This window comes from Paenibacillus sp. CB74 (genome assembly GCF_055687625.1).
Map to the genome: position 1 here is coordinate 634,388 of NZ_CM146009.1, position 56,414 is coordinate 690,801.

General features: G+C 45.5%; 64 protein-coding genes and 1 tRNA gene (1 of these 65 cut by a window edge). 51 read left to right on the forward strand and 14 right to left on the reverse strand.

The genetic code is table 11. The features are described 5' to 3' along the window. Positions 1-27 precede the first annotated feature (27 nt). The 8 genes from ACX9NY_RS02850 (at position 28) to ACX9NY_RS02885 (ending at position 3,598) form a co-directional block, all read left to right on the forward strand. Entirely contained in the window at positions 28-201 is a 174-nt protein-coding gene (locus tag ACX9NY_RS02850; RefSeq protein WP_472476992.1) for a hypothetical protein, read from the forward strand. A gap of 41 nt (positions 202-242) precedes the next feature. Next, on the forward strand, positions 243-431 hold the full coding sequence (locus ACX9NY_RS02855) for a hypothetical protein (RefSeq protein ID WP_342570657.1): 189 nt from the start codon (positions 243-245) through the stop codon (positions 429-431). 534 nt (positions 432-965) lie between these two features. Then, positions 966-1,157, forward strand: coding sequence for an N-acetylmuramoyl-L-alanine amidase (locus tag ACX9NY_RS02860; RefSeq protein ID WP_472476994.1), 192 nt, complete (start codon positions 966-968; stop codon positions 1,155-1,157). Further along, positions 1,099-1,434: an N-acetylmuramoyl-L-alanine amidase gene (locus ACX9NY_RS02865; RefSeq protein WP_472479197.1), complete on the forward strand. Its 336-nt coding sequence runs from the start codon at positions 1,099-1,101 to the stop codon at positions 1,432-1,434. The genes ACX9NY_RS02860 and ACX9NY_RS02865 overlap by 59 nt, the downstream gene beginning before the upstream one ends. Continuing rightward, positions 1,431-1,643, forward strand: a complete 213-nt coding sequence (locus ACX9NY_RS02870; protein ID WP_342570653.1) for a hypothetical protein — start codon at positions 1,431-1,433, stop codon at positions 1,641-1,643. Before ACX9NY_RS02865 ends, ACX9NY_RS02870 begins: the two co-directional genes overlap by 4 nt. A gap of 337 nt (positions 1,644-1,980) precedes the next feature. Then, positions 1,981-2,712 carry a hypothetical protein gene (locus tag ACX9NY_RS02875; protein ID WP_342570652.1) on the forward strand — a complete coding sequence of 244 codons (732 nt, stop codon included), beginning with the start codon at positions 1,981-1,983 and terminating at the stop codon, positions 2,710-2,712. Continuing rightward, complete coding sequence (locus ACX9NY_RS02880; protein WP_342570651.1) at positions 2,709-3,029, forward strand: hypothetical protein; 321 nt, start codon at positions 2,709-2,711, stop codon at positions 3,027-3,029. Before ACX9NY_RS02875 ends, ACX9NY_RS02880 begins: the two co-directional genes overlap by 4 nt. Next, complete coding sequence (locus tag ACX9NY_RS02885; RefSeq protein ID WP_472476997.1) at positions 3,023-3,598, forward strand: hypothetical protein; 576 nt, start codon at positions 3,023-3,025, stop codon at positions 3,596-3,598. The genes ACX9NY_RS02880 and ACX9NY_RS02885 overlap by 7 nt, the downstream gene beginning before the upstream one ends. 82 nt (positions 3,599-3,680) lie before the next feature. On the opposite strand, the gene ACX9NY_RS02890 is transcribed toward ACX9NY_RS02885, so the two are convergent. Next, on the reverse strand, positions 3,681-3,854 hold the full coding sequence (locus ACX9NY_RS02890; RefSeq protein ID WP_472479199.1) for a toxin-antitoxin system HicB family antitoxin: 174 nt from the start codon (positions 3,852-3,854) through the stop codon (positions 3,681-3,683). 733 nt (positions 3,855-4,587) lie between these two features. Between ACX9NY_RS02890 and ACX9NY_RS02895 the strand changes: the two genes are divergently transcribed. After that, positions 4,588-7,509, forward strand: a complete 2,922-nt coding sequence (locus ACX9NY_RS02895) for an insulinase family protein (protein WP_472476999.1) — start codon at positions 4,588-4,590, stop codon at positions 7,507-7,509. Between the two features lie 155 nt (positions 7,510-7,664). On the opposite strand, the gene ACX9NY_RS02900 is transcribed toward ACX9NY_RS02895, so the two are convergent. After that, entirely contained in the window at positions 7,665-8,372 is a 708-nt protein-coding gene (locus tag ACX9NY_RS02900) for a helix-turn-helix domain-containing protein (protein ID WP_017687366.1), read from the reverse strand. Positions 8,373-8,621: 249 nt separating this feature from the next. Between ACX9NY_RS02900 and ACX9NY_RS02905 the strand changes: the two genes are divergently transcribed. The 5 genes from ACX9NY_RS02905 to ACX9NY_RS02925 all read left to right on the forward strand — a co-directional run bounded on the left by ACX9NY_RS02905 (position 8,622) and on the right by ACX9NY_RS02925 (position 12,269). Further along, on the forward strand, positions 8,622-9,842 hold the full coding sequence (locus ACX9NY_RS02905; protein WP_472477001.1) for a MalY/PatB family protein: 1,221 nt from the start codon (positions 8,622-8,624) through the stop codon (positions 9,840-9,842). A gap of 254 nt (positions 9,843-10,096) precedes the next feature. Continuing rightward, positions 10,097-10,765 carry a uracil-DNA glycosylase gene (gene ung, locus ACX9NY_RS02910; protein WP_339235817.1) on the forward strand — a complete coding sequence of 223 codons (669 nt, stop codon included), beginning with the start codon at positions 10,097-10,099 and terminating at the stop codon, positions 10,763-10,765. A 19-nt stretch (positions 10,766-10,784) separates the two neighbouring features. Next, positions 10,785-11,204 carry a hypothetical protein gene (locus tag ACX9NY_RS02915; RefSeq protein ID WP_315937091.1) on the forward strand — a complete coding sequence of 140 codons (420 nt, stop codon included), beginning with the start codon at positions 10,785-10,787 and terminating at the stop codon, positions 11,202-11,204. Between the two features lie 232 nt (positions 11,205-11,436). Continuing rightward, positions 11,437-12,021, forward strand: a complete 585-nt coding sequence (locus ACX9NY_RS02920) for an LOG family protein (RefSeq protein WP_339235811.1) — start codon at positions 11,437-11,439, stop codon at positions 12,019-12,021. 119 nt (positions 12,022-12,140) lie between these two features. Further along, the gene (locus ACX9NY_RS02925) at positions 12,141-12,269 is read left to right on the forward strand and encodes a hypothetical protein (RefSeq protein WP_255319930.1); all 129 of its coding nucleotides are present in this window, start codon (positions 12,141-12,143) and stop codon (positions 12,267-12,269) included. Between the two features lie 217 nt (positions 12,270-12,486). Here the strand turns inward: ACX9NY_RS02925 and ACX9NY_RS02930 are convergent, their stop codons facing one another. After that, positions 12,487-12,753, reverse strand: coding sequence for a hypothetical protein (locus tag ACX9NY_RS02930; RefSeq protein WP_091014158.1), 267 nt, complete (start codon positions 12,751-12,753; stop codon positions 12,487-12,489). A 231-nt stretch (positions 12,754-12,984) separates the two neighbouring features. On the opposite strand from ACX9NY_RS02930, the gene ACX9NY_RS02935 reads away from it, so the two are divergent. The 8 genes from ACX9NY_RS02935 (at position 12,985) to ACX9NY_RS02970 (ending at position 20,021) form a co-directional block, all read left to right on the forward strand. Further along, on the forward strand, positions 12,985-13,722 hold the full coding sequence (locus tag ACX9NY_RS02935) for a glycerophosphodiester phosphodiesterase (RefSeq protein ID WP_339235809.1): 738 nt from the start codon (positions 12,985-12,987) through the stop codon (positions 13,720-13,722). Positions 13,723-13,994: 272 nt separating this feature from the next. Beyond that, on the forward strand, positions 13,995-15,050 hold the full coding sequence (locus tag ACX9NY_RS02940; RefSeq protein WP_339235807.1) for a FecCD family ABC transporter permease: 1,056 nt from the start codon (positions 13,995-13,997) through the stop codon (positions 15,048-15,050). 2 nt (positions 15,051-15,052) lie between these two features. After that, positions 15,053-16,084, forward strand: a complete 1,032-nt coding sequence (locus ACX9NY_RS02945; RefSeq protein ID WP_339235805.1) for a FecCD family ABC transporter permease — start codon at positions 15,053-15,055, stop codon at positions 16,082-16,084. A 44-nt stretch (positions 16,085-16,128) separates the two neighbouring features. Then, complete coding sequence (locus tag ACX9NY_RS02950; protein ID WP_339235803.1) at positions 16,129-17,844, forward strand: ABC transporter ATP-binding protein; 1,716 nt, start codon at positions 16,129-16,131, stop codon at positions 17,842-17,844. 243 nt (positions 17,845-18,087) lie between these two features. Next, positions 18,088-18,417, forward strand: coding sequence for a hypothetical protein (locus tag ACX9NY_RS02955; RefSeq protein ID WP_472477005.1), 330 nt, complete (start codon positions 18,088-18,090; stop codon positions 18,415-18,417). Positions 18,418-18,483: 66 nt separating this feature from the next. Then, positions 18,484-19,053 (forward strand): DUF3221 domain-containing protein, encoded by a 570-nt coding sequence (locus tag ACX9NY_RS02960; protein ID WP_472477007.1) that lies wholly within the window; start codon positions 18,484-18,486, stop codon positions 19,051-19,053. A 48-nt stretch (positions 19,054-19,101) separates the two neighbouring features. Next, positions 19,102-19,530, forward strand: a complete 429-nt coding sequence (locus tag ACX9NY_RS02965; protein WP_339235796.1) for a DUF5071 domain-containing protein — start codon at positions 19,102-19,104, stop codon at positions 19,528-19,530. A gap of 53 nt (positions 19,531-19,583) precedes the next feature. Further along, a complete protein-coding gene (locus ACX9NY_RS02970) occupies positions 19,584-20,021 on the forward strand; it encodes an Imm8 family immunity protein (RefSeq protein WP_339235794.1) in 438 nt (145 codons plus the stop codon). A 139-nt stretch (positions 20,022-20,160) separates the two neighbouring features. On the opposite strand, the gene ACX9NY_RS02975 is transcribed toward ACX9NY_RS02970, so the two are convergent. Then, positions 20,161-21,063 (reverse strand): manganese catalase family protein, encoded by a 903-nt coding sequence (locus ACX9NY_RS02975; protein WP_091014199.1) that lies wholly within the window; start codon positions 21,061-21,063, stop codon positions 20,161-20,163. A gap of 257 nt (positions 21,064-21,320) precedes the next feature. Here ACX9NY_RS02975 and ACX9NY_RS02980 point away from each other — a divergent pair, with 257 nt between their 5' ends. From ACX9NY_RS02980 to ACX9NY_RS02995, 4 genes are all read left to right on the forward strand, one after another. Further along, positions 21,321-21,629: a hypothetical protein gene (locus ACX9NY_RS02980; RefSeq protein ID WP_339235790.1), complete on the forward strand. Its 309-nt coding sequence runs from the start codon at positions 21,321-21,323 to the stop codon at positions 21,627-21,629. A 56-nt stretch (positions 21,630-21,685) separates the two neighbouring features. Further along, positions 21,686-22,006, forward strand: coding sequence for a DUF3889 domain-containing protein (locus ACX9NY_RS02985; protein WP_339235787.1), 321 nt, complete (start codon positions 21,686-21,688; stop codon positions 22,004-22,006). Positions 22,007-22,200: 194 nt separating this feature from the next. Next, positions 22,201-22,422, forward strand: a complete 222-nt coding sequence (locus ACX9NY_RS02990; RefSeq protein ID WP_145322936.1) for a hypothetical protein — start codon at positions 22,201-22,203, stop codon at positions 22,420-22,422. Continuing rightward, positions 22,406-22,687: a hypothetical protein gene (locus ACX9NY_RS02995; RefSeq protein WP_339235785.1), complete on the forward strand. Its 282-nt coding sequence runs from the start codon at positions 22,406-22,408 to the stop codon at positions 22,685-22,687. The genes ACX9NY_RS02990 and ACX9NY_RS02995 overlap by 17 nt, the downstream gene beginning before the upstream one ends. A gap of 75 nt (positions 22,688-22,762) precedes the next feature. Here ACX9NY_RS02995 and ACX9NY_RS03000 read toward each other — a convergent pair whose 3' ends face one another. The 3 genes from ACX9NY_RS03000 to ACX9NY_RS03010 all read right to left on the reverse strand — a co-directional run bounded on the left by ACX9NY_RS03000 (position 22,763) and on the right by ACX9NY_RS03010 (position 24,049). Further along, positions 22,763-22,999: a DUF3892 domain-containing protein gene (locus ACX9NY_RS03000; RefSeq protein ID WP_339235783.1), complete on the reverse strand. Its 237-nt coding sequence runs from the start codon at positions 22,997-22,999 to the stop codon at positions 22,763-22,765. A gap of 111 nt (positions 23,000-23,110) precedes the next feature. Beyond that, positions 23,111-23,554: a GNAT family N-acetyltransferase gene (locus tag ACX9NY_RS03005; RefSeq protein WP_339261478.1), complete on the reverse strand. Its 444-nt coding sequence runs from the start codon at positions 23,552-23,554 to the stop codon at positions 23,111-23,113. A 237-nt stretch (positions 23,555-23,791) separates the two neighbouring features. Continuing rightward, entirely contained in the window at positions 23,792-24,049 is a 258-nt protein-coding gene (locus ACX9NY_RS03010; protein WP_339235781.1) for a hypothetical protein, read from the reverse strand. 203 nt (positions 24,050-24,252) lie between these two features. Here ACX9NY_RS03010 and ACX9NY_RS03015 point away from each other — a divergent pair. The 6 genes from ACX9NY_RS03015 (at position 24,253) to ACX9NY_RS03040 (ending at position 30,755) form a co-directional block, all read left to right on the forward strand. Beyond that, positions 24,253-24,324: transfer RNA gene (locus ACX9NY_RS03015), tRNA-Val, on the forward strand. Between the two features lie 210 nt (positions 24,325-24,534). Further along, a complete protein-coding gene (locus tag ACX9NY_RS03020; protein ID WP_342570641.1) occupies positions 24,535-26,169 on the forward strand; it encodes a recombinase family protein in 1,635 nt (544 codons plus the stop codon). A gap of 225 nt (positions 26,170-26,394) precedes the next feature. Next, positions 26,395-28,605, forward strand: a complete 2,211-nt coding sequence (locus ACX9NY_RS03025) for a M1 family metallopeptidase (protein ID WP_472477012.1) — start codon at positions 26,395-26,397, stop codon at positions 28,603-28,605. 203 nt (positions 28,606-28,808) lie between these two features. Continuing rightward, positions 28,809-29,081: a hypothetical protein gene (locus tag ACX9NY_RS03030; RefSeq protein WP_339235771.1), complete on the forward strand. Its 273-nt coding sequence runs from the start codon at positions 28,809-28,811 to the stop codon at positions 29,079-29,081. Next, positions 29,068-30,066, forward strand: a complete 999-nt coding sequence (locus tag ACX9NY_RS03035; protein WP_472477014.1) for a hypothetical protein — start codon at positions 29,068-29,070, stop codon at positions 30,064-30,066. The genes ACX9NY_RS03030 and ACX9NY_RS03035 overlap by 14 nt, the downstream gene beginning before the upstream one ends. 2 nt (positions 30,067-30,068) lie before the next feature. Beyond that, entirely contained in the window at positions 30,069-30,755 is a 687-nt protein-coding gene (locus ACX9NY_RS03040) for a hypothetical protein (protein ID WP_339235766.1), read from the forward strand. A gap of 216 nt (positions 30,756-30,971) precedes the next feature. Here the strand turns inward: ACX9NY_RS03040 and ACX9NY_RS03045 are convergent, their stop codons facing one another. Continuing rightward, entirely contained in the window at positions 30,972-32,183 is a 1,212-nt protein-coding gene (locus tag ACX9NY_RS03045) for a chromate transporter (protein ID WP_472477016.1), read from the reverse strand. A gap of 217 nt (positions 32,184-32,400) precedes the next feature. Here ACX9NY_RS03045 and ACX9NY_RS03050 point away from each other — a divergent pair, with 217 nt between their 5' ends. The 6 genes from ACX9NY_RS03050 (at position 32,401) to ACX9NY_RS03075 (ending at position 35,300) form a co-directional block, all read left to right on the forward strand. After that, positions 32,401-32,820, forward strand: coding sequence for an organic hydroperoxide resistance protein (locus ACX9NY_RS03050; RefSeq protein WP_017687397.1), 420 nt, complete (start codon positions 32,401-32,403; stop codon positions 32,818-32,820). Positions 32,821-33,000: 180 nt separating this feature from the next. Further along, positions 33,001-33,567 carry a YdhK family protein gene (locus tag ACX9NY_RS03055; RefSeq protein WP_472477018.1) on the forward strand — a complete coding sequence of 189 codons (567 nt, stop codon included), beginning with the start codon at positions 33,001-33,003 and terminating at the stop codon, positions 33,565-33,567. 109 nt (positions 33,568-33,676) lie between these two features. Beyond that, the gene (locus tag ACX9NY_RS03060) at positions 33,677-33,856 is read left to right on the forward strand and encodes a hypothetical protein (RefSeq protein ID WP_017687398.1); all 180 of its coding nucleotides are present in this window, start codon (positions 33,677-33,679) and stop codon (positions 33,854-33,856) included. A gap of 74 nt (positions 33,857-33,930) precedes the next feature. Further along, positions 33,931-34,131, forward strand: a complete 201-nt coding sequence (locus ACX9NY_RS03065; protein ID WP_133385501.1) for a hypothetical protein — start codon at positions 33,931-33,933, stop codon at positions 34,129-34,131. 199 nt (positions 34,132-34,330) lie between these two features. Further along, positions 34,331-34,885 (forward strand): copper amine oxidase N-terminal domain-containing protein, encoded by a 555-nt coding sequence (locus ACX9NY_RS03070; protein WP_253439155.1) that lies wholly within the window; start codon positions 34,331-34,333, stop codon positions 34,883-34,885. A gap of 97 nt (positions 34,886-34,982) precedes the next feature. After that, complete coding sequence (locus ACX9NY_RS03075; RefSeq protein ID WP_036614722.1) at positions 34,983-35,300, forward strand: DUF1292 domain-containing protein; 318 nt, start codon at positions 34,983-34,985, stop codon at positions 35,298-35,300. Positions 35,301-35,506: 206 nt separating this feature from the next. On the opposite strand, the gene ACX9NY_RS03080 is transcribed toward ACX9NY_RS03075, so the two are convergent. Beyond that, complete coding sequence (locus ACX9NY_RS03080; protein WP_278299186.1) at positions 35,507-36,982, reverse strand: aminotransferase class I/II-fold pyridoxal phosphate-dependent enzyme; 1,476 nt, start codon at positions 36,980-36,982, stop codon at positions 35,507-35,509. Positions 36,983-37,159: 177 nt separating this feature from the next. On the opposite strand from ACX9NY_RS03080, the gene ACX9NY_RS03085 reads away from it, so the two are divergent. Both ACX9NY_RS03085 and ACX9NY_RS03090 read left to right on the forward strand, forming a co-directional pair. Continuing rightward, on the forward strand, positions 37,160-38,455 hold the full coding sequence (locus ACX9NY_RS03085) for an MFS transporter (protein ID WP_339235758.1): 1,296 nt from the start codon (positions 37,160-37,162) through the stop codon (positions 38,453-38,455). A 253-nt stretch (positions 38,456-38,708) separates the two neighbouring features. Continuing rightward, positions 38,709-39,308: a hypothetical protein gene (locus ACX9NY_RS03090; RefSeq protein ID WP_472477022.1), complete on the forward strand. Its 600-nt coding sequence runs from the start codon at positions 38,709-38,711 to the stop codon at positions 39,306-39,308. A 105-nt stretch (positions 39,309-39,413) separates the two neighbouring features. On the opposite strand, the gene ACX9NY_RS03095 is transcribed toward ACX9NY_RS03090, so the two are convergent. Next, positions 39,414-40,019, reverse strand: a complete 606-nt coding sequence (locus tag ACX9NY_RS03095) for a suppressor of fused domain protein (RefSeq protein ID WP_472477024.1) — start codon at positions 40,017-40,019, stop codon at positions 39,414-39,416. 262 nt (positions 40,020-40,281) lie between these two features. Between ACX9NY_RS03095 and gndA the strand changes: the two genes are divergently transcribed. Both gndA and ACX9NY_RS03105 read left to right on the forward strand, forming a co-directional pair. Next, positions 40,282-41,691: an NADP-dependent phosphogluconate dehydrogenase gene (gene gndA / locus ACX9NY_RS03100; protein WP_339256345.1), complete on the forward strand. Its 1,410-nt coding sequence runs from the start codon at positions 40,282-40,284 to the stop codon at positions 41,689-41,691. A gap of 201 nt (positions 41,692-41,892) precedes the next feature. After that, positions 41,893-42,402 carry a shikimate kinase gene (locus ACX9NY_RS03105; RefSeq protein WP_472477026.1) on the forward strand — a complete coding sequence of 170 codons (510 nt, stop codon included), beginning with the start codon at positions 41,893-41,895 and terminating at the stop codon, positions 42,400-42,402. A 138-nt stretch (positions 42,403-42,540) separates the two neighbouring features. Here the strand turns inward: ACX9NY_RS03105 and ACX9NY_RS03110 are convergent, their stop codons facing one another. Next, on the reverse strand, positions 42,541-42,846 hold the full coding sequence (locus tag ACX9NY_RS03110; RefSeq protein WP_017687407.1) for a rhodanese-like domain-containing protein: 306 nt from the start codon (positions 42,844-42,846) through the stop codon (positions 42,541-42,543). Between the two features lie 106 nt (positions 42,847-42,952). Between ACX9NY_RS03110 and aroA the strand changes: the two genes are divergently transcribed. The 4 genes from aroA to ptsP all read left to right on the forward strand — a co-directional run bounded on the left by aroA (position 42,953) and on the right by ptsP (position 48,578). Beyond that, positions 42,953-44,248 carry a 3-phosphoshikimate 1-carboxyvinyltransferase gene (aroA, locus tag ACX9NY_RS03115; RefSeq protein ID WP_342570632.1) on the forward strand — a complete coding sequence of 432 codons (1,296 nt, stop codon included), beginning with the start codon at positions 42,953-42,955 and terminating at the stop codon, positions 44,246-44,248. Between the two features lie 59 nt (positions 44,249-44,307). After that, positions 44,308-44,742: a CoA-binding protein gene (locus ACX9NY_RS03120; protein ID WP_091014241.1), complete on the forward strand. Its 435-nt coding sequence runs from the start codon at positions 44,308-44,310 to the stop codon at positions 44,740-44,742. Between the two features lie 198 nt (positions 44,743-44,940). Continuing rightward, a complete protein-coding gene (locus ACX9NY_RS03125; protein ID WP_342570631.1) occupies positions 44,941-46,821 on the forward strand; it encodes a glucose PTS transporter subunit IIA in 1,881 nt (626 codons plus the stop codon). After that, complete coding sequence (ptsP, locus tag ACX9NY_RS03130; protein WP_339235739.1) at positions 46,818-48,578, forward strand: phosphoenolpyruvate--protein phosphotransferase; 1,761 nt, start codon at positions 46,818-46,820, stop codon at positions 48,576-48,578. Before ACX9NY_RS03125 ends, ptsP begins: the two co-directional genes overlap by 4 nt. 120 nt (positions 48,579-48,698) lie before the next feature. Here the strand turns inward: ptsP and ACX9NY_RS03135 are convergent, their stop codons facing one another. Next, complete coding sequence (locus ACX9NY_RS03135) at positions 48,699-49,223, reverse strand: type 1 glutamine amidotransferase domain-containing protein (RefSeq protein WP_339235737.1); 525 nt, start codon at positions 49,221-49,223, stop codon at positions 48,699-48,701. Positions 49,224-49,497: 274 nt separating this feature from the next. Between ACX9NY_RS03135 and ACX9NY_RS03140 the strand changes: the two genes are divergently transcribed. The 4 genes from ACX9NY_RS03140 to ACX9NY_RS03155 all read left to right on the forward strand — a co-directional run bounded on the left by ACX9NY_RS03140 (position 49,498) and on the right by ACX9NY_RS03155 (position 52,303). Then, positions 49,498-49,911 carry a hypothetical protein gene (locus ACX9NY_RS03140; RefSeq protein WP_339235734.1) on the forward strand — a complete coding sequence of 138 codons (414 nt, stop codon included), beginning with the start codon at positions 49,498-49,500 and terminating at the stop codon, positions 49,909-49,911. 122 nt (positions 49,912-50,033) lie between these two features. Further along, positions 50,034-50,381, forward strand: coding sequence for a bacillithiol system redox-active protein YtxJ (ytxJ, locus tag ACX9NY_RS03145; RefSeq protein WP_339235732.1), 348 nt, complete (start codon positions 50,034-50,036; stop codon positions 50,379-50,381). A gap of 92 nt (positions 50,382-50,473) precedes the next feature. Next, entirely contained in the window at positions 50,474-51,487 is a 1,014-nt protein-coding gene (gene ccpA, locus ACX9NY_RS03150) for a catabolite control protein A (RefSeq protein WP_036614690.1), read from the forward strand. Between the two features lie 120 nt (positions 51,488-51,607). Continuing rightward, entirely contained in the window at positions 51,608-52,303 is a 696-nt protein-coding gene (locus tag ACX9NY_RS03155; protein WP_339235730.1) for a 5'-methylthioadenosine/adenosylhomocysteine nucleosidase, read from the forward strand. Positions 52,304-52,411: 108 nt separating this feature from the next. Here ACX9NY_RS03155 and ACX9NY_RS03160 read toward each other — a convergent pair whose 3' ends face one another. Continuing rightward, complete coding sequence (locus ACX9NY_RS03160) at positions 52,412-53,044, reverse strand: GNAT family N-acetyltransferase (protein ID WP_339256341.1); 633 nt, start codon at positions 53,042-53,044, stop codon at positions 52,412-52,414. 296 nt (positions 53,045-53,340) lie between these two features. Here ACX9NY_RS03160 and acsA point away from each other — a divergent pair, with 296 nt between their 5' ends. Next, positions 53,341-55,065: an acetate--CoA ligase gene (gene acsA, locus ACX9NY_RS03165; RefSeq protein ID WP_339235726.1), complete on the forward strand. Its 1,725-nt coding sequence runs from the start codon at positions 53,341-53,343 to the stop codon at positions 55,063-55,065. Positions 55,066-55,250: 185 nt separating this feature from the next. Here acsA and ACX9NY_RS03170 read toward each other — a convergent pair whose 3' ends face one another. Beyond that, on the reverse strand, positions 55,251-56,414 hold the 3' end of the coding sequence (locus tag ACX9NY_RS03170) for a transglycosylase domain-containing protein (RefSeq protein ID WP_339235724.1). 1,932 nt of this gene lie beyond the right edge of the window; the window shows 1,164 of its 3,096 coding nt (coding positions 1,933-3,096); the start codon falls outside the window, past its right edge; the stop codon is at positions 55,251-55,253.

A 56,414-nucleotide genomic window follows, 5' to 3' on the forward strand; every position in this document is an offset into this window, starting at 1 on the left:
GTCAAATAGATAAAGGAGCTGACTTAGATGGCAGGAGGATGGAAAAGTAAATATCAGACCCCCGTAGAACCCAAACTCCTGCTGATCGAAGCCTGGGCTCGTGATGGAATGATTCAGGAGGATATTGCCAAGAAGTTAGGTGTGGTGATGTCCTCTTTTTCTGAATACAAAAATAATTTTCCGGAGTTATCGGAGCCCTAAAAGAGGCCAAGAGATTGTAGACGTTGAGGTGGAAAATACCTATGCCCTCTGGAGTGGTCAGAGGGCTTTTCTATATTCAGATAGAGACGGTGGATTGGCATATGGAAGCCATACCAGGAGGTGTGAAGGACATGCGGGCGCAGGATGTGAATACGATTGTCGATTTGAAGGTTCAACTGGCGCGGATCGAGGAAGCGTTGAAGCCGCTTGCGGCTTGGCTCCAGGCTTAGCGGAGGTCAGAGAGATTTCCAAAGAAGCGTTGCAGACAGTGCAGCAAACGGGTCTGAGACTCGTTAAACTTGAAGCAAATTGAAGAAGACAACCGATGTAGCTCATGAAGCCAAGCGCAATGTGGCCGATGTGTTGACACGTTTAAATAAGCGTGACGAGGATCAAAAATGGCTACAACGTACCGTTTATGCTGCGGTATTAACTTGCATAACAGCACTGATTGTAGCGGCTGTATGGACCGGAATTAAGTTAGGGGGGATGTAGTGTTGAATGGGACATTATTCAAGGATTGATTCATGGTAGTAGTCTACTTATCGTATTGGCAGCCTGCTGGGTGATCGTGTACATTCTCAAGAAAACGCCCAAGGTACAGGATTGGACCATCATTTATACGTTTCAGTTGTAGCTATTGTATTTTTTATCCTGATGCTTAGTCTAAGAGTGGAGAGAGTGTTACAGGGCATCCAGGTAGGCGTTGTGGCTGTGTACGGTAATTCATTTGGTGTAGCAGACAAAAAAGGGAGCTGGTACAGATGTTTAAAGTATGGATCAATGCAGGACATGGTGGCAAAGACCCAAGGACATTATCAAACGATATTCAAGAAAAGGATATTGCGTTGAAGGTTTATTTCAGCATTAAGGAACGTTTGGAAACCTATTATGAGAATGTACAGGTGCTGCTGTCCAGGCCAAAGACGTATTCTTGGAACAGAAGGAGCGGATAAGCAAAGTAATGCTGCGGGAGCTGATATCCTTGTATCCATCCATTGCAACGCTGGTGGGGGCAAGGAAGTCCTGCCGATATACTTTGGCATCCCAAAACAGCATCAAGCTTCAAAACGTCTATACAAGGCCATAACAGACGAGGTCGGGGGTATTGATCGTGGCATCAAGGAGCAGAACTTGCACATGGTCAGTGAATCCAAGATACCTGCCCTATTAACGGAAAACTTATTTGTCGATGTGGCCGCGGAGGCGATCGTCTCAAGCAGGTCAGTGTGATTGATGCAATCATTGATGGTCATGTCCAAGGGATTGCTACATATCTGGGGCTGGCCAAAACGAAGGAGGACAAGCCAGTGACTCAGGAGCGAAACATTAACGTACCAAGCAAATGGGAAGTAGCGGCGTGGGCTGAGGTAACGGATAAAGGATTCTTGAAGGCACGCGTCCAGGTGCAACTGTTACGCGGGAGAGGCTTGGGGCTGTGATTAGTAGGATGTTACGCTATATTGCTCAAAAAGGGTAACTGAGGTGGTATATATTAAAATCTGAAAGAATCGGTAAATGGGGCTCGACTGGCATACGCTGGCGGGGCCCCTTTTCTTTTTTAAGTCTCTGTTCGTCCCAAATTCAGCCACAAATAAGCCGAAATACAAGCCTTAAGTAAACGAAGTTAATCAAAGAAGGGGAGTACAATAATTAAAGAAACAGGAGGGAGGTGTTTTAAAAAGATGAAAAGTGGATAAAAAAGGAATAGTTTTAATTGTAATCCCTAGTTCGATTGTTTATACTTGTGTCAAAGACAATAGGACTGGAGAACTTGAAATGTTAATTCAAACTGGCAGATTTAATACCATTTTCCCTAGGATTGATAATTTAAGGAAAAGAGCCTTCGATATTGAAGAGAATTTACAAGCTTACTACTCTGCAATGAACGTTATAGCTCTTCCTGACAATGCTCCTGAAATGTTGACGAGGCTTAGTGCAAGTTCTATAAATGGGCATTCCCAAATAGAAATATCACTAAGCAATGCTCAAGTTAATGTGCAATTCGATGAAGCGTTTAACACAGATCCTGAAAAGTGTTTGAACTATCTGAAGAAGAGAGCAGATCTTTTGAACGATACAATGAGCCCATATTTAGTAGATGGGGCACTGTTCTCTGGCTTGACTATTGAAGGTATTGTTCCTATTGATAGTGAGCTTGCGGTTGATGTGATTAAGGACAAATTTCTTAATTACCGATCCAATACTGAGCCTTTTGATATTGAATACAAATTGGCCTATGTATTAGAAGATCGGTATTACGTCAATCTTGTTTTCAGAAATATCAGATTCTTTGAGGGAATTGGAATGAATCCGCAAGAAATGGTGTCTATAGTTGAAAAGTCTAACTTACTGGGAGTATCTATTGATATTAACGACAGATATCTTTTCAACAGAGATAACGCTTATCGAACTGAGGCAGACACACTTGATGCGATTTACAATATAATGGAACGTATTGTAAAGGATAAGCTGCCAAAAATGATTACGGAAGGTGTGATTGAATTATGATGAGTGTAATGAATAGTAGTTCATCTTTCGCCCTTAAATCTGCTGCTGTAATACTGACTACTTTGACTTCAATGTCCGGTATTGCTTCAACAAGCTCATCATTCAGCCCTATGGAGAATAACATTGGTAAATTCAGCTTTGAAGAAAAAACAGGGACGCCTGATGTGATTTCATTCAAGAACAAAAGTTGGGTAACGGAGGCCCAAGAGCTGTTTCCTGAAATGAGGGACTTTACAAAAGAAGAAGCGGAGAACTACGAGAAAGCACTAGATGAGTTATTTGTGCCAACTGGTAGAAACTTCTTTGATTTATGCTAACAGATTTTGTGAAATTTGTAGAAGAACTGTTTCCCTCAATCTCTCCGTACACTAGGGAAGAAGTAAAGCGTTCAATTCGTCAGTTTGAGACTTTAGGGCGTCACACAAAGTTTTGCTTGGCTCAGCCATTTGAATTCCTCTCTCAAGGGGATATTATTGGAAATATCCCCTTTGTGAGATTTAATGAAAAAGGTGAGCAATCAACTTTGTCTACGAAGGGGATGCTGATTTCAAACACATGTGATGCTGAGAATGATGACTCTATTCTATTTGCTCCACTGGTACCCTTATCTAAAATTACAGGTGATATACATGCAATGAAAAATAATCTAAATTATCGTTTGCTGTATATTCCAGATGCTGATTTAGATGACTACATAGTAGATTTAAGTCTAGTTAATTCATATTCAAGAAAGCTTATTGAAGGTGGAATGACGGCAGGGAAAATTCAGAAATTCTCTTCACTGAACAAACTGGGCTATTATTTATTCCTAAGTAAACTAACTGTCCATATGATGCGTCCTGAAGATTCTGGTGTACAGTCAATGCGCACAGATATAGCCGGCTAAACAATCAAACAAGCCCTGTTAACCTTTATAGGTCAGCAGGGCTCTTTTGTTTATCTGCTCAATTTATACAGGCAATACTGATTTAAGGAAACACTTTCCGCAGCACACGTTCCACCAACTGCCGATGCAGGCTCTTAGGAACACGCAGGTTAAATTTCCTGCTGTACTCGTCCTCTCCGATCGGTTCAGGGATGACGTCGCCGTACTCCAGCTTCCTGCCAAATAACCCTCCATAGCTTCTCGAACACTCTCGTATGCTTCAGCAAAAGTATCTTCGTTGCTTTGGCATCCAACTAATTCCGCAACAGTTGCAAAGAAATAGTCACCGCTCTCGTCCTTTTATGCGAGGGCCATGTAGTACGCTAAATTCTTTTTTGCCATCAGTTTTAGACTAGAATGTGATGTGAATTAAGGGAAGGGGAGGAGTTACTCCCCGATTCGGTCCGTCTTTGACGTAAGTCGCATTTAGTGGTTGTTCCTTTTTGGTTTTGGAAATGGAATTGAAGTGCAAGCGATTGTTTCTGACTAATCCATAAATGTGATGCCGGAGTCTTCTTAACCAAGCTGCATGCGATCTTTTTTTGTGTTCTTTAATATGAATGTGTGCGACAACAGACCACTATACCATGCAGTTCATAAACATAAACACTGCATAATACATATCAGAAGGTACATTTATCTGACTTTTATGAAGAGACGGAACAATGGTGTATACTATCCATAGGCATATATTACCTTTACCTTGCTGAACGATATAAGTTCAACTACACATTTACACGATAACGGAGAGGACAGAAATAACCTGAAGAAGCGAAGCGGGCGCCTTTATCCCCGGATTTTCCCGTTTAATAGGGAATCAAAAAAATCTGGGGATAACAGCGATCGGAAGGTTGTTCTGTCATCGGAGTGCCTGTGTAAATAACCATATTTGAACTTATGTAGAGTCACAAAACCAATAAAACAATCTTATGGACGGAGGACTCAAGTTTATGTTGAAACAGCTTAAGCCATACAAGGTGTTACAGGAGCGCAGAATTGAAGAACTGAAATCGGATGCGTATCTGTTGGAGCACCAGAAATCCGGAGCCAAAATCGTACTTTTGTCCAATCAGGACGACAACAAAGTATTCAGTATCGGTTTCCGCACACCCCCGGAAGATGATACAGGGGTAGCCCATATCCTCGAACACTCCGTGCTCTGTGGGTCCAAGAAATTTCCGGCCAAGGATTCTTTTGTTGAGTTGCTGAAAGGTTCTTTGAATACATTCCTTAACGCCATGACGTATCCCGATAAGACGATCTACCCGATCGCGAGTCGTAATGATCATGACTTCCATAATCTGATGGATATTTATCTGGACGCGGTATTGAATACGAATATTTATGAGAATGAAAAGATATTTTTGCAGGAAGGTTGGAATTACAATCTGACCTCGGCTGATGATGAGTTAACTTACAACGGAGTTGTATATAACGAGATGAAGGGTGCCTTTTCTTCACCGGAACGTATGGTGCGCAGAGAAGTGCTGAACTCCCTTTTCCCGGATACCACATATTCCTCCGAGTCTGGCGGATTCCCGGAAGCTATTCTGGATCTTACCTATCAGGGGCTGCTGGATTTCCACACGAGATACTATCATCCTTCCAACAGTTACATCTATCTCTACGGGGATATGGATATGGAAGAGAAGTTGCAATGGCTTGATGAGAACTATCTGAGTGCATATGATCGAATCGAGATTGATTCGGCTATCCAACTTCAACCTGCCTTTGCAGAACGGGTAGACACAGTTAAGACTTACTCTGCGGGAAGTACGGAATCCGAAGTGGATAACAGCTTTTTGACCTATAATGCGGTGATTGGCACAAGTCTGGACAAGGAACTGAACATTTCGTTCCAGATTTTGTTATACGCCTTGCTGAACGCCCCGGGAGCGGTATTGAAACAGGCTTTGCTGGATAAGGGCATTGCGAAGGATGTCTACGGTTCGTATGATGACAGCCTGTATCAGCCTGTGTTCACCGTCGGATTGAAGAAGAGCAATCTGGAGAGCAAAGAGGATTTCCTGGGAACGGTCCAAGAAGTGCTTGAGCGTGTGGTGAAAGAAGGCTTCGATCCTAAGGCGCTCCTTGCAGGCATTAACTCGTATGAGTTCAATCACAGAGAAGCAGACTATGGCAGAATGCCGAAGGGTCTGATCTACGGATTCTCCTCCCTGCAAAGCTGGCTGTACGATGAGGAGGCACCATTCACTCATCTGGAGGCTAATGACGTATTTGCTGAGCTGCGGACAAAAATGAACGAAGGTTACTTCGAGCAACTTATTGAGAAATATATTTTGCAGAACACACATACTTCCTTCGTAGCGCTTACCCCGGATAAGGGGCTGAACTCACGCAAGGAGGAAGCGTTGAAAGAACGGCTGAAAACCATCCAGGCCGGACTTAGCGAGGAAGAAGTTCAGACACTGATTCAGAAAACGGAAGCACTCGCCGAATATCAGAATACACCTTCAACCAAAGAGCAGCAGCAGGTCATTCCGACGTTATCGATTGAAGATATTGATCCCAAAGCTTCTACGTTGCATCAAACGGTGAACCAGGTCGACGGCACAACCATTCTGCACCATAACCTCTACACGAACGGGATTGGTTATCTGAGACTGCTGTTCGATATCAAAGAAGTGCCACGTCATCTGCTGCCGTATGCAGGATTGCTGAAAAATGTACTGGGTTACGTGGATACTCAAAACTACTCCTTCAATGAATTGTCCAATGAGATTCATATCCATTCGGGCGGTATTCATAGCGGGATTGGATCGTATGCCAACGCGCATAAGCACAATGAATTCAAAGCCACCTATGAGTTCAACGCGAAAGTGTTGTATGACAAGCTTGGATTTGCCTTTGACATGATCCAGGAAATTGTGTTCACATCCCGATTCGATAATTCGAAGCGGTTATATGAGATCATCTCTCAGATGAAAGGTAATCTGCAACGTAATCTGATCAATAGTGGACACTCTGCGGGAATTGGACGGTCTTCGTCCAAACATTCAGCGGTTGCGGATTTCAGGGAAGCGGTAAGTGGCATTGCCTTTTACCAGTGGTTGGAGGATCTTCAGGCGAACTTTGAGGCTAGAAAAGAAGAGTTATCTTCCAGCCTTCAAGAGTTGACGGGGTATATTTTCAGACCGGAGAACTTGCTTGTCAGTTACACTGCCGATGAGCAGGGATATGAAGGACTGGAGCAACAGGTATCCGATCTGAAAGCGAAGCTATTCACACATGAGGTTGCCAAGGAAGAGTTTACGTTCCTACCTGCTACTCATAAGGAAGGATTCCGTTCCCCGTCAGAGGTGCAGTACGTGGTGCAAACGGGCAATTACATCGACAAAGGATATCAATACACCGGTTCACTACGGGTCTTGCAGGGCATCCTGTCCTTGGATTACTTATGGACCAATATTCGGGCCAAAGGCGGAGCTTATGGCTGTATGTCAGGCTTCAGACGGAACGGAGACAGCTACGTTGCATCGTACCGTGATCCGAACCTCGCTAAAACGTACAAAGTATATGAAGAGATACCGCAATATTTAACCGATTTCCGGGCAGACGAGCGGGAAATGACACGTTATATTATTGGTGCGATCCAGGATCTGGATACGCCGAGAACCCCTTATGGCGAAGGGGCATTCTCTCTGGAGTGTTATCTGTCGAATGTGACTGAAGCGGATCTGCAACAGGAGCGGGACGAAGTGTTAAGCACGAAGGAAAGTGACATTATCGGTTTTGCTGCGCTCTTATCAGACATACTTGAACAGCAACAGCGCTGTGTGATCGGTAATGAGAACAAGATCGAGGAACAGAAGCAAATGTTTGACGAGACGCTGGATTTAATCAAAAACTAAACGTTAGTCTCGCTGATTTTCGATTCAATAGGCGTCAAATGCAAAAGGCACTTTTATGAGCTGGTTTAACAGCTTATAGAAGTGCCTTTTTTAACGGGTAGCAATGAGGTGCGCCTATCCCCTCCCATATGAGAATGGTTGACACGCTGCATTGTTCAAGTGACAGCAAGCATGTTGTATATTTTTAAAGTCCGCAGATCTTCCTTTGAGATTTTCAATTCATTATACAACTCCTGATTCTCGGGCAGCGGGGTTCTGGAGAATAACATTTTGAGCGCGATTGGCATGAAAGGTCTGAAGGAGACACCAGCCATCAGTCCCCACTTTTTCTCCGATTCCTGAAAAGATGCCAGAATATTAATATATAGATTCTCCAGCGGCGTGGCCTGATTTTTCAAAATTAGCGTGGTGAGTGTATCATAATGCTCGGTGTGGCCCCAGTACATATTCTCGCATTCTTGATAGTTCTCAAAATCCTTCACATTCATATACATCACGGTGCGATAACGGTTGGCATCCGATTGAGCCATCATGTCAATGACACAACGAATGAGACTGTTGTTACGCCCGTCATAGAAGTAGGAATAGAAACGGGTGGAGTTCTTGAAAAAGCTGGACGGAACCGCATTCATCAAGGGAGAAGCGTGTCTGGGCTCTTGGTACAAGAGTTGCTCCACCTGAATGTTGAGCGCGTTCGCAATATGATGTAACGTCACCAGATCAAGTGTAATATCTCCGCTCTCATATTTGGACAGGGTGCCCTTGCTCTTAAAGATCTGATCCGCCAGCTGTTGGATGGTCAGTCCCCGCCACTTCCGAAAGTTTCGTATTTTCTTGCCAACTTCCTGATTGATATTGTTCATAACCGGTTCTCCTTATGCAATGTTTCTTGAGAGTACGTGAAAATGATGAAAGTCATTCATAAAAATGATGTTATATGAGAAATATATCACTTTCTCGACAAAAAACCTATTCTGAGGAAACAATAAACTTTATTTGTTTCGTTAGGATAGATTGTATTGCATTTGATGCAATTTCTACGTCATGGAATAATAGATCTCATACGACATGAACCGACAATGAAAAGTTGAGCAGACAGAGGAGCAGAAGCTATGAAATATGACTTTGATGAGATTATAGATCGCACAGGAACAAATGCCATGAATACGGATGGATTCCGTCAATATATTTTTAACGCTTCAGAAGATATGACATTTCCATTTAAGGACGAAGAATTCATTCGCATGTGGATTGCAGATATGGAGTTCGCCACACCTCCCGAGATTCTGGATGCAGTGAAGGAACGTTTGGACCGCAGAATTATGGGTTACTCCCAGGTGTTTGATCCGGCATACTATGAAGCTGTCTCGAATTGGATGAAACGGTACTATGACTGGTCCTTCCCGAAGGAGTATTTGGAGACCTCAAACGGGATCATCCCCACTTTGTATGAACTGGTGGAGTATATCTGTCAATCGGATGAGAAAGTACTGATTGTTACCCCGTCTTATGGTTTCTTCAAGTCAGCTGCGGAGCATAATGATCTTGAACTGGTATGTTCAGATATGCACAATGAGCAGGGGCGTTACTCGATTGATTTTGAGGATTTTGAAGCCAAGGCCAAGGATGAGAAGGTAAGGGTATGTATTTTCTGCAACCCCCATAATCCGTCTGGACGCGTCTGGACAACGGAAGAGTTACAACGTGTGGGTGAGATCTGTCTGAGGAACAATGTATGGATTATTTCGGATGAAATTCACTGTGATCTGCTGCGGACTGGCAAAAGACATACGCCACTTGCGAAGCTGTTCCCGGATACGGATCGAATCATTACATGCATGTCTCCGAGCAAAACATTTAACATGGCTGGTCTGATGTTCTCCAACGTCATCATTCCGAATAAGGCACTTCGAGACATCTGGCAGGCACGCCATTATGGTTTCAAAAACCCACTGAGCATTGCTGCTACGCAAGCGGCATATGAAATGGGTGATGAATGGCTGAAACAGTTAAAAAGTTATCTCGACGCCAATTTCACCTGCGTGGAAGAGTATGTGAAGCAGCATCTGCCACAGGCTGTTTTTCACATCCCGGAAGCCACATATCTGGCCTGGATTGATATCTCGGCATATGCTCCCCAAAATGTAAGTTTACCGTTATTCTTCGCAGAGCAAGCGGGTGTATTGCTCGAAGCTGGTCACATGTTTGTAGCGAATGGTGAGGGCTGTATTCGGTTGAATCTGGCTTGTCCGCGTTCTGTCCTTCAGGAAGGATTACGGAGAATCAGTAGTGTGCTTGTAAAAGAAGTTGAAGAGGTGCCCGTTCAAGTATAACGTCATCAAGTCATCCGAAAAAGTCATCTTGCAACAACGAGGTGACTTTTTCGGATGATTATACTGAACGCAGCAAGAACAAGGTTTAATTTGAGGTGAACGTATACCCTGATGCACGATTCTGGTCTGCTGTCCCCGGTTATGTTAAAATGGTGGATAGTCTATGAGTTGCATGACATGCGGCTCTCAGAAGGAAGAGCCCGGTAGTTGGGCTGGACGTAATTGCATTCATCAGGGGAAAGGAGCCTATACATATGTTTGGAAACGATTGGGACAAGGTGCTACAGGAAGAGACGGAAGCCGAATATTTTAACAAAATTCGTTATACCCTCGCCGCCGAGTACAAGACGCAGACGGTCTTTCCGCCGAAAGAAGACTTGTTCTCCGCACTGAAGCTGACGCCATATCATCAGGTTAAGGCCGTTATTATTGGTCAGGACCCTTATCACGGTGCGGGTCAGGCTCATGGATTAAGCTTTTCGGTTAGACCGGGGGTACGCGTACCTCCTTCTCTGAAAAATATATACAAGGAACTTCAGGCCGATCTGGGCCTGCCAATTCCGAATCACGGATCTCTGGTCCACTGGGCTCAGCAGGGGGTTCTGTTATTAAATGCTGTTCTCACGGTCCGTGAAGGTCAGCCGAACTCGCATCAGGCATTGGGCTGGCAGACGTTTACGGATGCTGTCATTCGCGCGCTGAATGAACGTTCAGAGCCAATGGTCTTTATGCTGTGGGGCAGTCATGCCCAGAAGAAAGGTGCATTTATTAACAGGGACAAACATCTGGTACTGGAGTCTACACATCCCAGTCCACTGGCTGCGCATCGCGGATTCCTCGGCAGTCGTCCCTTTTCCAAAGCCAATGAATTCTTGACCTCCAAAGGTATTGAACCGATCGATTGGAAGATACCTGAAAACTAGACAGATGGAGGTGAGAACATTGCGACATTGGATAGGACGAAAAGTAGCGGTATATCGTGCAACAGGCATACGGGAGCCATTGAAGGGAACGCTGGTCGAGTGGGATGAAGAAGCGGAATGTGTGCGGATCGGACCGAAACGGATTAAGGTGTCGTTTGACAATATCGCAATGATCAGACCTCTTCCCGAAGAGAGTCTTCCCTTAAAGAAAGCACGTTCTGAAGTGCACAAGGTTGGATATGTGATGAAAAAGGCGATTCAGTTCGAAAATGCAATCTATTTCAAGTCACAGGTTATGATCTGGCGCCGGGCCAAAATTGTAGCGTTATGCACAACGATTCTGCGTCATGACGAGGATCAGGTTGAACTTGCAGATGGTCGGGTTCTTCGTAAAGACAAGCATATGTTTGTCGTACGTTCACGCCGTGGCATACGTTAGATATACGAAGATTTAATACTCATTTCATGCAAAAATCATACGGATTTAATGTTTGTTCTGTATATTAGGTAGTAACAACCCCTTCTAAATTGATGTGTACTGAAATGGGAGCCCGGCCGGCTGCAAACGGTCGGGTATTTTTTTGTCCATGGGTTCTGTTAACCTGTTGTACATACCCATAACATTCATGTTGTATACTATTAAGATAGATCATGAGAAGGAGTGAAATCCATTGAAACGTATAGCTGTTTTTGCAGGCTCCAATCCGGGAAATCACCCCGATTATACAGAGAAGGCTGTTCAACTTGGCAAACAGATTGCCGATCGTGGGTATGCGCTGGTTTATGGTGGTTCTTGCATGGGTCTGATGGGTGCAGTAGCCGATGCTGCTCTTGAGCAAGGGGGAGAAGTAATCGGGGTTATGCCTACGGGATTATTCCGGGGTGAGGTTGTTCATGGAGGGCTCACACAACTGATTGAAGTGGGAACCATGCATGAACGCAAGGCTACGATGGCTGAATTATCCGATGGCTTCATTGCGCTTCCCGGAGGTATGGGTACATTTGAAGAACTATTCGAGGTACTGTGCTGGGCACAGATCGGCATTCATCGTAAGCCTGTTGGCTTATTGAATGTCAACGGATATTATGGACCGCTGATGAAGATGGTAGAACATAGTGTACAGGAGGGATTCTCTAACACCTCGCATCTGAGTCTGTGGAGTCTGGAATCGGATCCGGCTGAACTGATCAAGCAAATGTCATCCTATATTCCTGCAGAGTTGACTCAGAAGTGGTCACAACTTAACGGGAAATGAGTGCATAAGAAGAATGCCTGTACCCAATCACTCCTCGGGAGAATTTTCGAACTGCCCAAGCAAGTTGCGCTATCGGACATAGTCTATAGTGTACTTTGATGAAGAGGGGAGTGTCACTGATGAGCGAACTCAAAGGTACAGGTTACGGGTATTGCGGAGGCTTCGGTGGTGGAGCATGGACATCGACAGGTGCAATTCTTGTATTGTTCATTCTGTTGGTTATTATCTCACGCACATTCATTCTGTAATTCGGTCAGTATCCCGGGACGGGAATGACGTTGCAGAGGCAGCGCCCGAATAAAAATGACCTTTCCATAGAGACGCCGGTATATGCCGGCGTTTCAGGGGAACGGTTTTTTGACATTTCCAGAATACGTTGAGTAATTGAAAAAGCAAAAACCTGCCCCTGAATAAGTTCAGAAGCAGGAGAAAGCCTCCTGAGCCAATAGCTGCGCAACAAGTAGTCTACACTACCACAGCAGTTTGATCCGGAACACTTAACGATTTCCAGGCGATATATAGCCCGATGGCAGCTGCAATTAAGGATAGTATTGCTGCAACAATAGCCAGCTGATCCAGTGTGCTTGATGAAGTGGAGTTAAAAGAACGCTGATTAGCCGTCTTGCCGGATTTGTTTTTGATATGGACAGATGATCTGGAAAGCCTGGAAGCCGACTGTAACTGGGATGTGTGAGCACGCGTAGGTATCGATTTTTTCTTTGAGGGATTCAATAGTCAACCTCCTTATAGCGGAGTTCGGTGCTTCCATCGTTCATACTATGTTATGTCGATTTTCAGATTGAGTTCGCAAAAATGAGTGAATCCCCAGCCCGTTAGATAATCAACTTGGCCGCTAGTGTTAGCGAAGCAGGCAACCCATTATACGCTCCGTTAATACAGGTCTAACAAACTGTGTTTATAGTGATGATCATAGAGTGAAGCTTGAACACAGGAGGCGCTGGAATGAGGAACGTGGAGATAATTGCCCATCGCGGTGCATCTGCCGTATGCCCGGAGAACACGATGAGTGCTTTTGAACGGAGTCTGGAGCTTGGAGCAACAGGGATTGAAACCGATGTGCAGATGACGAGTGATGGCAGACTGGTACTGATTCATGATGAGACGTTAAGCCGAACTGGTGGCGCAGAAGGCTGGGTTAAGGATACAAGTTACGATCAATTGCGCACCCGGGATGCCGGATCCTGGTTCCATGCCGATTTTGCCGGGGAGCGTATTCCTTCGCTGGAGGAGTTATTCAAGCTCGTACAGGGGAAAGGAACGCTGCTTAATCTGGAATTGAAAAATGGTATTGTGAGTTATAAGGGGATGGAAGAGAAGGTTATACAGGCGATCCGGGACTGGAATCTGGAGCAACAGGTCGTGCTGTCCAGTTTCAATCATGCTTCGCTCGTGAGATGTAAACGTCTTGCCCCGGAGATCCGTACAGCACTTCTATATATGGAAAAGTTGTACCGTCCCTATGATTATGCAGCCAAACTCGAAGCTTCCGGCCTTCATCCCTACAAGCTGGCAGTCACACAACAAGATGTTTCTGCTACACTGGCCCATGGCATTGTTACCTATCCATTTACAGTGAACGATCCTGCCGAGATGCAGGCCATGATTGACATGGGTGTGCAAGGAATCATTACCGATGCTCCAGATGTCCTGGCCTCCTTAATTAAGGTACCAGCCCGTTAAACGAGTCTGTTTTTTATATGTTCTACATATGTAATGACAAGGCTGTGTTCGAGCTTTTTGGCTCCTACATGGCCTTTTTGCGTGTGAAATTATGTGCAAATCTTCATATATGCATTAAACATGTCCTATTTGTCCATTGCCAGAGCCTATAGATTCACTTACAATGGTCTATGGGAATGAGAATCAATATCATTAAAGTTTGGTATTTATAGAGAGGTGATTGTTATGTACATAGGTTTGAAGAGCTCCACTCATAACGAGGGTGGGCGCGTATGAGTTCACAAGCTTCACCAGAAAAACATAATCCGGATTCACCCACAGCGAAGATTCACACTCGTCCGTGGGCAGCCACACTTATTCTTACAGGGGGAATTTTGCTACTCGCTCTGGGTATGGCGTTGTCCATTTCTTTTGGCGCTGCTGATATTAAGCTTAGTGTAGTCTGGAAAGCCATCTTTGATTTCAATCCGGAGTTGACCCCTCACCAGATCATATGGGAGATTCGGTTACCACGTATTCTTGGAGGAGCCATGGTGGGTGCATGTTTCGCTGTGGCTGGTGCAATCATGCAGGGCATGACTCGTAACCCGCTGGCCGATTCAGGTCTGCTTGGGCTGAATGCGGGAGCTGGATTTGCGCTTGCAGTTTGTTTTGCTTTCTTCCCAGGATTGCCATTTATGTATATCATCATGTATTCCTTCCTTGGGGCAGGGCTTGGTGTCCTGTTGGTGTATGGTTTTGGTGCAGCTTCCAAATCGGGTCTAACACCACTACGCCTTGTGCTTGCAGGTGCAGCAGTATCAGCGATGTTGTCGGCACTCAGTGAAGGGATTGCATTGTATTTCAGAATTGGACAAGATCTGGCATTCTGGACAGCCGGTGGTGTAGCGGGAACGAAATGGTCTCAACTTGAAATCATGTTCCCATGGGTACTCGCGGCACTAATCGCAGGTCTTCTTATCTCCCGTTCCATTACTCTGCTTAGTCTCGGAGAAGATATTGCGGTGGGCTTGGGGCAACGTACGGGGCTGATCAAGCTCATAGGTCTGATTGTTGTACTGATTCTTGCGGGTACGGCTGTGTCGGTGGTTGGTGCGGTTGGTTTTGTAGGACTCATTATTCCCCATCTTACGCGGAAGCTGGTTGGAGTCGATTATCGCTGGATTATCCCATGTTCCGCTGTGATGGGTAGTTTGCTGCTTGTATTTGCGGATCTGGCTGCACGTATGATTAACCCGCCGTACGAGACACCAATTGGCGCATTGGTTGCCCTTATCGGGGTACCATTCTTCCTATATCTGGCACGTAAAGAAAGGAGGACTCTGTAAAGATGGAATCCTCAACAATAGTTGGAGCAGAGCGCAAGAAGAGAACCAAAAGTACGATTGTTCTCATTGTACTTGCCCTATTAATTATTACGGCTTTTGTAGTGAGCATGAATACGGGTTTTACCAAGCTGTCGCCGCTTGAAGTGATGCGTACCCTGTTTGGTGGAGGCACGGCGAAACAGGAATTGATCCTGTTTGAATTCCGTTTGCCACGTATTGTGATTTCGGTGCTGGTCGGAGCAGGACTTGCGTTATCAGGTAGTATTTTGCAGGGGGTATCTCGGAATGCACTGGCAGATCCGGGGATCCTCGGGATTAATGCAGGTGCAGGTCTGGTCGTTATGTTATTTGTTTCCTTTTTCCCGACAACGACAGCAGCGCCGGTATTTCTTTTGCCTATTCTGGCCCTGATCGGTTCCGGTTTTGCTGCATTTCTGATCTACGTTCTCTCTTACAAAAAAGGAGAGGGCATCCTGCCTACGCGTATGTTGCTTACAGGGATCGGGGTAGCTGCGGGAATCAGTTCTGCCATGATCGTGCTTACCTTACGGCTTAGTCCGGAAAAGTATCAATTTGTAGCAACCTGGATGGCAGGCAGCATCTGGGGTTCAAACTGGAAGTTTGTAACGGCTCTACTACCGTTTCTTATCATTCTTGTACCGCTTGTTCTGTATAAGGCACGAGTATTGAATGTGCTGAATCTGGGTGACCAGACTGCCAGCGGACTCGGGACCCCGGTTGAGCGTGAGCGACTTATTTTGCTTGCCGCTGCTGTAGGTCTTGCCGGCTCATGTGTATCTGTGAGTGGGGGAATCGGTTTTGTGGGGCTGATCGGGCCGCATTTGGCGCGTCGTCTGGTGGGTCCAAAACATCAATTCCTGTTACCTGCATCGGCCCTGATCGGTTCATTGCTCGTACTGGTTGCAGATACCTTGGGTCGTGTCATCCTGCAGCCTTCTGAGATTCCTGCGGGTATCCTGGTTGCCATTATTGGTGCGCCATACTTCCTGTATCTCTTAAGCAAGACGAAATAGAACGTAATCATTGTTGTGTGATTGCATAAGGAGGACTTGAGTCCATGCTTCGCCGTTTCTTTGCCTATTACAGGCCTTACAAAAAGCTCTTTATTCTTGACTTTAGCTGTGCGATTCTGGTCGCGCTGCTTGAACTGGCTTTTCCACTGGCGGTCAACCGGGTAGTTGATGATCTGCTGCCAGGAGGACGCTGGGACTGGATTCTATGGGCGTGTCTGGCATTGCTCGGCATCTACTTCCTGAATTCCTTTCTGAACTTCGTAGTTACCTATTGGGGACACAAGCTGGGGATTAACATCGAGACGGATATGCGTAAAAGTCTGTTTAATCATGTGCAGAAGTTATCGTTCCGTTTCTTCGATAATACGAAAACAGGACACCTCGTGTCCCGCATGACTAACGATCTGATGGATATCGGTGAGATTGCCCATCATGGTCCAGAGGATGTATTTATCGCGGTGATGACACTGATCGGTGCATTCAGCATCATGATGAGCATTAACGGAAATTTGGCGGTGTTAACCTTTATCATCGTGCCACTGATTATTTATCTCTCGCTCTACTTTGGCAGCAAGATGTCCAAGGCATTCAGCCGAATGTTCGGAGATATTGCCGACTTCAACGCTCGTGTAGAGAATAATATTACAGGTATCCGTGTTGTTCAGGCTTTTGCCAATGAAGAGCATGAAAAAGCACAATTTGCAGTAAACAACGGTCGTTTCCGTCAAACCAAACTGATTGCATACAAAATCATGGCCTGGAACTCCTCTGTCAGTTACATGCTGATGAAGCTGGTATCCCTCTTTGTTCTGGTATGCGGAACATGGTTTGTCATTAACGGCAGCATGACTTACGGTCAGTTCATAGCATTTATCATGTTGTCCAATGTGTTCCTGACACCCATTCAGAAGATCAACTCGGTTATTGAGACGTATCCGAAGGGGATTGCAGGCTTCAAACGATATACAGAGCTGCTTGATATGGAACCGGATGTGGAAGATCGTCCAGGGGCTGTATCGGTATCCCATTTACGTGGAGATATTCGTTATGAGCAAGTGACCTTTGGTTATTCGGATCAGGAGCCTGTGCTCAAAGGTATCGATCTGAGCGTGCAAGCTGGCGAAACGGTCGCTCTTGTCGGTCCATCCGGGGCGGGTAAAACAACGTTGTGCAGTCTGCTGCCGCGATTCTATGATGTGCTGGAAGGTCGCATCACGATTGATGGGCAGGAGATTCAGAATATGACGCTGGATTCCTTGCGTAGTCATATCGGAATTGTACAACAGGACGTATTCCTCTTCGATGGAACCATCCGGGAGAACATTGCCTACGGCAAGCTGGATGCATCCGAAGAAGAAATCTGGATGGCTGCCAGACGAGCACAGATGGAGTCTTTGATTCAATCGATGCCGGAAGGGTTGGATACGTTGATTGGTGAACGCGGCGTGAAGTTGTCCGGTGGACAGAAACAGCGTTTGTCCATTGCTCGCATGTTCCTGAAAAACCCACCGATTCTAATTCTGGACGAAGCCACATCCGCGCTGGATACAGAAACGGAAGCAGCCATTCAGCAATCGCTGGCTGAGCTGTCCGAAGGCCGGACTACACTGGTCATCGCTCACAGGCTGGCAACGATCAAAAATGCGGACCGCATTATTGTAGTAGCCGAACAAGGCATTACGGAGCAAGGACGTCATGAAGAATTACTCGCAGCAGGTGGGGTCTACAGCCGCCTTCACTATGCGCAGTTTGGCGCGTAACCTGTTCGATGTAGATTTAACAATGCTAATATGAGATGTAATGCCATCGTTCATGACTTGGAAGGAGTCAAGACGATGGCATTTTTTTCTGTAATGTGAATAGGATGTAGGTCTGGGGTGCTGAATTGTGTCTGCCTGTGATCATCTGTGATCAGAAACATGGAAACGGGTAATAATCATCAAGTCTCAAACTTTGCTTGGCTAATATACTCATCATTATTTATAGCGTAGGAGGCGAACGAGATGCAGATGAACGATATGTTGAAAATTCTTATAACCTGTCTATTATTTATTCTGATCTGGTGGCTTCTGATTCAAGGGATTCGCAAACTTTCCAGTACTCGTGCGGGGTCCGGTTTACGACGCTGGGGTGGATGGTCCATTGGACTTTTCATTGTTGGCGCTGTGCCACTCGGTTTTTCGCTATACACAGAGATCTTTGATGAACGCCTGGATGCCAACATCGGGTTAGGGCTTGCCATGTTATTTGTCTGGGCCTACTGTGCTGTCTTGTTATGCGCAACATTGGTGGTCTGGGGCAGGTATGTGTACAAAAGGGATATAAGGAAGTGAATGCAACAATAACCTGATACGGAACGTTAAATTTAGGAAGAGGTGTTGTTAAAAGGGGGATTACATATGACCAATCTTCGTCGAGTCCATATATTGTTCTCCATCCTGATCGTATGCCTTACGGGATGTTCAGGACAGATCGAGTGCAACTCCGTGCAGACTCAAGCCGATGCACCAAGTGAAGATGGATTCACTGGTTATGTGGTTGATCGTAAAGACGATTCCATTCTTGTGGTTGATCCCGCCTACCGAGATAACAGTTCCAATGGAGGAGCCGATCGATATTATCCGGCAAAATGGTTCTCCAATTCACCTGATCCACAGATCGGCTCCTATGTTGAAGTCTGGACGGATGGAGGCCCGGAAAATCAGCCCTATCCCGGACAGGCCAGAGCAGAAAAGATAGCGGTATCTTGTCCAAATACGCCAGACGGTGCCCATCTAAGTGAGGCAGACGCCATTCGGGGTGGACTATACTCACCAGATGGAGAAAAATTACGTGTTCCTGTGATTGAGGATGTACAATTTGATCAGGATGCAGGAACGTGGACGATTCGCATGATAGATGCGATGTCAACGACGAAGAATCAAGATCGGATTGATATCAGAATAGAGGATGTAGAGCCAGAGGAGTAACAAGAGGGAGTATATCATTATGTAATATAGATGAGAAAGGAAAATTCAATGGATATGAGGGCGCGTCTTCCCCGCGACAAGTTTGATTTTGAAGCGGTGCGTAAGTTAAATGAATTTGGCAATGAAGAGTTGAAAGGCATTATTCCAGAACTTATGGAGTGGTTACAAGACGGGAATTGGCCGATCTCTGAGCCGGTAGAGGATCTACTATTGAGATTGGGGGAGGACTTAGTTCCTTATATTAAGGATGTGTTGCAAACCCAAGATCCACAGTGGGAATATTTCATTTTGGTTGGATTGATTGATCGATTGCCTGTATCTCATCTCAGTATGCTACGGTCGGATTTGGTAAGGATACTAGAGTCCCCTACACATGACGAGATACTAGAGGAGTTGGATGAGGTTATCGTGGAGCTTTTGGAAAAGATGAAGGGAGACCAACGAGAGGTAAGTGGAGATGGGAGTTTGCATACATAAAAACTGGTGCAACAAGAAAATTGAAGAAACTAGATACCTAAGAGGGGCGAAACGTGATTAAACTGATTTTGAAAGACCTTATTATTACTGGAGATCCGAATATCCATGGCAAGTTACAATTCACGAGATCTGAAGATATTGGAGACGATTTTTACTTGTCAGGTACAGCCTGTATTGGGACGGAAGATTCTGAAGGTGAGGATAATTTTGATTTTACAATCATAACTCCGAAAGCTTTAGAAAAAGAACTTAGAGATGGAACAGATATCGTATTAGGTGCAAGGCACTTTATTGTTAATAAACTGGATTTCGAATTAATATCCGAAAAAATAAATCAAATTCTTATGAAACAGCAAGGAGAAACCTGGGAAGATGTAGTTAAAAATCTTGCCCCTTATTTCAGTTGGGAATATACAGATTCTATACGATTAAATAGTGAGGAAGAGCTATGGCAGATGATCAACAAACATTCCATTGAAGACGCTGATTAAGTTAAAAATGAGAATTTAATTTACCTTCAAAATCACCTTACGCGGATTGTTGATGGATTAGAAGACAGTAAAGCCCTCAATACTGTGTTGACAGTATCGAGGGCTTATTAGTTTTAAACAGTGCATGTACAACTCTAGCTTAATCCGCAATATTTCCTGCCATCTTGAGACGGCGAGCAATTTCCTTAAAGTCTTCTTGCGAAATGCCTGGGGCGAATTCTTCTTCCACCGCAGGGGCTTCTGGAATCGGGAATCCTTCAGGTATCCCTTGGATGACTTCAAGAGGTTGTCCATCTTCGGGGTGAGTTCCTTTCCAGATCTGACCGATCGCATTGAAGTCTTTATCACTATAGGTGTACAGCTTGGTGTGTACCCCTTTTTCTTCATATTTACGAGCCTCATTGAAAGCTTTGTTGTTCAGTGAAGGAATAGGAACGAGTTTGGTTACATTGACGCCAGTTGCAATCTCAAGGGCTTTTGCATATGCAACAACATGCACGCCGCCACGTACCAGCAGGAAACCAACCACTTCCCGGGCTGCCGGGTGATCTGTCATTTCATATACCTTCATTTTATGCGTACGCGCTCCACATTCGAGGAAAAAGTTGTGCAACAGATCTTCGACCAGATTTCCGCTGTTGAAGACGTTTGCTCCCGTCCATGGATTACCCATAGAGTCAAAAGGCATTGCGCCTTGTGCACCTGCCAGATAGTGATAAGACAGACGAGCATCTTTCACGGAACCTAACGGTGTATCATCGGGTTCTTTGTACTCGGTTGATCCTCTAAGACATTTGTTAATCCCGTGAGACACCAGCTCAACATGTCCCAATTCTTCGGCCGTAATACTCATGACCAGGTCGTAGAAGGGCTTCAGTTTTTCTTTGGAGCGAAAATTAAATGATTGATAGAGGTAATTGTTCAACGTTGACATTTCTCCGAATTTGCCGCCGAGCAACTCTTGTATGGCTGCTGCTGCATTCGGATCGGGCTTCTCGACATTGGGAATCTCAATCAGGATTTCATCCAAGCGTTTGAACATTGGGGTGTAACCTCCTCAAAGTGGTATTGCAGATCCTGTAGAAATGTTAGATCATGAAGTCAGGCTGTCATGGCCTATTACACGGTTATTCCCTTTTTTAAACATAAAATCAACCAAATGGGACTTAAGTATTGCATATCAAATGCTGCATATCTTCTCCCTGTTGTTATTTCCAATACGGTGAATTTTATGTATAATCTAACCTTTAAATGGGTCTGCCAGATACAAGAGAATTAAGGTACATAAAGGAGTTAAAGATGAACAAACGTTGGGTAAAAATAGTGTGGATTCCGATCCTTCTGATGATGCTGATGTACATAAGCAGCGAGCCTGTCACAGCATATGACGTTACGAACGAGGTTCAGGTGGATGAACAAACGAGGCAAAGGCTTGAAAAGAAATACGGGTTGGATCGTCCTGAGGAGCCGAAGACACAACAACACGTTTTCTCGGGTGACTGGGGAATGAGTTTCCGGACGGAGCCTCCTGATTCGTTGGACCGGCTTGTTCATGTGGTTCCTTTTTCCCTACGGCCACTGGCCTGGATCTTTCGTTTATTCGTGTAAAATGAAACCCGGACGGGCAATATAACAGAAACATATTGTCCCAAGGAGTGAGTGAAATGAGAATGCTCATTGTTACCGTCATGTCTGTAGTCCTGAGTTTAGCTGGAATAACATCTGGTACAGGTGCCTCTATCCCTGATTATGCGAAGTGGGGAATTATAGCGGTCAAAGAAACACAGACAAAGTACAATGTGGATATTTTGGACTATAAGCACATCGGCCGTACCTCTCTAACAGCGGATCAATCACGGGAACAGTTCAAGCTATGGGTTCGTGCCAAAGACGGCAAGCAGTTCGCGGTCTATGTGAATGTTGATTTTAATCCATCTACACAGCAATTAAAGAAAGTGCAATTTTCGGAATCCGATCGACACTGATCCGTTACTGAACCGGATTATTACAAGAAATGTAGTTATATCAGCAGCATTATTAGAGGAACCAGACCCCCTTGATCAAAGGGGAAAGTCTGGTTTTTTTTATTTTGCAAAATCCTTTTTTTACTATTGAATAAAGAACTTATGTTCGCATATAATATGAAATACAAACAAATGTTCTTATCGGAGGGATGATTATGCTAGGGAAATATATTGGCCAGATGGTGGAGCTTGTCTACATGGATCGTGCAGGGCAGATTACGCAGCGACAGATTCGAATTAACAGTGTACGTGGCGGGATGATTAGAGCATCAGCGGGAAAAGAAGGCTCACCCCGAACATTTCTGGAGCAAGGTATTCTGGCATGGCGTCCTGTTACGGATATGAATGGGGAGGTAAAGTATGCTGAACGACTTTGAACGTAAGATTTTGCGGATTATGGTGAACTATGCAGGACAACGGCGCAGGCTGCCGCGTATGGATGAACTGGAGACCAAGACGGGACGAAGCAGAGCTTACATTCATGAGTCTTTGCTGGAGCTTGAACGAACCGGGCACATCGCCTGGGAGAATCGGTCTACTCTCGAAGGGATACAGATCTTGCAGGCATGGGAACAGGTACAACAGCCAATTCGCAAAAGCCAGCCTTCCGGGGACTCCGTAAAATATTTTACGGACTATTAATCATAATAAGAAAACGCCAACCCGGATAACCGAATTGGCGCTTCTGTGTAACACGTAACGATCTGTGCATCTATTTTAGAATTGGGGAAGTTGGTCCAGGTTGTTGGTTGGGTCACCGTCGGCATCGCCGCGAATATACATTTCGCCATCTTTGCCTTTAAATACATTCACGCCGGCAATAGCGCCAGCCTTTACTTCTGCAAGTGCTTGTTGGTAATCCAGTATACGTCCTGCTGAAGTCTGAAAGGCTGTCAGGTCACCGTCGCCATTTTTCTGTACGGCTGTGAAACTCTCGCGTGTTGTTTGATCCATGATGTCACACTCTCCTTATATGACGAGATAGGAATCTGTTTACCTGATTAGCCTATCCGAATTCCTGGGAAGTATGCACTATATGCTCATAAGACCGCCAATGCCGAAGTTTTACAGACTCTTTTTCATACGAACATGCAGAATTTCTGCATCATAAAAAGGTTCTTCTGAAATCACTTCATAGCCCAGTTTCTCATAGAATTTCTGCGCCTGACATTGAGCATCCAGTACGGAATAGGATAAGCCGAGTTCACGTGCCAGTTCCTCCATCGCGAGCAGAAGCACGCGTCCATAACCGAATGAACGATGAGACTCAAGCACCGCGATCCGCTGCATTTTGGCCGTATCCTTGCTGTAATAGATCAGACGTCCTGTAGCTACAGCTTGCCCATCCGTACTTAACAATACGTGATGCACATCCGGACTAATGACATCGTATTGATCAATCTCAATCTCGGCAGGAACCTGTTGCTCGATCACAAAAACGTGATTGCGAATACCCAGGGCTTGTTCCAGTTGTTCTTGCGTCGTTACATAACTAATCTCAGCTGCCAATTCCATTCCTTCTTTCTGCTCTTGCGCGACATATCAGACTGAATTATACAAAAAAATGTTTTTCCTGTATAGTGAAGTCTGGGACATATTGGGAGAGGAGGGGGTAGTGATGGGCATGGCAGGCATCATGGTCATTACATTGTTAATGTCGGCGGGAATGATTATTCTGTTGTATTATGTGACCAAGAAAGCATACTCACGTAAGTGGGATGAAGAAGAGTAATCTACCTCTTACCTTCACGGCAAAACTTCACTGCTTCCTCGCGGAGAATATACATCTTGAACTACCGATTTGGAGTATACGTCCAGCCAGACGGGTAGAGATTCATCATTTTCATTGGGTTGTTTTAACTGTTGGAATTGAACCGTATGTTCATCCCGTTCCAAGCCGCAACCGGTAAGGGTTGTCATGACAATCATAAGCCCAACGAAAAAAAAGAAGCATTTGGTAAATGTATGTGTATTGGATTTTGACCGTTTTGTTAAGTTTCTCATAGAGAATTCACCTCGTTGTAGATATGGTAATCTTCCTTTATTGTGCACCATTTCGAGTGAATTATAACCAAATAAATCATTGACAATGAACACGGTTACTTGATATGATACTGTTACTTGATTGGGAAATAATTATATATCATGATCTGTTAGCTCAGCTAAAGATAGCATTATGATCGTGATGGATACATCCTATTTATTACAGGGCGATAGCTCAGCGGGAGAGCATTATCTTGACAGGGTAAGGGTCGTGGGTTCGATCCCCACTCGTCCTATATGAAAAAAAGGGCAACTTCTTTTGAGAATTATATCTCAAGAGGAGTTGTTTTTTTATATAACATTATGGCCATCTCTGATAATATATGTAGGTGGTTTTTGTTGATAATAAATATACTTAATGGTATAATTTGGATTAAATTAAGCAGTTAAAGTAGTTACGGATATCGATAAAAATAATACAGAAAAAAGATATGGTGGTTGATGGAATGGGACAAACAAAACGTGTTGCAGCACTATATCGAGTGTCCACAAAAGGACAGATGGATGGAAACGATATTCCAATGCAACAACGAGCATGCAGGAAGATGGTAGAGAAACAAGATGAATGGAAGCTAGTTAAGGAATATACCGAAAAAGGGGTATCAGGTTTCAAAGTACCTGCCTCGAAGCGTGATGTTATTCAACAGGCTAAAGAAGATGCAGAGAATGGCTTATTCGATGTTTTGTTGGTATTTATGTTTGACAGGCTTGGAAGAAAAGATGATGAGACCCCCTTTGTACTTGAGTGGTTTGTAAACAAAGGGGTTGAAATGTGGTCTGTAATAGAAGGACAGCAAAAAATTGAAGCAAACACCGATCGGATGGTCAACTACTTAAGATTCTGGCAGTCAAGCGATGAAAGTAGGAAAATCTCTGACCGTGTCAATGAAAAACATAAACAGATGGTCGAAGATGGTATTTTCAGGGGAGGAGGTATTCCCTACGGGTATAAAAGTGTTGATTCCGGTAATGTAAATAAAAAAGGAAAAGTAATGCAAAAACTGGGCAAGCACGAAGAAGAGTCAAAGATTGTAAAAGAAATATTCCGACTAGTGCTTGAAGAAGGATACGGGCAATTAAGAATAGCTAAACTTCTAAACGAAAAAAATGTTCCGACAAGAAAAGCAAAACAATGGGGTGCTCCAACAGTAAACGTTATACTTAAGAATCCAATCTACAAAGGAGTGATGAGGTATAGAAAAGAAAAAGGGGACGATATATTTTCAAAACCAATCCCTGAATTAATGATAGTTTCAGAAGAGGATTGGAATACTGTACAGGATATAAGGGATAAAAAGAACCCTAAGAATCCAAACAGAAATGAAAATTCCATTCCCATGAGCACTAAGGGAAGTTTACTTTTAACTGGATTAGCTAGATGCGGTTGTTGTAACTCTAGATTGACTACGACTACATTTGTAAATAAATACAAAGCAGCTAATGGAGAAATTGTTCGATACAATCAAAATAAAAGTTATCGCTGTAGTGGAAAATTGCAAGGAAAGACGGATTGTGATGGACAGGCAACATTTTCTTCAAAGAAGGTAGAGAGACAAGTCTTAGAAAGCGTGGAAGTATACTTAAGTGAACTCAGAACAATAGATTTTCAATCGGAAATTGAATTGATAAAAAAGAAAGTTTTTTTTCAAGAAGAGGAAAGAATTAAAACAATGCAAAATTTACTGGAAGAGCACTATGAGGAGCTTGTGGTATTAAACGCTGAGGTTCCAAAAGCTATAATGGGTAAGAGTGCATTCAAGCCAGAAATGCTCAATGCTCTTATCGATAAAAAAGAAAACGAAATTCTGAAAACTTCTGAAGATATTAAGGGAATAGAGAAATTGTTACTCTCCAAAAAAATGGAGATATCAGAGATGGAGACTCTAAAAGATGATCTCCCAGTTTGGCGGGATGTGTTTACAAAAGCTTCTACAGAAAAGAAGAAAATGATGTTATGCACATTGCTAGAAGTGGTCTACATTAGTAAAGATAAAATATCGGTCGAAATCAAGGCTGGAATAAAAGAATTACTCGGTCATCTATACAGAGAGAGAAAGGATACCAAGAGCTCACTTATTTGACAGGGTAGGGGTCAGTGGTTCGAGCCCACTACAGATCATACACGAGGAGCCTTATGATGTAAGGCTTCTTTTCTTTTTTTACATACAAACATGAATACGCTTCCGAGTGCTTCAGTTTCTCTTCCTCTTTTTAAACAAAACTTAAATAAAACATAAATTCATCATAAGGTTCCTCTTCTATACTTGGTTCTGAGGTCAATATAGAACAGGAGAAGGAGAGAACTTATGAATTATTCAAATCCATTTACATTAAAGTTAGCCAGAGTAGGGATCGCGGGTACACTGGCTTTAATACTGGCAACAAGTCCACTTGCCAACATGGGGGTTGTGGTAGCGGAAGCGGTCCCACCTGTATCTATGAACATACCTAACACACAGAAAGACTCCCTAAAGCAGTCCCCGATTCAATACCAGATCCAGGCTCGGCTGAATGAGAAAGACATGACGATCCAGGGGAGCGAGAAGGTAACGTATCGCAACACAAGCAAGGATACACTCCAGCAACTGGTCCTGCATACATATGCTGATGCGAACCTTTCCAAGTCCACACAGGCTTCAATGTTCCAACAGAACAATGAACAGATTAGTGAAGATCATCCCGAGAAGACAGCGGAGGACTTTCTGGGTGGCATTGATATTCAGGCTGTAACAGCAGATAGACAGTCACTGGACTTCCATAAGGAAAACCAAGCGCTGACTGTACAGTTGAAAAAGTCCGTTCAACCAGGCGAATCGATAACATTACAATTGGAATTCCATCTGAATATACCTTATGGCTCACAGCGAATTTCCTATTACAAGGATATAATTAATGGTGCACACTGGTTCCCGGTGATGTCTGTATACGATGAGGTCAAGCAGCAGTGGAATAAGGCACCGTATAGTCGATCATTCGAGAGCGATTATTACACCTCGTCCGACTTTGAAGTCCAATTTAATGTGCCTGAGGAGTATCAGGTAGCCATGCCTGGCATGATCTCCACTCAAAACAGTACAGAACATGGGCGTAAGATTGTGTCTGCCGTAGCCGAGAATACGAGAGAGTTTGTTTTCTTTGCCAGTCCTAATCTTCAAGTGGAGCGCGCTACCCGTAACGGTCTGACGGTGGAATACTATTATTTCAACGATGATCCATCCAAGAAAGAGATCGTTGACCGATACATTAATCAGGCATTTAAGGTCATTGATTTTTATAGTGAGAAATACGGTAAGTATCCTTATCCAGAGTTCCGAATTGTCGAGACGTATGTACAAGGCGTTGCCGTGGAGTATGCGAGACTCATTCAGATGGGCCAGATTCAAACGGGTAAGGTTCCAGAAGAAGATACAACGTTTGTTCATGAGATAGCACATCAGTGGTTCCATGCATTGATTGGTAATAACTCAGAGACCGAATCCTTCCTGGACGAAGGCTTTGCCGATTTCTCCATGGTGTATTTTGCCGAGAAACAGGGAGATAAGCTAAATGGTTTCAGATCTATACAGTTTGACACTGCGCCCGTAGATATGGCGATTGCGTCAACAAACGATGGAGCCGGGGAGTTAGCCGGTCTGGTGTATTATCAGAAGGGGCGACAAGCGATCTATCAGCTTTACCGTTCCGTCGGTGAAGAGAAATTTGACGAGTTGATGAGAACATATTTCCAACGCTACGTGTATCAAAATGCAACAATAGAGGGGCTTCTTCAAACCATTGAAGATGTGCTTGGTAAGGAAGTGCGCGCAGAAATGCAAACAGCCCTATATCAGCCTGATTTTGTCTTAAAGCCTGAATACCAATTATCCAAAGAAGAGACCGCTGCATATGTGCATGATATCTTACAAGCGCAATATCAGGCTGTCATGGGTATGATCCCTAATCTGCCTTATGAAGTGATGAATCGATTGATGGACAAAGTCCTTCAAGGCGAGGAATTAACCATTGTGCTCAGCGATCAGGTGAGTAAGCTTGCAGCCAAACAGCAGGAAGATATCGTTCATCAGTTGACCGGATTCCTTGATATGAGCGGGATACAGTACGACGTTGTACGGGATCGCAAGGAGCTGAAGCAAAAGATGAGAAAAGCGATCGGCAACAGCAACCTTATTGTCATTGGCAATGCCAAGTCAAACGGATTGGTACAAGCTTTAAAATTCAACATTATTGATCGGACGAAACAGACTGGTTTTCCTTGGAAGAATACCATGAATCAACCTCTTGCCGCTGGTGCGTACGTGATCAAACATCCCTATAACCAGAATCGATTAATGCTTCATTATTTCTGGAATGAGGATCATCTGAGCAATGCGGTATTTGAAGCTTTTAAGCTGAAAATGCAGGAGTCTATTGGATTCAGTAGCGACTTTTACCAGTACTATGTATTGGATAACCAAGGCAAGGAGCAATCCGATAAAAAAGTAGCCAATCCCTTATCTTCACTTTTTGCGGAGGAATAAGTAGTTAGTTTTGCAGTTTCTTCAGTTAAACAGGTTAGCCTATTATTATGGGTTAGCCTGTTTCGTCTTGTTAACATAAGCAAATGTTTGGTTATATGAAAAACCAGACTTAGAATAATAGGCTGCAAGATGGGCATAATGCTTTAACATAAAGGTAACTTCATGAATATACTTATCGGGAGAAAACAATAGGAGGGATTAATATGAAGGATCAACATTATCCGGGCGTACCAATGAAAGGCACAATTGCTGAGTACAACTGTAAAGGCATTAAAGGAATGACTAAAATGAAAGCGTATTCATATAGTGCTAGAATTCGCTCTATCATTCGTATTTCTCGGGAGTCAGCTGCGAATGAGGGTAATGTTGTTGATTTTTCAATCCTATTAATGAACGCTTCGGATGTTTTATATTCGCGACCGGTAACGGGTAATACCCCGTTCACGAAGGAGTTGAGCTCCCATGTCCATGACTGAAAATATTGCTCAGGCAGCACTGGGCGCAGCGATGAAGGCCAACAGGGCCATTGCGCCTTATGATTATTGCGATGCAGAATCCAGACGGATGTACACGCCTCAATTTGATAAAAAAATGGACAATCCTATATATACCGCTGCAATGGCGGGTCTTCAATCGATCTATTGGTTTCGAGCGATCAAAGTGAAGGGGCTTATCCCTGATGCAAAAGCAGATTATTATGCTACGTATTCCACTAACCATAATCGTATCGGTGGAATTGGACTTGCGTATTCCAACAGTCCGACAGGACCATGGACCAAACACGGACAGGTATATCTCGATACTGTGGTTGGGAATTCGACGGAAACGCCATTTGTGATCTGGAACGATGAAGAACAATTGTTCTTTATGTATTATCAACAAAACGGACTTGGGATCAATCAATCAACGGCACTTGCGACCTCTGTAGACATGATTAATTGGACAAGAGTGGGTTTGATTTTGGACAAACCTCCCGGTTTCCCAGGTGATGGTCATACCGGTTATTTTTCCTGTTTTAGAAATGGTGGCAAATGGATCGGTTTTTCGGTAATGGGCGGCGGTGACTTTGGCCGTAAATGTATCTGGCATTCTCATGACGGACGTAGCTGGTTAGCTGATCCAAGACCATTAATGGGTGGCAATGATGCGACTTTATCAGCGGAAGAAAACATTTCGAGACCCAATGCAGGTGTATTTATGTACAAAGGGAGCATGTGGTGGTTAGGTATGCTATCGATTTATGCTTCAGGTGGGGTTACGACAGTAGCTCGGCCTGCTATTGCCAAGATCAGCGCAGACTTCCGTCAATTGCTAGACAAACCTTCAGATATATATTTTCCGGCATTGAATTGGGAAACGACCAATATGCAATCCTTGATGGTGTCCGTTATGGACGGGGTAGTGTACGTGTATTACAATACCGATCATAATATCGGTGTAGCTTATTCGGTGGGGGTGTAGAGATGATTATACGAGATGCAGCGGGTCAGATTGTGCCCTTTGGAAAGGTCCACAAGCAGCTTGTGGCCGATTTTCTATACGGAACGTTACCGGATTGGGTGGAGGTGGTGGGCACCCCTACGTTTGAGCCTTTGCCCGATAGAGGAACCATAACAGTTACAACCCCGACCACAGCAGGAGCGACGGCAGAGTTGAAAATGAAACATCTGATTGACAGCTCCAAAGTAACAGCAATTGCAGTCACTTTGGAAGCGCTACAATTCAACGGCAATATTGGAATATCGGTTCAGGTTGGCATCAAATCGAAGGATAGCAAGGCTGGTATCACCTTTTTTCATAACGTTAATCAGAAGTATGGGATGGTCCGAGCCTATAAAGCAGATGGAACGTACACGGATTTTAAGCAAAACATGGTTTTCTTCACTACGCAAGGTGTGGCGGGAGATGAAGCGCAGAATCGAAAGAACCTGACCGTGCTGCTCTGCACCGGGTTACAGTTCTCGGCGGGGTTCGAAAGACCTTCCGTGTGGCTTGGTGCGGATGATCAGTATGGAGGTGTTGCTGCTGACCTGAGTGGTGGGTTGTTCCAACATGGAGAACTGCAATGTCTGTTGAAACTCACCACAAGCAAGGCTGAGGCCAAATATTTCAAATGTGCGCAGATGAAAGTGGATATCTGGAGTAACTAATCAAACTGGGGAGAAATCTGAAGACCAACAAGGAGCCTGATTTGAAGAAAGAGTGTAGACAAGCTAGGCCAGCTCGGATTTGAGAAACTTGAGTTGGAATGATAAAGAGAAAAAAAGATGATCTGCATGGATCGGTCAATAACTCACTGGCAGTAATAGGGTACCTAAACACGGACGCTTTGAAAAAGAAGTGCAGTGTTGGGGTACCTTTTTTATTTAGAAAAGGTTCATCATTGTACCGCCTGCTGCACCAGCAACGACGACGATCCAGGGTGGTACTTTCCAAAAAACGAGCATTAGAAACAACATGCATACCAGTGCAAAATCAACAGGCGTCAGGATCGCAGTTGTCCAGAGTGGATCGTACAACGACGCCAGCAAAATACCTACAACAGCTGCATTAATTCCGCGTAATGCTCCTTGGGTTTTTGAGCTTTTACATAAAGCACTCCAGAAGGGCAATACGCCTACGATCAGAAGGAAAGCTGGCAAAAAGATAGCGATCGTTGCAACCAAAGCTCCTGAAACCCCACGCATCATCGCTCCTAAATAACCGGCAAAAGTGAACAATGGTCCGGGTACAGCTTGTGCTGCTCCATATCCCGCCAGAAAGTCGGACTTATTGATCATCTCTGCAGGAACGAATTCACGTTCCAGTAACGGAAGCACAACATGCCCTCCGCCAAATACGAGTGATCCTGAACGGTAGAAGCTATCAAAGAATAACAGCCACCCCGAACGATCAAAGGGAGTGAGTAACGGGAGAAAAATCAGAATTCCAAAGAACGTAGCCAAACAGACGATTGCCAAGTTACGATTCATAGGGACAGACAAGTCTACTGTTTTAAACTCGGTCATTTTAGTAAATAGGATCATACCTATCACGCCTGCTATCACAATAAAAAGGATTGGAGTGAATGCAGTCTGCCACACAACAGTCGCCACTGCAGTAAAGATAGCGATGGTTGCCCTATAGCGGTCGGGAGTTAGTTTTTGCCCCATGCCCCATATCGCCTGAGCGACAATAGCTACAGCAACAATTTTCAGACCGTGAATCCAGCCAGTACTGCTAATATCAAATCCTTGCAGAAGAAAAGCGAACAAGACTAACGCAATGACAGATGGAAGTGTAAAACCAAGCCAAGCCATCAGTCCCCCCAGCAATCCGCCGCGGATAATGCCAATTCCAATCCCGACTTGACTGCTGGCAGGTCCGGGCAAAAATTGACACAGCGCAACTAAATCTGCATAGCTACGTTCATCCATCCATTTTCTACGGCGAACATATTCTTCATGAAAGTAACCAAGATGAGCGATCGGTCCTCCAAATGAAGTCAGGCCGAGTCTGGTTGATACAGCTAGCACCTCATAGAGAGCCCTGGATTTATGTTTGGGCTTGTCCGGGGTTAGAAATGAATTATTCTCCAAACGTGTTATTCCTCCTTAAGTTCAACTTAGGTTATCTGATGCCTACAATGATAAACCTCATTATCGCTATTCATTTAAACTCAGCATTAAACTGTATTATTTTTTTACATCAACTATTTACATGCACAATTAAATTGTGTACAATGTAATTGTTAGCGATACAAGAGAAGTCGAATTTTAGTCAACATAAATCCAATCAACTAAAGGAGTTTTACAAATGAAAACATTATATGAAACAACAGTCATCAATACAGGTGGACGTCAAGGAATCGTACAATCTCCAGATAACGTGTTTATGTTGGATGTTGCTGCACCACCTGAACTGGGAGGACAAGTGACGACAGCTACCAATCCGGAGCAGTTGTTTGCAGCAGGGTATAGCGCTTGTTTTAACTCCGCACTGGAGTTTCAATTGAAAAAACACAAAGTTGAAATTGAAAGAAGTACTGTTGCTGCAACCGTGATGTTGGTGACGGACTCTGAGGATAACGGCGTGAAACTTCAAGTTGATTTGGAAGTTAAAATTCTCGGTCTGGATGAGGAGACAGCACAGAAATTTGTGAAACTTGCTCATGACTACTGCCCATATTCCAAAGGAATCAAAGGGAACGTGAATGTTAACGTGGAACTGGCGTAAGGTGTAATCACTGAAATGATTTGTTCTTGATAAGAAGCCTCCGAGAAATCGGAGGCTTTTTTGATTTATTTTGCTCCGTTGTAAGATGCGCCTTAACCGGAAAAAACAATAATTATGATTGCGATATACCTATAGGGGGTATAATAAAGGATATAAATACAATTAAAGGAGTGCGGACACATGAAAAAGTACTTAATGAACATATCGACTATCTTGATCGTAAGCAGTTTGATTTTGGGTGGATGTGGCAAGGAGACTCAGCAGACTATAGAGAGTAACGATGACAGTCATACAGCCACCGCAGGTGAGATGCACCATTCTGAATCTGGAGAGCTACCGGAAGGATTGCGGGAGAAAAGCAATCCTACCTTTCCAGTAGGAAGCCAGGCAATGATGATTGCCGATCACATGTCGGGCATGAAGGGGGCAACAGCAAAGATTGTTGGAGCTTATGAGACTACGGTATATGCAGTGACGTATACCCCAACCACAGGCGGAGATCCCGTGCAGAATCATAAATGGGTTATTCATGAGGAAATACAGGACCATACCGATCAATCGTATAAGGTAGGTTCTGAGGTGCTGTTAAGCGCTGATCACATGAAAGGAATGAAGGGTGCCAAGGCCACAATTGAGTCTGCTGAACAAACAACGGTATATATGGTTGATTACACCCCGACAACAGGGGGAGATTTGATAAAAAACCACAAATGGGTCATAGAAGAAGAATTATCTGCGATCCAATAGAACCAATTGCATGAAAAAGCTCTTTTATACAGAAAAATCAAATTCATACTCAATTATGGGTTATAATGGTATTAAGATTATACAAAACTGCTGAAAGGGGAATGTACTTATGATGGATTTTAGCAAACCACCCCATGGCTCTGAGACGGATACACACCGTCAGCGTCATCAGGAGAATGAACAGAAATACCTGTCCGGAGGCAAAAGCATTTGGTATGAAATCAGCAACTGGCTCATTCTCGGGGGTATCCTCCTTGTCATATTTTTATTATTTAAATACGTATTTTAAATAGACACACAACCGGGCGGATCCCCATATGATGCATTACATCAGTAAGCACTTGGGGAAATGGGGAATCCGGGATGGCAAAAGCAAAGGGAAAGAAAGCTCCCGCATTAAAGAGTGACAAAATCCGTGTATCCATGAAGTTGGTCACTTCCGATGTATGCGAGAGATGTAAAACACCATGTACACGAGGCATGGATTACGCTGCGCGGATGCGAATCGAAGGGGCTATAGGCAAGGGTGTTCCCTGTATCCTGACCCGCCATACTTCATCATAACCCTTCGTCTAATTCCGTAGTTATAACATGAATAGAACAGAGGCATCCTTTAATGAGGAGAGCCTCTATTTGTGCATTCCAAGGGGTGGAAAAAATTCTGGATAAAAAATGAAAAATGATGAAAAACAGCGCAACTTTGTGGATGAATGTACAGTATAAATGTACAACAGCTAGCAGCAGGGGAGGGAATATTGACGGGATGAAATGGAAACGAGTATTGCTTTGTGTCACGGTATTCTCCTTGCTCGGCGGGTCTTTATTGTTTGCAGATTCGGTGAACGAGAAGATTCGTGTTCTCATTAACGGCAAGGAAGCAGCTGATGGAGGTTATCTCATTGATGGAACGACCTATGTACCTGTAAGGGAAGCTGGAGGCGTCGTCAAATGGGATAGCAGTAACAAGAGAGTAACGGTGATCAAACCGAATGTACATATTTTTCTCTTCAAGGGAGACACTGTATTTGGCAACGTTAACGTAGGGAAGCTGAAATTCAATGTATTTTCCCAAGTGGACAGTCTGACAGCAGATGTAGCTGCGGTGAAAGTAACGATTACCAATCCAAGCGGTCAGGTGAAGGATATCCAGTCACAGGAGCTTACAACACAGAAGGATAACTTCTGGTTCCGTACTTACGATTTTACGTACGATTTCAGTCGTGCCGGCAAGTATCAAGTCGGCTTTCATATTAAAGAAAATGCAAACAGCAGTTACGTCCTGGTAGCGGAGAAAATCATTACAGCGCTGAACGATTGAAGCGGAAATAACCCTGTGAGTTAAATTGACCTGGGTCATTGAACATGTTACGATATGCAAGGTTACACAATTTCTATTTATAAAGCGAGGTATTTCAATGAGCGATCACACACATGAACACGGCGATGGCTGCGGATGCGGGCAAGACCACGACCACGACCACGAGCATGAAGAAGTCCTTCTCACATTAACAGACGAGAACGGCCAAGACGTGGAGATGGTTTTGGTGGAGACGTTTGACGTGGAGAAGCATGTTTATGCGCTCCTGCTGGAACGTAACAATCCTGAAGCTGACGGCATCATCCTGCGTATGGAAGAAGAAGACGAGGAAATGGTGCTCTACAATATTGAAGACGAAGAAGAGTGGAACCGCGTTGAAGCGGCTTACAACGAACTCGTTGCATCACAAGAATAGTCATTCTTTTGGAACATAACATGAAGGCTCCTTGATTTCAGGGGGCCTTTTGTTTGCTTTTAAAGAGGTGGACGAGCTGTTTATGACCTGATTGAACGACGAAATAGACGGGAAAATGCAAACTCACTTGTCCGACAAAATAAAAAAAAGACCAAGCGTAAGGCTTGGCCCTTCAAGTTTATCCCTGCTCAGCGCTAGGGGGTGTTTTAGAAAATGGCATCGGCTTCCACGATCACTTTAACGTTGGTTACGCTGCGATCTTCGGGTCCTTTGACAGGCAATCCAACTTCGACATGGTCGATGATGTAGTCGATGTTCTCTTGGGTGATAACTTCACCCGGTAACAGGATCGGAATTCCTGGCGGATAGACATAGATGAATTCCGAGATAATACGTCCTGCGGATTCCTTAAACGGAATCACTTCGGTATCACCGTAGAATGCATCACGTGGCGTTAGCATCAACTGTGGAATATCCGGAACTTTGACCACCAGTTCATGAGCCGGGTTCACTTGATAATAGGTACGGGAGAGATCCTGCAGAGCGTTCAGCAAGATATCCACGCTGTCGTCCGTATCTCCTGGCGTGATGAGACACAGAATATTGTACATATCACTAAGTTCGACCTCGATGTTGTAATGCTCACGCAGCCAGTTCTCGGTCTCATACCCTGTAATACCTAGATGGCGAACATGGACCGTAACTTTGGTTGGATCGTAATTGAAGGTCGCTTCCGTACCCAGCAGCTCTTTACCGAAGCAATACAGTCCATCCATATCGTTAATCGAACGTCTGGCAAACTCAGCTAGTTCAATCGCCTTCTGTGCAATCTCACGACCGTGGAGTGCCAGGTTACGTCTGGATGTGTCGAGCGAAGCAAGCAAAATGTATGAAGTTGATGTTGAGGTGAGCAGACTCAGGATCGTCTGTACACGCTGTGGATTCACGAATCCATTCTTCGTGTTCAGGTTGAGTACGGAACTCTGTGTCATGGAGCCACCAAGCTTGTGAACACTGGTTGCAGCCATATCGGCACCTGCTGCCATCGCAGACAACGGCAGATCCTCATGGAAATGAATGAGTACGCCATGTGCTTCATCAACAAGTACAGGGACTTGGTAGCTGTGTGCCAGCTCAACAATTTCTTTTAGGTCTGTAACTACGCCGTAATAGGTCGGGTTAATGACAAGCAATGCCTTGGCATCCGGATGACGCTCAAGTGCACGGCGGATAGACTGTGTGGTCACTCCATGGTCAATACCCAGATTGGCATCTTGTGAAGGAGAAACAAATACGGGTTTGGCGCCTGAGAAAATAATGGCGGACAGAACCGATTTATGCACATTACGGGGCACAATAATTTTGTCACCCGGTGAGCATACAGATAGAATCATGGTCATAATGGCACTGCTTGTGCCTTGTACACTAAAATAGGTATAATCGGCTCCGAAGGCATCTGCTGCCAAAATCTGTGCTTCCTGAATGACACCGGTTGGCTGATGCAGGTCATCCAGCGGTGCGATGTTAATCAAATCTATGGAGAAGGCATTATCGCCAATAAATTCACGGAATTCGGTATCCGCTCCCAATCCTTTTTTATGGCCCGGAATATGAAACTGTACCGGATTGAGTGCCGCATGATTTTTTAAAGCGGTAAACAGCGGCGTACGGTGGTGATTCATTATTGCTGTCACAACCCTTCCTAATAAAATTGGTAAACAAAGATGAGTATAGCAAATTAAGACCCGAATGCAACAGGTATAATCGACAATTTTTTAAATTGCCGAGATTTGGGCACATTCCCCACGGTTACACTAAGGATAGGGAATAGGTAAATGAACGCCGAAAGGGGAAAAAGAATGCAAACTGATACAAAACCAGCCAAAATTTTGCGGTCTCCATTTTTTATCGCGATGTGGCTGACACTTTTTCTAGTTGAAATTATCAAAGGAGCGCTGTTGGTAGCCGTTTTGCCCGTGTATATGGATAATATTCTGGGTCTGTCCGCAGGCGTCATTGGTGTGGCATTTGCTCTTCAATATCTGGGAGATAATCTGTTCCGGGCGCCTTCCGGCTGGGCAGCAGAACGGATCGGATTCCGCGCAACGATGGTCACAGCACTAATCTGTACCTTAATCGCTGTTATTATGATCCTTTTTCTCAAAAGTGCCTTTGGACTGGCTATGGCCTGTCTGATTCTTGGCATTGGTACGTCACCGCTCTGGCCTTGCGCCATGACAGGGGTGACTGCGATGTCAGGCCCACAGAACAAGAATGGTACAGCAATGGGAGCGCTGGAGATGGCCGCTCTGGGCGGTACAGGCCTTGGACCAATTGGCATGAACTGGTTGCTGGAGCGTACGCACCATGATTATCGCACCATATTTCTTGTGTTGATGGGTTGTGCCATTCTCGTTATTCTGGTGGCCATGATTCTTCCTGGACGTGTCATTGTCGAAGGAGAGGAGCATGCCGAGCAAGCGGCGAAGAATCGAGATGTGAAATATCCAGCCAAACCAAACTTGCTCACGCCGTTCATCCGACTGCAAAAGAGTGTGAAGGGCACACTGCAGCGGGTTCGCAGCACGCTTAATGTTAATCCGTTAGTGTATCCTGCCTTGTTTATGCAGTCGTTTGTCATTGGGCTGCTCAGTCCAGTAATTACGCTATATACACGCACAGACCTGCATATCTCACCCAACCTGTATAGTTTGTTGTTGATTGCGGGGGGTGGAATAACTGTTATTGCGTTACTGCCTGTAGGTAAAATGGTAGACAGGTTTGGTACGAAACCGTTCCTGAACGTTGGTTTTTTGATGGCGTCAGCAAGTCTGTTCGCATTTTCCTCCATAACATCCATTCCGGTAGTCTTTGGTGTTGTTATGTTGGTGGGCGTCAGTTATGCCATGATTCTGCCCGCCTGGAATGCGTTTGTAGCCACACTGATTCCCAAAGGGGAGCGGGGAGCGATCTGGGGATTCTTCCTCACTTTGCAGGGATCGGGTATGGTTGTAGGTCCTATTGTTTCCGGATTGTTGTGGGACCACGTTAGCCATCCGGCACCATTCATTGGCAGTGCCGTCGTCATGGCAGGACTTGCCGTAGTACATTTTGTACTATCCCGCAATCCGTTTCGCACCGCTCCAGCCAAATAAAATAGAAAAAAGGGAGTTCCGTCAACCTTCATGGTTGTGGAGCTCCCTTTTTGATGTCTGTTATAACATGAAAATCGGGGGCTTGCCCCTGTGCGCTTGCGGAAAGCTGTAGTGCTGCCGTCCTTTCGGTGAAAAATAGTCAAATAACCAAGTACCCTTACATAAAATGAAGTATAAAATAGGGTAAGCCGATTGAGTAGAAGCGATTGAAGACGAGGGCCGGAGCAGATCCGGTACAGATGGAGGGAGTGCCGTGAATAAGAGTTATGAAGTTGAATATTGCAATCTGGAGCTGCGGTTCAACCGTCGGCATATCCAAAATTTGATCAGAGACCTTATTCGTGAGGGATATTCACTATATTGGAGCGAGGACGAATCCTTTTTTATACTGTCAGTCCGGACCGGCCGTAAGCTGGTAAAGCTCCGCTTTCAACAGACACGCACGGGGAACTATAAGATGACTGGGGATTACATCATTAAGGACGCAAAGCTTGCAGAATGGCTGGAGAAGCTGATTGGAGATACACGCGGGCATGCAGTTGTGAAGCGGTTTAAGGATCAGCAGATGACGGTGGAGAACATTTTATTCGGTGAAGTGATTCGCCTCGTGGAAGTTTCCGGGTTCAAGCAACGTGTAATCTTTCAAAAAGAACCTGCGCCGACGGCGGAAGAGATGGAAGAAATGTTCCTCTCGCGCGAAGGCGAGGAAAGGCTCATGTTGTTGCGCATGGAAGTGGACGATGAATTGGAGCGTCTCCACACTGCCATACTGACGGATAATGTAGACAAAGCAAATGCTTGCCGTGAAGTCTTAAAACAACTGTCCGGACATCTATTAATGTTGGAAGGTTGAGGAACGGTTAACGCTGTAAGGTGAATGAAAACTGTTCTCGAAAAAAACATCAACTCATATCAAAACCCTGGCGCAAGCCAGGGTTTTATTTGTATGTAGAGGGCATTAGGGACGACAAGGGTCAATGATAGAGTGTTCCGAGCTTTCAATGAAGGCATCGAATTCATCCAATCCTACGGATAACAAGAGATTGGCTTCATATGAGGTGATGGGGATGGCCCATAGTAACGGAATCGTTTCATGGCCAACGTATATCTGTTCCAGGGATTCGCTTTCGCCTCGCAATTCATCGAGGAGAAAGGCGGTTACGGTCCATCGGGAGGGTGCTAATTCGCTCGGTGTCATCACACGCGGAACCGTTGAATCCGGTACATTTTCGATGTGATGGGAGATTAGATCGGCCATATAAGAGTTCACACGCTCCACACTCTCACCACCGAGATTGGATTGCAGCGCGAGCATCCATTCCGACTCGACCTTCTCTCCTGATGGACGACATGCCTGAGACAATCCGACTGTTGCGAATCTGGCGATGTCTGCATGCGCGGTGGGAGGGAAATAATAAATTTCGATATAAATGCCTCGGTTCGGCTTCGAAAGAACGGTTCTGAGCTCTGGCATACCCCATTCATGGATATAAGACCCCAACAAAAAGGTTCTGCGAATATCCATTGAAAATTGTTCTTGCTTTGAAAGCTGTTCCCACGCCATGTGTTATAATCCTCCTTCTTGAGTCCAGGTTCAATGGCTATGATTATACCATCAGATGTACAATATTGGATTACTTTGGTATGAGACAGAGTGATCCCCACTGTATTTATGAAAATACGATGAACACCTCAGCAGATTGGGGTGTTTTCTCGTTGCGTAGATGTGTCACGGGGTTCACTTCTATACATAAAACCGTTAAAATGGGAGTATTGTTGAGAATTTATTTCAATAAAATTAATTGGAGCAAAGGATGGAGGACCAGATGACAAAACAACAAATTGGCGTGATTGGCCTGGCTGTCATGGGCAAAAATTTGGCCCTTAACATTGAAAGCAAAGGTTTCTCAGTATCGGTATATAACCGTTCCCCCGAGAAAACCAATGATCTTCTGAAAGAAGCTGAAGGTAAAAACCTGACAGGTTCATTCTCCATTGAAGAGTTCGTAGCATCCCTGGAATCCCCGCGCAAAATTTTGATCATGGTACAAGCCGGCAAAGCGACCGACGCTACCATTGAACAACTGCTTCCTCACCTGGATGAGGGTGATATCATCATCGATGGAGGGAACGCATACTTCCCTGACACGCAACGTCGCAGTAAAGAGTTGGAAGACAAAGGCATTCGCTTCATCGGTACAGGTGTATCCGGTGGTGAAGAAGGCGCACTGAAAGGCCCTTCCATCATGCCTGGTGGACAGGAAAGTGCCTATAAACTGGTTGAACCGATCCTGACGGCGATTTCAGCCCATGTCGGTGACGATCCATGTTGTACATATATTGGACCTGATGGTGCCGGACACTATGTGAAAATGGTGCATAACGGTATTGAGTACGGAGATATGCAGTTGATCGGTGAAGCGTACCACTTGCTCAAATCCGTATTGAACGTTTCCGTTGAAGAGCTTCATGCGATCTTTACGGAATGGAATCAAGGAGAGCTGGATAGTTATCTGATCGAAATCACAGCAGATATCTTCTCCAAATATGATCCAGAAACAGGCAAACCAATGGTTGACGTTATTCTGGACGCTGCTGGACAAAAAGGAACTGGTAAATGGACAAGCCAAAGTGCGCTGGATCTCGGCGTTCCATTGTCCATGATTACAGAATCCGTATTCTCCCGTTTCCTGTCTGCCATGAAGGACGAGCGTGTAGCAGCTAGCAAAATCCTGAGTGGACCAGCAACTGAAGCATTCTCTGGCGACAAAAAAGCGTTCATCGAGAACGTTCGTAAAGCATTGTTTGCAAGTAAAATCGTATCCTATGCACAAGGATTTGCACAAATGCGTGCAGCTTCCGATGAGTATGGCTGGGATCTGAAATACGGCAACATTGCCATGATCTTCCGCGGTGGATGTATCATCCGTTCGCAGTTCCTGCAAAACATCAAGGAAGCTTATGATAAAGATGCAGCTTTGAAAAACTTGCTCTTGGATCCTTACTTCCAAAACATCGTTGAGTCATATCAAGGCGCATGGCGTGAAGTTGTAGCGGCTGCTGTAAAACAAGGTGTTCCCGTACCTGGTTTCTCCAGTGCATTGTCTTACTACGACAGCTACCGTACAGAGCGTTTGCCAGCAAACTTGCTGCAAGCACAACGTGACTACTTTGGTGCTCACACGTTCAAACGTGTGGACAAAGAAGGCAGCTTCCACCACAACTGGATGGAGTAGTACCACCTATACGAATCGATGAGATTTGGGTTGAGCGTCTTAAAGTGGCAGATTTGGCCTGCTAAGAGGCTTAAAAGAGGTTTGGCGTTCCGGTGATTGCCGGTTAACGCCAGGCCTCTTTTGGTCTTTCCCAGTCCGCAGGGCTGTGTTATGATAGGACAAAAGTGCTCACGAATTGCTTGAATTAAAGGAGTGTACACCTTGAGCAAGTCTAACAATATTATTCTCATCGGCATGATGGGAACCGGCAAATCAACCGTCGCTGACATGCTCGCCCGCGAGCTTGGTTACCGATTGATTGATGTGGACGCCGCGGTGGAAAAAGAAGAAGGCTGTGCGATTCCGGAACTGTTCACCAGCAAGGGAGAGACATATTTCCGTGATGCCGAGAGCCGCACGCTGTGTTCGGTACTGGAGAAAAAGTCACAGGTCATAGCGACCGGAGGTGGCGTGGTGCTGCGTTCGGATAATTGTGACGTGATGTTGGAAAATGGTTGGGTTGTTGCTCTGACTGCTGATCCGGCAGTGATTGTGGAGCGTGTTAGCGGCTGCGACAATCGTCCACTTCTTGCAGGAAATGCGGAGGAACGCATCAAGACGATAATGGAAGAGCGGAAAGACGCATACCGGTTCGCACATTATACGGTGGATACAACCGAGTTATCCGCTGCTGAAGTGACTCGTTTAATTTTAGCGCATTACCGCGTCTAAGCTTGTTATCATCGAAGTTTGATGGTTGATAGATGGTGGCAGATATAACAAAACGGGCCATATTGGCCCGTTCGTTTCTAGGAGCAGAGTAGGTTAGAGGTCTAAAGTTACTATGACTTCGATCCGCTCCACATTACTCTAGTCTTCCTGTTGCCACTGAAGCATACCGCCGACCATGTTTGTACAGCCTTCGTATCCCAGTTGCTGCAGATATTCACAGGCACGCTCACTGCGGTAACCGCTACGACAGATGATTACGATCTCGCCTGATTTTTCAATCTCAGACAATCGGTCCGGAATCTGTCCAAGCGGGATATGCTTGGCTCCTTCGATCATGCCTTGCGCCACTTCATCGTCCTCGCGGACGTCTATCATCTGCAGCTTCTCTCCCGCCTGTAAACGGCGGCGCAGCTCAGACGTTTCAATTTCAGCTATTTGTGTCATATTCAGGTCCTCTTTTCTGTATGGACTTAACGCCTATAATGATACCCAAGCGATGCACGGAATGTCAATTTGGCGACAATATAATCAATGAAGGAGAATTTCATCCATGGACGTTATTGTTAAACCAACCCCCACTCTGAACGGGGAAATCGGGGCTCTGTCCTCCAAAAACTACACTACCCGCTATTTGCTGGCTGCTGCGCTGGCAGAAGGCACAAGTACCATTCATTTCCCGGCACACAGTGAAGACAGTGACGCCATGCGCAGATGTATTCGTGATCTTGGGGCTGAACTTGAAGAAGACGACAGCAAGATTGTAATCAAGGGCTTCGGCAGTCATCCCCGTGATGTGCGTGAGTTGAATGTGGGGAATGCGGGTGCTGTACTTCGTTTCCTCATGGGAGTTACAGCGCTTTGTCCAGACGTTACATTTGTAAATACGTACCCGGATTCGCTGGGTAAACGTCCGCATGATGACCTGATTGATGCGCTTGGTCAACTGGGTGTAGAAGTACAGCACGAACAAGGACGCCTACCGATTACAATCAAAGGTGGCAATGCCAAGGGTGGATACATTCGTGTATCCGGCTCCGTCAGCTCCCAGTATCTGAGCGCATTGTTGTTTGTTACGCCTTTGCTTGCAGAAGACAGCACCATTGAAGTGCTGGATGACCTGAAGTCCAAGGTCGTTATTGGACAGACGCTGGAAGTGCTGGAGCAAGCAGGCATCGTTATCCATGCAAGTGATGATTACATGTCCTTCCGTGTACCAGGTGGACAGGCATACCAGCCAACGACTTATACCGTACAAGGGGATTACCCTGGATCAGCAGCGGTTCTTGCAGCAGCAGCGGTTACACAGTCTGATGTGAAAATTCTGCGCCTGATGGAGCAGAGCAAACAGGGCGAACGTGCCATCGTTGACGTGCTGCGCATGATGGAAGTGCCATTGACACATGAGAACGATGTCGTACACGTTCAAGGAAATGGCAGACTGAAAGCAATCGAATTCGACGGGGATGCCGCAACGGACGCGGTTTTGGCTATGGTAGCCGCAGCTGTGTTTGCGGAAGGCACTTCTCGGTTCTATAATGTAGAGAACCTGCGTTACAAGGAATGTGACCGAATCACTGATTACTTGAACGAACTGCGGAAGGCAGGAGCGAACGTTGAAGAGCGTCAAGCTGAGATTATCGTACACGGACGTCCGGAAGGTGTTGAAGGCGGCGTTGAGATTAACGCTCACTTCGATCATCGCGTAATTATGGCGCTCACTGTTGTCGGTCTGCGTTCCAAGGAGCCGCTTCGTATTCGGGATGCACACCATGTAGCCAAGTCTTATCCGCAATATTTCGATCATTTGCAGGCGCTTGGCGCCTCGGTTCAATGGGTAAAAGAGTAAATAGCTGAGAATCAGTCTTTTGAACACGCACTTTAATCAGAAAAGGATGGTGCTTGAACATGGAATTTAACAACCCTACTCGTGAAGAAATTGGACAACTTTTGCGCAAAGCAGGCAACATCGCAGTCGTCGGCTTGTCAGACAAATCAGATCGCACTTCCTATATGGTGGCCGAAGCCATGCAGAGCAGAGGCTATCGCATTATCCCGGTTAACCCACAGGTGCAAGGTGAAATTCTTGGAGAGACGGTATATGCTACGCTTGCGGATATTCCGGAGCCAGTAGACATCGTCAATGTGTTTCGTCGCGATGAGTTCTGTGCGGATGTAGCTCGTGACGCTGCTGCCATCAAAGCCAATGTCCTGTGGCTTCAACTTGGCATCCATAGTGATGAGGCGGTTCAGATTGCGGCGGAGAACGGCATGACAGCGGTAACGAATCGTTGTATCAAGGTAGAGGATTCCATCGTTCTGCGCGGCGCTGGACGTGGCTGAGAGGCCTGTTCATCTCGGATCGGTTAATATCCTGATCTGACCCAATTGAATGATTGCAGGATAGATCCCGTTAACTTTGAAGTTGACGGGATTTTTTCTGTTCTATTTTTGCTATATAAAATGACCAATGGGTTACTGTTTTGCTTTGACAAAACGTTGCGCAAAGCTTACCATCTAGGATAGAAAGGAGAGGTCGCCATGAATTGGCTCGGATCCTTGCAGCAGCTCGGACGAGCGGTAATGCTGCCTACAATGGTCCTGCCCGCCGCCGCAATTTTGCTCAGTGTTGGCAGTCTGCCTTGGGACGCCTGGGGATTAAGTGTTGTCGGTGAAGTGTCTACCGTGGCCGGACACGGCATTTTTTATTTTTTGCCGTATTTGTTCGCTGTCGGTGTAGCACTGGGACTCTCCAACCAGGCCGGACAAGCGGGACTTGCTGCTCTGGCTGGTATCGTGATATATGATCAGGTGACTCGGAACTTTGGTGACGGCACCGTTCAGCCCGCTTCCTTAATCGGAATCATACTCGGCGCGCTTGCCGGTGGGATGCATAATCGGTTTAAAAGCATTAAACTGCCCGAAATTTTGCAATTTTTCGGGGGTTCAAGGTTTGTTTTGCTCATCGTCGGACTCTGTTCCGCATTGTTCTCCTGCTTTATGTTATGGATCGCTCCGATTTTACAGCATGGATTGAATGCCATTGCCACATGGGAATACAGTCTCGGCGGTTTTGGATTGTTCATTTACGGGGTGTTATACAGGGTATTGGTCGCTTTTGGACTTCATCATCTGCTTAACAATGTATTTTGGTTCCAGTTAGGAACATTCGAAACACCTGATGGTAACATTGTACAAGGGGATTTGCCCCGATTTTTTGCAGGAGACCCCACCGCAGGATTCTTTATGGCGGGTTTGTTTCCCATCATGATGTTTGCCATTCCGGCAATAGCCTTTGCTATAATTCAGGAAGCCAGGGAAGATCTGAAACCAAAAATCAAGAAAACGTTTCTGACATCGGCACTCGTTTGTTTTCTAACCGGGGTATCGGAACAGATTGAGTTTGCTTTTTTGTTCGCCGCACCTTATCTGTTCATCGTGCATGCAGTCATGTCCGGTGTTGCGATGTGGATCAGTTACTGGCTCGATATCCGGCATGGATTTTCGTACTCCGCAGGTATTATTGATTACATACTCAATTTCCATCTATCGGAGAATGCTTGGAAGCTCATTCCGATTGGCATACTATATGGGCTGGTTTATTACTTCCTGTTCCGATGGGCGATTCGTACGTTCAAGATTCCAACACCAGGACGTGAAGAGGGCTCCATGCTGGAAGATTGGGTAGGCAACATTCCTTATCAGGCACCTCTAATCCTCGAAGCATTGGGTGGGAAGAGTAATATTGTACAGGTTGAGGCATGTATTACACGTCTTCGCCTGACCGTGCATGATGACCGCCTGATCGACACGGGTGCCATGAAGAGTATGGGGTCCGCTGGATTAATCAAGCTGGGTGGCGGTAACGTACAGGTGGTATTCGGTACCTATTCGGAATTGATTCGGGAAGAAATCGCGAAGCTATTGGAAAGAGATCTGCAACAGGTTCTGTTCTGTGCTCCCGTTCAGGGAAAAATGTTACCCATTGAAGAGGTGCCGGATCAGATTTTTGCAGCCAAGCTTGTTGGGGATGGAGTAGCCTTTGTTCCAGAACGCGGAGAGCTGGTATCACCGGTGTATGGAACGATTATGCACTTGTATCCGACCATGCATGCCTTGGGGATTTCCACTCGGGAGGGGCTTGAGGTGTTATTGCATATCGGCATTGATACCTCTCAGTTAAAAGGCCATTTTGAAGCTTTTGTTCAGGAGGGCGATACAGTGGAGCCAGGGCAGTTGTTGATCAAGTTTGATCTTGCGGTACTTCGCGAGCAAGCGGCGTCACTGACAACCCCAATGGTAATTACGAATCCCGATCGAGTAAAATCATGGAGCTTTGCTCCATTTAAGCAAGTGAAGAAAGGTCAGGCATCCGTCATGTCCGTGGTGCTCTATGACAGGAACGTTGGAGGGGTAGAATGAAGATACAAGGCATCAACGGAGCTGCAGGCATAGCCATCGGCAAAGCATTTGTCCTGCCCAGTTGGGAATGGGATCTGCCGGATCAGAAGATGGATTCGGTAGATCTCGCCCAAGAGTTCGAACGGCTGTATGAGGGCATACGGACATCTAAGGATGAGATTGAATATATCAAGAATGAGTTCAAGGAAGTCGTGGGGCCGGAGGAGTCCAGTATTTTTGATGCACATCTGGCCATCCTCGAGGATCCAGTATTCATGAACGAAATTCGGGGCATTATCGAGCGTCAGTACAAGGCGGCAGAAGTGGCAGTCAAAGAAGCCATAGACCATTTTGTCACGATGTTTGACTTGCTGGAAGACGAGTATATGAAGGAGCGGGCCATTGACATCAAGGATGTAGGTAATCGTCTGCTCAAGCATCTGCTTGGTGCACCGGAGATTACACTCCCTTCGGATACACAGCCGTATGTACTTGTTGCCAAAGAACTATCGCCATCTCAATTAGCACATCTGAATCCCAGTCATGTCCTGGGCATTGTAACCTTGATTGGCGGGAAGACTTCACATTCTGCAATAATGGCTCGTGCGCTTGGCATTCCTCTCGTTTCCGGTCTGGAAGCGAGTCTTGGCATGCCGGTTGAGACTGGTGATATGCTTGTGGTGGATGGTGATAATGGCTTGGTATTTACCGACCCGGATCGCAAGACAATTGAACGGTATACCATGCTTCGCAGCAAACAGCTGAAGAAAAAAGAACAACTTCAGGTGCTTGCTACGGTGGATGCTGTAACCAAAGACGGGGCTATATTACACCTCGCTTCCAATATCAGTTCTGTGAAGGAACTGGATCTGGCTTTGAAACATGGAGCCAAGGGCGTAGGCTTGTTCCGGACAGAGTTTCTATATATGGATCGGGCTACATTTCCGGGTGAGCAGGAGCAGTATGAGGTGTACCGCCTTGTGGCAGAGAAGACGGCAGGACAATCCGTTGTCATTCGTACTCTGGATATCGGTGGTGACAAGCAACTGGATTACTTCGAATTGCCGGAAGAAGACAATCCGTTTCTGGGTTACCGTGCAATACGAATTAGTCTGGACCGTAAAGACCTGTTCAAAACACAGCTTACAGCCATTCTGCGTGCCAGCGCTGCTGGCAATGTGAAAATCATGTACCCGATGATCTCTTCGGTGGAAGAGCTTCAACAAGCCAATGAGATTCTTCGTGAGGCGATGTCCGATCTGGACGAGCGGGGATTATCATACGACCCTCATATTCAGGTAGGGATCATGATTGAAGTTCCTGCAGCGGTGATGATTGCTGATCTGCTGGCGGAGGAGGCGGATTTCTTCAGTATAGGAACGAACGATCTGGTTCAATATGTACTGGCAGTAGATCGAATGAATGAGCAGATCGCTCATATGTATCACCCTTATCATCCGGCTGTTCTGCGGATGCTTCGTGCCACAGCGGATGCGGCGCATACGGCAGGAATTGATGTTAGTGTGTGCGGAGAGATGGCAGGGGACGAGCGTGCCATTCCGCTTTGGCTGGAGCTTGGTATTCGCCACTTGAGTATGTCTCCGCAATCTCTGTTGCGTGTGAAGCACCGAGTGCTGAACACAACAGCATCGGACGCCAAAGAAGAAGCTCGAAAGTGCTTCGCCCTGCGGACCAGCGGAGATATTGAGGAGCGATTGCAAGTCTTTAATGACTCCACAGGAAGCCCGGATGAACAAAGTGGTTCGAATGCATCGTGATTGGGATAAATGGATATAAATACCTTTAAGTTAATATATTTACATTCGTGATAATTATTTGTTGGAAAGCTTGTTATATAAAATAACCCCACTGTGTATGAGAGCGCAGTGGGGTTATTTTTACTTGTCAGCGAGGGCATCACAGAATGCCTTGCCGTAAGGTGGAAGGTCCGGTGGACGACGTGCCGAGATGATATGTCCATCAACAACAACCGCTTCATCTTTCCAGATCGCACCTGCATTTTCCATGTCATCCCGAATGCCTGGTGTAGAGGTTACCGTAACTCCGTCCAGAATTTTGGCAGAGATTAGTACCCATCCTGCATGACAGATCTGTCCAATCGGTTTCCGGTCTGCATTCATTTCCTTCACGAGTTCCAGAACTTTGGGATAACGACGCAGCTTATCTGGCGCCCAGCCGCCTGGTACAAGAATGCCATCGTACTCTGAACTGTCCAGTTCATCGAAACTATATTCAGCTTCAGCAGGCACACCGTATTTGCCAATATAGGTTTTTCCTTTTTTCTCTCCAGCAAGATGCACTTCTGCACCTTCTTCACGAACACGATGCACAGGGTACCATAATTCCAAATCCTCGAATTCTTCATCGACCAGAGCGATGACTTTTTTACCGGTTAATCTCATGTTCATCTCTCCTTTTGCTGTAATTAGGTATGTCGCGTCTCTAATTGTAACAGATTCTACAAGGGACTTCATGGTTGTGCATATGCAGTGTGGAGGAAGCGATTACAAGTCAGTAATTACCTGCATTCGACAACCTTCACCTGGAGGGAGTGGTAATTTGTGCAACCTTTCTTTTGCAGCAGGATTTGAGCCGAAATAGGTCGAATGGTACTTATATAGAGTATAGAACGAATGAGGTGAGGGTGTGCGCAAGTCGTGCAGATGTGGACATGTAATGGAGTTGGAATTAAGAACCGTAGTATACGCCAAAAAAGTGGAGATTCGAAACGTACCCGTATTTGCGTGTACAGACTGTGTATCATACGAAGTGCTTCCTCCGGTCAAGCCGGACTTAACAGAATGCATTAGTACATTGGGTGAACAGCCCGTGAAGCAGGACGTATCTTTTGGTGAACGTAATGAATTGGCAGACCTGTTTCATGAGCAACTGCTGGCCTGGCCGGATGCGACCGATCGGGAGATGCAATATCGGATGCAGCAAGCGGTAGAGGAACGTATCAATCTGTTGCTGGACATCATGGGTTACGCAACGAAGTCTGGAGATACAGTTTGGATAGAGACCACGGAGCGCAGGTTAAGTCAATTATCCGGATTTGTGTGGCAGGAGTACTTCTCGAATGCTGTCTAATTTTGACGTGCAAAATGTTTGTTTTCATGAAAATTGGCTTTTTCGCGCGCTTTTTGTTAAGATATCGAAGAGTGAAAACGCTCAACATAGCGGTATTCCTGGTAAAGGGGGATGTATATCTAATGGCTGACATGACTAAAATGACAAGTATTGAACAGCTAAACTCCGCAGTAGAGGCTACCGAGGATCAACCCTTGCTTCTGTTTAAGCACAGTACGCGCTGTCCGATCAGCTCGAACGCTTATCAGGAGATGAACGATTATTTGCATAATAATGCCAATGAAAATGTGAAATACGGTATCATCTATGTTGTGGAAGATCGCCCGGTATCGAATGAAGCAGCAGAGAAACTGGGTGTTAAGCATGAATCTCCACAGGCGATCCTGATTAAAAAGGGAATTCCTGTATGGCATACTTCCCATTCAGATATTACTAGAGCTACACTTACGAATGTTTTGAGTGAGTCCTAAAGCCTATTTTAATTGATTAATGCAAAAATTTGTCGTAATATAAATCTTAATGAAAATGGTATGAAAATTTACTGGTAATGGAGAGAAGTACTGTGACGGTAACCATTTATGATGTGGCACGTGAAGCTGGAGTGTCTATGGCAACGGTATCACGGGTAGTTAATAATAACCCTAATGTCAAACCGCAAACGCGGAAAAAAGTATATGAAGCCATCGAACGATTGGGATATCGTCCGAATGCGGTAGCCAGAGGTCTGGCAAGCAAGAAGACAACCACGGTCGGGGTCGTTATTCCGGATATTTCGAACTCAACCTTCGCGGAGATTGCCCGCGGAATTGAAGATATTGCGAATATGTATCACTACAACATTATTTTGTGTAATGCAGATAAGAAGAAAGAAAAAGAAATTCGTGTTATTAACACGTTGCTCGAAAAACAAGTGGATGGATTGCTCTTCATGGGCGGAACAGTAACAGACGAACACATTCAGGCGTTCCAGTCTGCTGCTGTGCCAATCGTACTTTGTGCAACGAGTGATGAGAAGGGTACATTCCCATCCGTGGATATTGACCATGAAGCAGCAGCGTTTGATGCGGTAAACACCCTGATTCGTCATGGACACAAGGAAATTGCGATGATCAGTGGTACACTGCAAGATCCAGCGAATGGTTATGCCCGTTTCCAAGGATACAAAAAAGCACTGGAAGCAGCCGGGATCGAATACCAGGAGGATCTTGTTCGAATCGGTAACTATCGGTATGAATCCGGTGTTGAAGCGATGAAATATTTCCTTGGACTCAAGAAAAAACCATCAGCTATCTTTGCTGCAACAGATGAAATGGCTATTGGTGCCATTCACAGCATTCAGGATGACGGTCTGAAAGTACCGGATGACTTCTCCATTATTAGTGTGGATAACATCCGTATGGCTTCCATGGTGCGTCCTCAGTTGACGACAGTGGCACAGCCAATGTACGATCTTGGCGCAGTTGCGATGCGTTTGCTGACCAAGCTGATGAAGAAGGAAAATGTGGAGAATCCACGGGTTATTTTGCCGCATGAAACGATTCTTCGTCTTTCTGTAAGTCATGCAGATGTAGTGTAATCGGGATTATATACAGGAAAGAGAGAAACCTCTCTCTCTACATAGTGGATATGCGAAAGCTCCGGAGACGGAGCTTTTGTGCTGAATGAGGTTGAAAGTGAAAACAGGAGGTATCAGAAGATGCGTGAAACGATTGGCATTATCGGAGCGATGGATGAGGAAGTAGCGCTTTTGCTTGCAGGTATGAAACAGCTTGAGACGGTCAAACAGACCGGGATTACATACGTTGCAGGCGAATGGCTGGGCAAGCAAATTGTCGTGTGCAAATCCGGCGTAGGTAAAGTAAATGCAGCGGTTACGACACAGATTTTGATTGATCGTTTTCAGGTGAATCGCATTATCTTCACAGGTGTTGCGGGGGCGGTTAACCCGGAGCTGAATATTGGAGATATGGTTATATCATCCGTATGTGTTCAGCACGACATGGATGTAACGCCACTGGGGTTTAAACGCGGGGTTATTCCTTACCAGGAGACATCTGCATTCCCTGCCGAGGCTTCGCTTATTACACTGGCTGAAGAGGCATGTAAAGCGCTGGGGGCCCATTATTTGATTGGTAAAGTATTATCGGGAGACCAGTTTATTGCCAATAAAGATACCGTTAACATGTTATATACCGAAATGGACGGTGCATGTGCCGAAATGGAAGGGGCAGCAGTCGCTCAGGTTTGTTACATGAATCGTGTACCATTTGTTGTCCTGCGTGGAATGTCAGATAAAGCGGATGGCTCGGCGCATGTCAACTTTGCTGAATTTACCGTGGAATCTTCCCAGCGTTCGCATCGTATTGTGGAGCATATGTTAGAAAATATGTAAAGGCGCATCAAGAAAAACCGCTTATCGATTAGCTGTTCCATGAAGTATGGATCAAGCTTCGAGAGGCGGTTTTTGTTATGTATATCGTTTTTCGAACAGATCATCGAATTAATACATGAACCGATGGCGGAAGCGTACACGATCAAACTGTTCTTCCGATGTGATCGGCACCTGACTTCCGATACGTACCATCAAACAGTTTGCAGGATGTGAACATATTTCAGGGTCGTCTGTTGCATACCAAGTCATGTCGATCGTTTGCATCAGCTTCTCCATCATTTTGCGATAATCCCATACATTCAGTCCGCTGCCCTTCAGATCCCAATGCCAATAATATTCTGTGGTGAAAATAATATAGTTCTCCATGTATTTATCTTCCAAAGCAGTAAGCAACATCTCACGTCCAATGCCAAGCGAGCGATAGTCGTCCGCAACCTCGATTGCCCCAAGCTCTATCAAATCAGTCATATTGCCCTCGGACCAGCGTTCACAATCATCCGCATAGTGAAAGGTTACATAACCGATAATCGTTTCATTTTCATGTGCAATGATAATTCGCCCTTCAGGTAATGCTGCGATCTCGGCCAGAGCTTCCTGCTGCTCCGTTGGTCGCCGAAAGGCATCCAGATCCGGATGGAAGGCAAGACGGGTAATCTCCTCGGCCTGCACGGGGCCTTCAACAGTAATGTGGTGGCCGGACTTGAAGATGGAACGCATATGATGTTCTTTGATATGTTCCATGGTTCATGCTCCTCTCTCTCCCTACTTATAGAGGTTGTTCAAAGTGTCAGCTATAGCAAAAATCCAAAAAATTGAAAAGCCATAGACGACAATTGAAAAGATTTGCTATAATTGCGTAGACAAAAAATGTTCACAATTCAATACAGTATGGTTAACATCTGTTTGGCCGAGCAAGTACATGATGAGAAGTTCTCTCTACTAATGTAAGCGCTAACTGGAAGTTCAGTCAACACAAAGGCAATGAGAATTGAGCCCTAACGGGAATCGAAATGTCGAGTTGAAGGAGGCTGGCAAGCATGAGTCAAGCACATGGTGAGATGCTGCAAACGGTTGTGTCTGAATCTAATCTGGGCGATTACACGGAGGCGAGAAGCCGGTTCGATTGGGAATCGGTGGAACAGCATTTTACGTGGCACGCCAGCGGAAAAGTAAACATGGCGCATGAAGCGATTGATCGTCATGTACTGGAAGGAAGGGGCGGCAAAACCGCTTTATTGTATAGCGATGCTTCACGTGAAGAGGCCTATACTTTTGCTGATCTGAGTGAACAGTCGAGTCGGTTCGGGAACGTTCTCCGCAAATATGGCATAGCCAAAGGAGAGCGGGTATTTATTTTTATGCCTCGAAGTCCTGAACTGTATTTTAGTCTGCTGGGAATATTGAAAGCTGGAGCCATCGCGGGCCCGTTGTTCGAAGCATTTATGGAAACGGCAGTGAAGGATCGGCTGGAGGATAGCGGAGCAGTAGCGCTCGTCACAACTCCGGAATTATTGAAACGCATCAAACGTTCCGAGTTGCCTGAACTCAAACATATCTTTATTGTGGGTGGAGGCGAGCAGACGGAAGAAGGACTCATCGATTTTGATGCAGAGATGTCTGCCGCTTCGGATGAGATGGAAGTAGAGTGGTTGAATCGTGAGGATGGTTTGCTCATTCATTATACCTCAGGCTCTACGGGTAAACCCAAAGGGGTGTACCATGTTCAAAATGCCATGATTCAGCACTATTATACAGGTAAGGTTGTTCTGGATTTGCGTGAGGATGATGTGTACTGGTGCACGGCAGACCCGGGTTGGGTCACAGGGACTTCTTACGGTATCTTTGCTCCATGGCTCAACGGAGTGACCAATGTAATACGTGGCGGTCGTTTCAGTCCTCAAGATTGGTACAACACCATCCAGAAGAATAAAGTCACGATCTGGTACAGTGCACCAACGGCCTTCCGTATGCTGATGGGAGCTGGAGAAGAGACCATCGCCCAGTTTGATCTGAGCAGTCTGCGTCATGTCATGTCTGTCGGTGAACCGCTCAATCCGGAGGTTGTTCGTTGGGGATGGAAAGCCTATGGTCAGCGAATTCATGATACATGGTGGATGACGGAAACAGGTGCACAGCTGATCTGTAACTATCCCGGAATGCCGATCAAGCCTGGCTCCATGGGACGTCCGTTGCCTGGCATCCAAGCAGCCATTATTGATGATCGCGGACAGGAATTGCCGCCGTACAGTATGGGTAATCTGGCCATAAGGGCACCTTGGCCATCCATGATGGCCAAGATCTGGAATAACCCTGCGAAATACGAGGAGTATTTCAGGCTTACGGGCTGGTATGTATCCGGTGACTCTGCTTATATGGATGAAGAAGGATACTTCTGGTTCCAGGGACGGATTGATGATGTGATTAATTCGTCAGGAGAGCGCATCGGCCCCTTTGAGGTGGAGAGCAAGCTCGTAGAGCATCCTGCGGTGGCAGAGGCGGGTGTAATCGGTAAGCCGGATGTGACACGTGGGGAGATCATCAAGGCCTTTGTGGCGCTTCGTGAAGGATATGAGGCGACACCGGAGCTGAAAGAAGAGATTTACCGTTTTGTCAAAGAGGGCCTGTCTGCCCATGCTGCTCCGCGTGAGATCGAGTTCAAGGATAAACTGCCTAAGACACGTTCTGGCAAAATCATGCGCCGTGTGCTGAAAGCCTGGGAGCTAGATCTTCCGGCAGGAGATCTATCCACCATTGAAGACTAACGTTGATACTCTACGAAGCCAAATTCCGGTGACTCTATCAATGAGGAATCGGTTGTGGTTGTAGAAGCCTGCTTTATGCCAGTGGCATAAAGCAGGCTTTTTTAGCTGATGCAAGTACAAATAAAAAGCCGCACCCTCAGATCGTATCTGAGGGTGCGGCTTTTTTTGGGGTAACTTTGCCTAAATCAGGGCTGAAAATGTACAGCCGCGGAAGGTTCGGATTCACCTGCGCTGTTGCTGGCAGATACCTTGAACCATCCACTGGTCGATGCGGGTACGCCATAATCCATGGTATTGCCCGCTGTCGTTCCAATTTTGGTGTAGGCCGAGCCTGTTTCACTGTAAAATACAGTATAACTATCTGCGTTTGGCGTGGACGCCCATTGAATGCGCAGCCCTTGAGATAGAGCAGATACGCTGACTTGACCAGGTGTGCCTGGGGCTGTCGTTGTTGTATTATCGGTCTGCGTTTCTCCTGGAGTAACAATTGTACCTGGAACTTCAATCGGCTCATTAATCTCTTCTTCCACTGGAGGAGCTACACTTCCGGCACTATTTACGGTTGCGCTAGGAGAAGATTCTCTGCCAGCGACATCCACTGCGGTTACATAGAAGGCGAAGTTGCCGCCTTGCGCTGCATAAGCAGAGAATGATCTGGATTCACCGGTCAGGACGACCTGACCTTGGTTCTGGAATCCTCCACCGTTCACAGATCGATACAGACGATAACCCACGACATCGTTCTCAGGAGTGCCATTAAATGTAATGACAGCTGTGTCACCCGAGGTTGAGATTCGTACGTTACCTGGTGCATCAGGAGTTTTGCCGTTATCTGTTCTTGGATCAATCTGTGTCGGCATGTCTGCATCCGCATCTTCAGGAAGGTAATAAGCAAGTGACTCATGTCGACTCATACGTGAGAAAGCATTTTGCAATTCTTTGATGAGATCCGAGATTGGTTTTTTACGCTTGATTACTGTTTTTTCCTTCAACATGTCCGAAGGTGTTCCATCACGCGGAATATAGTTTACACCATTGTAAGTAATGTATTTGGCTTTGGCGACACCGTCATCGCTATCCTTCGGAACAAACTTGCTGTTGAAAATATCCGTAACAAACTTGTCAGTCATGGATGTTGGCAACTTGCCGCTGTAAGCCGATACCGTACGCGTTTCGATCCCAGATGGTTTTTTGAACGAATCCGTGACGAACAGATCTTTTTGCGTATCGATCACTTCATTCAGGATTTTCGACCACAGTTGCTGCGCACGTTTCCGCTGTGATTTGCTTTCCAGCGTATTCACCGGCTGTTTGTATCCAACCCATACGCCAAGTGTGACATCAGGTGT

Coding starts and splice junctions, on each gene's coding strand:
- ACX9NY_RS02850 (WP_472476992.1), top strand. CDS start 28: ATGGCAGGAGGATGGAAAAGTAAATATCAGACCCCCGTAGAACCCAAA.
- ACX9NY_RS02855 (WP_342570657.1), top strand. CDS start 243: ATGCCCTCTGGAGTGGTCAGAGGGCTTTTCTATATTCAGATAGAGACG.
- ACX9NY_RS02860 (WP_472476994.1), top strand. CDS start 966: ATGTTTAAAGTATGGATCAATGCAGGACATGGTGGCAAAGACCCAAGG.
- ACX9NY_RS02865 (WP_472479197.1), top strand. CDS start 1,099: ATGTACAGGTGCTGCTGTCCAGGCCAAAGACGTATTCTTGGAACAGAA.
- ACX9NY_RS02875 (WP_342570652.1), top strand. CDS start 1,981: ATGTTAATTCAAACTGGCAGATTTAATACCATTTTCCCTAGGATTGAT.
- ACX9NY_RS02880 (WP_342570651.1), top strand. CDS start 2,709: ATGATGAGTGTAATGAATAGTAGTTCATCTTTCGCCCTTAAATCTGCT.
- ACX9NY_RS02885 (WP_472476997.1), top strand. CDS start 3,023: ATGCTAACAGATTTTGTGAAATTTGTAGAAGAACTGTTTCCCTCAATC.
- ACX9NY_RS02895 (WP_472476999.1), top strand. CDS start 4,588: ATGTTGAAACAGCTTAAGCCATACAAGGTGTTACAGGAGCGCAGAATT.
- ACX9NY_RS02900 (WP_017687366.1), bottom strand. CDS start 8,372: ATGAACAATATCAATCAGGAAGTTGGCAAGAAAATACGAAACTTTCGG.
- ACX9NY_RS02905 (WP_472477001.1), top strand. CDS start 8,622: ATGAAATATGACTTTGATGAGATTATAGATCGCACAGGAACAAATGCC.
- ung (WP_339235817.1), top strand. CDS start 10,097: ATGTTTGGAAACGATTGGGACAAGGTGCTACAGGAAGAGACGGAAGCC.
- ACX9NY_RS02925 (WP_255319930.1), top strand. CDS start 12,141: ATGAGCGAACTCAAAGGTACAGGTTACGGGTATTGCGGAGGCTTCGGT.
- ACX9NY_RS02935 (WP_339235809.1), top strand. CDS start 12,985: ATGAGGAACGTGGAGATAATTGCCCATCGCGGTGCATCTGCCGTATGC.
- ACX9NY_RS02940 (WP_339235807.1), top strand. CDS start 13,995: ATGAGTTCACAAGCTTCACCAGAAAAACATAATCCGGATTCACCCACA.
- ACX9NY_RS02945 (WP_339235805.1), top strand. CDS start 15,053: ATGGAATCCTCAACAATAGTTGGAGCAGAGCGCAAGAAGAGAACCAAA.
- ACX9NY_RS02950 (WP_339235803.1), top strand. CDS start 16,129: ATGCTTCGCCGTTTCTTTGCCTATTACAGGCCTTACAAAAAGCTCTTT.
- ACX9NY_RS02955 (WP_472477005.1), top strand. CDS start 18,088: ATGCAGATGAACGATATGTTGAAAATTCTTATAACCTGTCTATTATTT.
- ACX9NY_RS02960 (WP_472477007.1), top strand. CDS start 18,484: ATGACCAATCTTCGTCGAGTCCATATATTGTTCTCCATCCTGATCGTA.
- ACX9NY_RS02965 (WP_339235796.1), top strand. CDS start 19,102: ATGGATATGAGGGCGCGTCTTCCCCGCGACAAGTTTGATTTTGAAGCG.
- ACX9NY_RS02975 (WP_091014199.1), bottom strand. CDS start 21,063: ATGTTCAAACGCTTGGATGAAATCCTGATTGAGATTCCCAATGTCGAG.
- ACX9NY_RS02980 (WP_339235790.1), top strand. CDS start 21,321: ATGAACAAACGTTGGGTAAAAATAGTGTGGATTCCGATCCTTCTGATG.
- ACX9NY_RS02985 (WP_339235787.1), top strand. CDS start 21,686: ATGAGAATGCTCATTGTTACCGTCATGTCTGTAGTCCTGAGTTTAGCT.
- ACX9NY_RS02990 (WP_145322936.1), top strand. CDS start 22,201: ATGCTAGGGAAATATATTGGCCAGATGGTGGAGCTTGTCTACATGGAT.
- ACX9NY_RS02995 (WP_339235785.1), top strand. CDS start 22,406: ATGCTGAACGACTTTGAACGTAAGATTTTGCGGATTATGGTGAACTAT.
- ACX9NY_RS03000 (WP_339235783.1), bottom strand. CDS start 22,999: ATGGATCAAACAACACGCGAGAGTTTCACAGCCGTACAGAAAAATGGC.
- ACX9NY_RS03010 (WP_339235781.1), bottom strand. CDS start 24,049: ATGAGAAACTTAACAAAACGGTCAAAATCCAATACACATACATTTACC.
- ACX9NY_RS03020 (WP_342570641.1), top strand. CDS start 24,535: ATGGGACAAACAAAACGTGTTGCAGCACTATATCGAGTGTCCACAAAA.
- ACX9NY_RS03025 (WP_472477012.1), top strand. CDS start 26,395: ATGAATTATTCAAATCCATTTACATTAAAGTTAGCCAGAGTAGGGATC.
- ACX9NY_RS03030 (WP_339235771.1), top strand. CDS start 28,809: ATGAAGGATCAACATTATCCGGGCGTACCAATGAAAGGCACAATTGCT.
- ACX9NY_RS03035 (WP_472477014.1), top strand. CDS start 29,068: ATGTCCATGACTGAAAATATTGCTCAGGCAGCACTGGGCGCAGCGATG.
- ACX9NY_RS03040 (WP_339235766.1), top strand. CDS start 30,069: ATGATTATACGAGATGCAGCGGGTCAGATTGTGCCCTTTGGAAAGGTC.
- ACX9NY_RS03050 (WP_017687397.1), top strand. CDS start 32,401: ATGAAAACATTATATGAAACAACAGTCATCAATACAGGTGGACGTCAA.
- ACX9NY_RS03055 (WP_472477018.1), top strand. CDS start 33,001: ATGAAAAAGTACTTAATGAACATATCGACTATCTTGATCGTAAGCAGT.
- ACX9NY_RS03060 (WP_017687398.1), top strand. CDS start 33,677: ATGATGGATTTTAGCAAACCACCCCATGGCTCTGAGACGGATACACAC.
- ACX9NY_RS03065 (WP_133385501.1), top strand. CDS start 33,931: ATGGCAAAAGCAAAGGGAAAGAAAGCTCCCGCATTAAAGAGTGACAAA.
- ACX9NY_RS03070 (WP_253439155.1), top strand. CDS start 34,331: ATGAAATGGAAACGAGTATTGCTTTGTGTCACGGTATTCTCCTTGCTC.
- ACX9NY_RS03075 (WP_036614722.1), top strand. CDS start 34,983: ATGAGCGATCACACACATGAACACGGCGATGGCTGCGGATGCGGGCAA.
- ACX9NY_RS03080 (WP_278299186.1), bottom strand. CDS start 36,982: ATGAATCACCACCGTACGCCGCTGTTTACCGCTTTAAAAAATCATGCG.
- ACX9NY_RS03085 (WP_339235758.1), top strand. CDS start 37,160: ATGCAAACTGATACAAAACCAGCCAAAATTTTGCGGTCTCCATTTTTT.
- ACX9NY_RS03095 (WP_472477024.1), bottom strand. CDS start 40,019: ATGGCGTGGGAACAGCTTTCAAAGCAAGAACAATTTTCAATGGATATT.
- gndA (WP_339256345.1), top strand. CDS start 40,282: ATGACAAAACAACAAATTGGCGTGATTGGCCTGGCTGTCATGGGCAAA.
- ACX9NY_RS03110 (WP_017687407.1), bottom strand. CDS start 42,846: ATGACACAAATAGCTGAAATTGAAACGTCTGAGCTGCGCCGCCGTTTA.
- aroA (WP_342570632.1), top strand. CDS start 42,953: ATGGACGTTATTGTTAAACCAACCCCCACTCTGAACGGGGAAATCGGG.
- ACX9NY_RS03120 (WP_091014241.1), top strand. CDS start 44,308: ATGGAATTTAACAACCCTACTCGTGAAGAAATTGGACAACTTTTGCGC.
- ACX9NY_RS03125 (WP_342570631.1), top strand. CDS start 44,941: ATGAATTGGCTCGGATCCTTGCAGCAGCTCGGACGAGCGGTAATGCTG.
- ptsP (WP_339235739.1), top strand. CDS start 46,818: ATGAAGATACAAGGCATCAACGGAGCTGCAGGCATAGCCATCGGCAAA.
- ACX9NY_RS03135 (WP_339235737.1), bottom strand. CDS start 49,223: ATGAGATTAACCGGTAAAAAAGTCATCGCTCTGGTCGATGAAGAATTC.
- ACX9NY_RS03140 (WP_339235734.1), top strand. CDS start 49,498: ATGGAGTTGGAATTAAGAACCGTAGTATACGCCAAAAAAGTGGAGATT.
- ytxJ (WP_339235732.1), top strand. CDS start 50,034: ATGGCTGACATGACTAAAATGACAAGTATTGAACAGCTAAACTCCGCA.
- ACX9NY_RS03155 (WP_339235730.1), top strand. CDS start 51,608: ATGCGTGAAACGATTGGCATTATCGGAGCGATGGATGAGGAAGTAGCG.
- ACX9NY_RS03160 (WP_339256341.1), bottom strand. CDS start 53,044: ATGGAACATATCAAAGAACATCATATGCGTTCCATCTTCAAGTCCGGC.
- acsA (WP_339235726.1), top strand. CDS start 53,341: ATGAGTCAAGCACATGGTGAGATGCTGCAAACGGTTGTGTCTGAATCT.